This window comes from Paenibacillus phytorum (assembly GCF_013141715.1).
Taxonomy (GTDB): domain Bacteria; phylum Bacillota; class Bacilli; order Paenibacillales; family NBRC-103111; genus Paenibacillus_E; species Paenibacillus_E phytorum.
This window is the reverse complement of sequence record NZ_WHOA01000127.1, coordinates 1-57,671: the sequence shown is the minus strand read 5'-3', so window position 1 is coordinate 57,671 and position 57,671 is coordinate 1. Positions and strand designations below refer to the sequence as shown.

Genomic DNA, 57,671 nt, shown 5'->3' with positions numbered 1-57,671 from the left:
TTGTTCTAGGACCGGTAAGTACGAACGCGTATTTGTTATCTGATCCAGAAACGGGAAAAGGCATTATCATAGATCCTGGCATGAATCCTAAATCACTTATCAAAAAGATTGCCGATTTGGATATTGTAGCGATTCTTCTCACGCATGCTCATTTTGACCATATCGGTGGTGTCGATGAGATTCGTAAGCTCAAACGCTGTCCTGTGTATATCCACGATCTAGAAGCCGATTGGCTGACGAATCCGAAGAAAAACGGCTCAGCTCGCTGGCCTGATCTAGGTGCTCCGATTGAAACGGACCCGGCTGAATATGCGCTAGACGAAGGGCAAACGCTCGAGTTTCTTGGCATTAAGCTTAAGGTATTCCATACCCCTGGTCATTCACCGGGAAGTGTGAGCTTCTTATACGAGAAGCACCTGTTCAGTGGAGATGTACTTTTCAAACTGTCGGTAGGTCGAACGGATCTTCTTGGTGGGGATAACAACGTGCTGCTGGATTCCATTCAAGATAAGCTGTTTCTACTCGATGATGACGTCATTGTGTATCCCGGACATGGCGCCAAAACAACGATTGGTTTCGAACGAGATAACAATCCATATGTGTAATAAAGAAGGACTGTCCATGATGTATGGGACAGTCCTTTTGCTGTTTCATTAGCCGCATGAATGCTCGTTCGCCCATGACATCTAACCATTTTATTTGGATCTGGGTGTTTACCGTGTTCAAGGTAGGTGCTCCCCCATAGACTGATGTTGTAAGCTATTCACCCAACCTAAACGAAAACAAGTAGTTTAAGACCATTTAAATTTATAATGAAAGTTTTCCTTAAGGAAAACTTCGAGGAGGTGCTCTTTCATGGAATATGTAAAAGCTCCAACGTACCCGATGGCCCCAATGCCGATGCCAACTCCAATGCCAGCTCCAATGCCAATGCCAATGCCGATGCCAGCCCCAATGCCGATGCCGGTACAGCAAGCTCCAATTATGCAAAGCCCGATCCACAATGATATCCATTTACACGCATCCTACCAACAAACATCGTATGTTTTCCCGAAACCGGTTGTACATCATCACCCTCACCCTGTAGCTAAAGTCAGCTCTTATAACTCAGTAGGAAGTATTCTCGTTCTGTTCATTTTGCTTGTCATTATTACACGTGGGATTTGTAAATATTAATTCGCTGATCTTGTGAGCTGACGTCGATATTCCATCGGCGTCAGTTTTTTAGTTTCGATCAAATGATTTTACGAGGTTTTTACATAATTTAGAAGCTGAATGAACATAACAATATTTAAATGTTGTCATTGCTTATCGTGGAGGTATTTACCCCTATGTTAAAAGAGTACCAAGATAAAGCGCTAGTGAACGAAACGACAAGCAGCTTGCTGACATCCTCATTGGAAGAAAACGAATCCGTTTTAAAGAACACGTTTCATTCTTGCTCGGACGTGATATTCCGCTCTTTTCAAATTTGCGGTCAAAAGAACGCTCTTCTCCTATATATAGATGGATTAATCGAAGAAAAACAGTTGGACGAATCACTGCTGAAATCGCTTATGTTAAGCAGCTCATCCGCGCCGCTGGACGCTAGTCAAGACATTCTTTCATTTCTGCAAAATCAATTGATTGCCATCAGCCAAGTGAAAAGAGCATCGAATATTCCAAGCATTGTTCAAAATGTATTGAAAGGCTCTATTGCTATTTTGATTGAGGGTCAAACGGAAGCGCTCGTTCTCAACATTCCAGGCGGGAAAACAAGAGCCGTCGAGCAGTCTTCTTCGGAAGCCACGGTTCGAGGTCCTCGCGATTCGTTCACCGAAAGCATTCGGACCAATACAAGTTTAATCCGTAGAAGAATACGTTCAGCTCGACTGAAAATCGAGTCGCTAACCGTAGGGGAACTAACCCAAACAGATGTGGCGATCGTCTATCTTGAGGATATTGCTAATGCTGCCGTCATCCAAGAAATCAAGTCCAGAATTCAGAACATTCAGATCGATGGCGTGCTGGAATCGGGGTATATTGAACAATTTATCGAAGGACGCTCGTATTCTCCCTTTCCTCAGTATCTCGTTACGGAACGACCGGATTATGTCGTATCCGCTTTATTGGAAGGACGAGTTGCGGTATTGACCGACGGCTCCCCATTCATCATTAGTGGTCCAATGTCTTTCTGGGGATTTCTTCAAGCGGGAGAGGATTATTACGACCGTGTTCTGTTTGCGAATTTGATTCGGTTCATACGGCTCTTCTTAACAATAATTGCTCTGGTCTTACCCTCCGTATATGTTGCGTTAACCACGTTCCATCAGCAAATGATTCCGACAAAACTGATATTAAGCATTTCCGCCGCCAGGGAAGGTATCCCATTCCCTGCATTAGTGGAAGCGCTGATTATGGAAAGCACATTCGAGGGTTTACGTGAAGCTGGAGTTCGTTTGCCTAAGCAAATTGGTCAAGCCGTCAGTATCGTGGGCGGCCTTGTGGTCGGTCAAGCAGCCGTGCAAGCCGGCATTGTTTCAGCCCCGATGGTTATTGTGGTGTCATTAACTGGAATTGCATCTTTTGTCATACCCCGGTATAATTTTTCGTTCGCTTTTCGGATTCTGAGGTTCCCTATGATCCTGCTTGCTGGCATGTTTGGACTTTATGGCATTACGGTAGGACTGCTTTGCATATTAATCCACCTTGCAGGCCTCAAGTCGCTCGGAGTTCCCTATTTATTTCCAATGGCACCGGTTAACTTTCAAGGACTCAAGGATACTATTTTTCGGGCACCTTTATGGACCATGTATTTTCGTCCTGGGCAGGACGGGAAGCGCCAAACCCGCATACCGAAAGGGCAAAAACCGTAATGCGCAGAGGAGAAATCGGGCCCTACAAGAAAGCGCGGACGCTCATTTTGCTTATGTTGGTTCCGCTTTTGAGCGGTTGTTGGGACAGGGTAGAAATGAATGACGTAGCCCTTTTTATGGCATCTGGGCTGGATATAACCGAAGATGGCCGTATATTTGTTTCGATTCAGGTACCTATCCCCTCTAAAGAGGGGACGTCAGGAACACTTGACAAAACGTATTACGTAATATCCGCCTCAGGAACAAATATTTACGATGTAGAGAGAAAGTGTCAACAACTTCTTTCGCGAAAATTTTTTAAAGGACATCGCAGGGTTGTCTTTATCGGAGAAAAATTCGCCAAAAAAGGAATAAAAGAAATTTTGGATTACTATTCCAGGGATCCAGCAACCCGACTTCGCACTTACCTTGTTGTTGCCAAAGGCAAACAGGCCGTAGAACTGATGAGAACGGATCATCCTTATGAACGTATACCGTCAGAGGAGGTTCGAGAATTGGAGCGTAACGGAGTCGGTACGGCGGTTACGTTCCGGGACTTTTTAATAAACCAGGAGCGAGACGGAATCGTACCCGTTTTGGGAGCAGTAGAGATTCAGAAACCCCAAGTGTTGGTTGAAAAAGAAGATGAAAAGTCGAAGCTAAACGTATTTCATCTCTCGTCGACAGCGGTAATGAAAAATTACAAATTGGTGGGATACCTGAATGACATTGAAACGAGAAGTCTCAGGTGGATGAAAGGTGAATTAAAGCATGAATATCTGGCCGAAAGGATTCCGGAGGCTGGAGGGAGCGTCGGCGTTGTTTTGAAGAAAACGGAGAAAAAAATAAAAACGGTTATAAAAGACGGCAAAGCAAATATTCATATCGAGCTGAGTGGTGATGGCTTGCTTAATGAAAGTAATGTAGAGCTGGATATCAGTCGGCCAGAAAGCGTAGCCATTATTGAACAAGGACTTAGTAAACTGATTACGAAGCAAACTCTTCACAGCATAAGGAAAGCGCAAACAGAATTGAAATCCGACATATTCGGATTCGGACTGTTGGTGCATCAATATCAATTTGGGACATGGAAAACGGTGAGGGATGATTGGGATACGATTTTTTCTAAAGCAGACGTTTTCGTAGATACCAAAATCCACCTGCGAAGAGCCGGTATGATTAGTTCTTCTCTAGAAAACAAAGGAGTTCACACCGAATGACGAATATTGCGATGTACTCGTTCTTCGTTGCCTTACTCTTCTGGGTACAACTGAAGCTGATGAAAAAGACGGCGCAAATGAAGGAATATGTTACTGTAGGGTTCATTTTAACACTGTCGACCGTTGTGGGTTTATGTATGACGATGGGTTTTCCAATCATGAGCCCCTCTATGATTTTGCAAAAATGGCTCTCGATTTTCGTGAAATGACTGATCGGAGAAGGGACTCGTAGATGAAAAGTTTCGGACTAAACGTCCATATCTCAAATACTGAGCTTTGGGCTCTCATGTTCGTATTTATAGTAGCAAGCTCGATGTCATTGCCCATCGGTTACACCACCGGGCATGATTCTTGGATATCCGCCGTCATCGGTAGCATTGCTGGGCTCTGTATGGCTTGGGTGTATGCGACACTTTGCAGAAAATTCCCGCAAAAGTCGGTAATAGGAATTGCCCAGACCCTACTTGGCACCTGGATGGGGAAAACGATCGGGATATTGTATACTGGGTACGGCTTCCAACTAGGGGCTTACGTTTTGCGCAATTTTGAAGATCTTACAGGAGCCGTGTTACTGCCACGAACCCCGAGCGTTGTGATCAGTTTGATCATGATCTCAATTGCCGCTTGGGCCGCTTATCAAGGGATTGAAGTTATTTGTAGATGCGCGCTTATATTAATAATCGTTGTGATATTGCAATCAGTTATATTCATCGCACTATTGATTCCAGATATGAATCCTGGCAATCTATTTCCTATATTAGAAACAGGTTGGCGTCCCGTGTTCGACGGAGCCGTGCAAATCACAGCATTCCCTTTGGGAGAGTCGGTGCTATTTGTCATGATCATCCCTTTCGTTAACTGCGCCGACAAAGTAAAAAAGACGGTCCTCTCCGTAATCGGATTGTCCGGCGCATGGTTGATCGCATCCCATTTCGTGAATATCCTGGTAATGGGCGAACTCGCGAGTAAACAAATTTTCCCCTCGTATATGTCCGCGATGTACATCTCTGTAGGGGACTTCTTCGAACGAATCGAGCCGATCGTGTTTACCGTTTGGGTTTTTGGTGAATTCATGAAGCTGACCGTTTGTCTATTTGCTGCCTCTTTAGCTCTAGCGCAGACGGTAGGGAGCCGAAATTATCAGATTTACGTCGTGCCTCTCGGGTTGGCGCTGTTAGAGCTATCTCTGTTTCTTCATCCTAATCAGCTGGACGTAATCCAGTTTCAGCTGCATATTTGGCCATGGCTTTCAGTGCCTTTCCAGCTTGTTATTCCTCTGGTCTTGCTGCTTTGTTCTCAAATAAAACGGAGCACTAGTTCCCGGCTCTAGGTTTGGCAGGATCGCAATCAGGGCAGGGCACGCCTGCAGCAGCTTGAGAGAGTTTATACAAATAATAGCACTCTTCCCGGTACATATGATCGGGGATTAACTCTGATAACGTGCTCAGCAATTCTTTTCCGGCCGTAAGCTCCTGCACCTCGGACAGAAATTTCATGAAGAGGAGCATAACGGTATTTGCTTCTTGATTAAACCGACGCAAAGCAGGGAAATCCGGCAATGCAGTACGCATATAACCCGCAAGCTCGATCGCTTTGAGATAATAGGTCTGAAAATAGCGTTCAAATTCCCCGCTCTTGTTTTTCCAGTTCTTCTCTACCAGATCAAATTGGCCTGACAAGATGTCACAGTGGCCGACTGCATCTAGAAGCCATACTAAATGCTGGTGAATAGCCGGTCCTGCTGGAGGCAGTTGGCCGCTTGTCAGTACCGCAAATACGCGCATCCCTTCCTCGAGCTCATCGACCATATGATTTAAAAACGTCGGGTACAAGTGGATGACGATATTCCCCGTTAGCGACCGTTGCAGCAGATGAAGTTTATAGGCACGCAATTGTGAGGTCCAAGGATTGACAGCTTGAAGCAAGGCAGCGATGCTCCCGCGTTCCAGGTTCACCTTCGCTGAATCCGAGAACTTATCAAAGGCTTGAATGAACTGCTCCGCTCTGGATATTTCCACATCCTCTCCTGGAGCCAGCCCATACCTGATAAACCTTGCATGATCACCCAAAACCGGCAGCCAAAATCGGAGCTCAAAGAGCGCGCCGTCCTCAAAGCCCATAGTCGTCATGTTCCACAGCTCCCTTTTGAGATGGCATCACATTCCTGTATTACACTATTTGAGTGCCGGCTTGTCATATGCCTATCTAACTTGCAAGAGTGAACCTTTTAACCACCCACTGCAGAGACACCCGTCGTTTAGCTGCTTCCGACAATAGATATGTGTTATGTAGCATCCGGTCGTCTGGACGCCCATACAGAGAGTTTAGCTCCGCTCCCGGGCAGCTTAATAGAATAATGGTTATAATATTTGGATTGACAATATCAATGTATGTTATCATGATATAAATCTATGAGTAAGTTAAAAGATAATCTAATACTTGGAGGGAGCATCCATCACTAACGTCGTCCTGAATGATGCAATGACCATGTTGAAGAAAACGAGCCGCACTTTTTATATTCCGATAAGTAACTTGGATTTAGGATTGAGGGAGGCTGTAACATCTGCCTATCTGTGTATGCGAGCTATAGATGAGATCGAGGATCATGATGAACTCACAGACCAATTGAAAGTGGAGTTATTGCTCGGGATACACGAGGCATTCCAATCCCCACATATTATCGAAGCTACACAAAAATTACTATCACCTTATGGGGCAGAATTACCTGCTGTTACAATGCAACTCGATGAGTGGGCGCTTCTTTGTCCACCCTCTGGAGCTTCAATCGTATATCATTACATCGCAAAGATGTCGTTACAAATGGCCGAATGGGTTCAGAACGGGTGGAATATTCATACGGAAGAGGATCTGGACCGCTATACCTATAGCGTGGCTGGTATGGTTGGAGAAATGCTATCAGAACTATGGTTGTGGCATGATGGGACGCAATCGGATCTAACGAAGGCGATTGCCTTCGGAAGAGGACTTCAGTCTGTAAATATCCTCCGAAATAGAGTGGAGGATCTTAAACGTGGCGTTGACTTCTTTCCTGACGGTTGGGGATTCAAGGAGATGCAAAAGTACACACGTCGCAATTTACAACTAGCCGACTCATATGTCGCAGACCTGAAGGAAGGTCCGGCGTTGAAATTTTGCAAGATACCATTAGCGCTAGCTCATGCTACGGTAAACCTCATCTCTGTTGGTGGAAACAAATTAACGAGAGATGCAGTTCTAAAAATTGTGAGTCGTGTAACTGGATAACATAATTGTCCATATGTAAACGTAAAAAAGACTTCATTCACCAGAAGGAGGAAAGGTGATTGGAGTCTTTTTGCACTTGATCCTACATCAAAGAATTAACGTTGAAAGCCTTGTAGTTGTTGTTCAGCCATTTGTACCAATCTTTTCGTAATACCGCCACCGATAGAGCCTGCATCGCGTGTAGCGAGATTTCCATTGTAACCATCTGGTTGTAGAGGTATTCCTAATTGTTGAGCTACTTCAAATTTCATTTGATTTAAAGCCGCTTTTGCTTGAGGAACAACTAATGTGTTATTGTTTGCCATGGAAATAATCACTCCTTTATTTGGTGTACTCTTATAATGTGGAGTGGAAGGAACTATTATACATACACATTTACTGCGGTTATGAATAGTACTGCAGTAATCAATTTGTACCATGACTTTTTTTTGTTAAATTAGCATGGTACCAGACCTATTTTTAGTTGGGATATGGATAGTTAACGAAGTACCTTCTTGTGGGATACTATCAATAGCCAGAAAATATTCACTTCCGAACAGTAATTCTAAGCGTTTCTTTACATTGGTTAACCCAATATTTCTTATGCGTCCTTCGGAGGAATAGGCAGCATTGCCATTACTATCCATAGACTCTATAGCTTCCGTTGTCATTCCTACACCGTCATCGCTTATATTTACTACTAGTCGATCATTCTCGAGGTGGATAGATAAGGTAATCATACCCTTCGTTTCTTTAGGGAGTATACCGTGGAATAAGGCATTCTCAATAATAGGCTGTAGGATATTTTTTGGCATATCAATGGTAGATACGTTATCAGAGATGTACAAGTACAATTCAAATTGATCACGATATCGATACTTTTGTATTTTTGTATAATCTTGAATAATACCGACTTCTTTCTCGACGGATGAGAACACTTCGTTATTCCCGATTCGTACAGCATCTTGCAAAATATGAATAAACGCTGTCATCATCTCCGTAATATCTTGGTGTCGCTGTTTTCTTGCTAAGTAAATGACCGTATTTAGCGTGTTATAGATAAAGTGCGGATTAATTTGTGAAAGCAATAGATCGATTTCAAGCTGCTGTTTGATCTTCTCATTCTCCAAGGATTCCTGAATATGCCCCCGTAAATCTTCAAGCATTCTGTTAAAGCCAAGACCTAGTACCTCAAGCTCATCTTTACTTTGAATCGTTATATTCATATTCAAGTTTCCTGCGGACACTTGTTTCATTGCACGTGTGAGTTTTAAAATTGGTTTGGTTATATTGTTAATTAGGGGGGTTAGGATGAGCAATATGGCAACTATACTAGCGCCAATCATGAGTAAAGGTGAAAATGTAATTTATCTTATGTAAAATTTGTTTTTTGGAAGTGTAAGAAATAATGTGCCATTGAGTATCTTGAGGGTTATTCTCGGGAGTTCATTGAATTTTTTAGTGACGCTGCTTCTTGCATTCCCGATGTCGAGAACCACCAAGCAGCTTCCGCTCAGGAATGTCGTTATGTATTTTTTGCTTTTTAATATGCTTTTTTCGCCCTCGATGATTCCGATGTATTTTACAGTGAAAAACTTAGGGCTGATGGATAGCATTTGGGCGCTGGTCCTGCCTTCGGCTGTCCCGATCTTCAACGTCATGCTGCTTATGAATTATTTCCGCAATATACCGAAGGAAATGGAAGAAGCAGCGATGATGGACGGCGCCGGACCTTGGTATATGATGATTAGAATCTTCTTGCCTATAGCTGTTTCTACGGTAGCGGTTATCACATTGTTTAGTATTGTCGGTCATTGGAATGCTTTTTTTGACGGATTAATTTATATGAATAAGGTCGAGCATTACCCGTTACAGACCTATATTCAACAGCTGATCGTCAAGATTGACCCAAGTAAACTGACCGTAGAGCAGCTGGTGAAATTGCAAAATGTCTCAGCTAAAACGATGAATGCTGCAAAAATTTTCATTTCGATGCTGCCCATTCTCATTTTATATCCATTTCTACAGAAATATTTCATTCATGGTATTATGCTTGGTTCAGTTAAAGAATAAGAGAGATACATATTTAAGAAGCAGCGGAAGCTGCTTCACGTACCGTGGACTAAGAACAACTCAATTTACAGCTGGAAACCATGAAATTGACAGAAAAAACATTTGCACATTGGGAAAATGCGACTTTCAACAAACGCAAAAAAGGGAACTATCCGTTTGCCGCTTTCATGGCATAGGTAGTTCCTTTTTCTGTTTGCAGAACCTCATTTTTAGACAAAATTGGTTGAAATATCCCTACAAAATATACGGACGACAAGAAAATCAAAATAAAGTATGCAATATGAATTGAAAATGAAAAAACAGAACAAATTGATTATTAAACTGATCGGTGTCTGATAGAAATAAAGTTTTAAACTGGCTGGTTATTCTGAAAAGAAGCTGGAAGAAGCTTATAGAAGAGGGAATGTTCCAGTTGCTTCTTTAAAACCCGCCATTAATCCATATCGTTTGTTGCACCAGTCCAGCACTTTTATTGCAATAGAAAAAGTTTTTAATAATGTAAGTATTGATTGACTATGCTTGTGGTTTGGATGCATCCATTAGGAAGATGACCGGGATCAACGGATTCCAGTCATCTTTCTTTTTATTAATTAACAGGAAATTTCTGATTGGAAGTTGTCTCTCTCATCATACCTAATCTAGACAACTTTTAAAGTGATCCAGACAAATTGACGGAAATGGCGGTAGTATCTACTGAAAATTAACATGTAATTGATCAAGGGTTAACACTGCTTGTTTACAATGAAATCAAGACAACGGTAGGCCGATGCCGGTCTATCAAGGGGGGAGATATGAGGATCTAAATGAAAAACAAATTCTTGGAAATCAGCGTAATGATATCTAGACAAATTTCAGAGAACGGGTACTCGGACAACACAAAGCTCCCTTGTGAGAAAGATTTGTCAGACACCTATCAGGTCAGTCGGGAAACCGTCCGCAAAGCGCTGAAGCATCTGACGCAAAGCGGGAAAGTTTACAGCATCAAGGGGTCTGGGCATTATGTCAGGCAGTCTTTGCCGCAGATGGAAAGTTCGTTGAACCGGCTTACCAGCGTAACGGAGCTGATTCGGCAGTCGGGACTGATCGAGGGGGAAATGGAAGTCTTTTTTTACAAGCGGATACCGAGCAGGGAAGAAGCAGATATGTTGAAAATTCAGGCGAATGACCCTGTGTTTATTGTCGAACGGATCCGTACAGCGGACGGGGAACCGTTTATTTATAGCCAGAACATATTGCCGCAGAGCATAGTTGGAGAAGATTTTCCGGTGAAGTATGAGAAAGGTTCACTGTTGAATTGTCTGAAGACGAAGTATCGCATCGATATCACCGAGGCAATTACCGAAGTGCTTGCCGTCAGGCAGGAGGAGCAATTGCCTTACAGACTTAAGGATGCCAATACTCCGCTGCTAAAATTCAAGCAGTTGCACTATGACGCCAAGGCGACGCCCATCTTCATTTCTTACGATGTCATGAGAAATGATGCGATCCGTTTTTTCATCCATCGAGTCAAATAAGTTCAATTAGCTCAAAGAAGCTAATTGAAGCCAACGGGTTCATTTCTTTTCATAAAAATAATGAGGTGATCGATTCCCATGAAAAAACAAAAAATTATGATGGCTATGATGGCATTGACGGTAGTGCTGTCAGGCTGTGCAAAAACTGAAAGTGCGAATACGGCGGCTTCGAAAGTCGGTAATACGGAAAACGCGAACGCGGCGTCTGACATGGATAAGGGCGGAGTCAAGAAGAATGTCGTAGATGCGGGAAATGGAAATATCGAAACAATAAACATTAAAGTGATGACTCCCGATGCGTCAGCTCCTGCAAGAGCAAATAACTTTGTTGAAGCGGCGAAAAGTCTGAATGAAAAACTGGAGAAAGAAAATTCCAAGCAGCGCGTGCAGGTTGAAGCGATTGTTAAACAGGCGAACGGTGAGGAATTCCAACAGCAGTTTATATTTGCATCCAAGTCAGGCAATGCCAGCGATATTTACGCAACGGGAAATGCCAATATCGGCTGGATGGCCAAAGGCGATTATTTGTTGCCACTGACCGGAATCGAGAAAGAACCGGTATTTCAGAACCAGATGGCTGGCTATTGGAATGCCGTTACTTGGAATAAGCAAGTTTGGGGCGTCATTCAGGACACCGAAGCTCGTCCGATCTTTTTTAACAAAAACGTGCTGAAGAAATTGGGCTGGACGGATCAGCAAATTGCAGACCTCCCGAAGAAAGCAGAAAATGGAGAATTTACACTGGCGGATATGACCGATCTGGCCAAAAAAGCAGTGGACAGTAAGGTCGTCAATTCCGGATTGATGATGACTAGTGGCGGCACAGATTTGCCGGTAATCTTCTTTGATAACGGAACTGAAGTATACGACGCAAGTCAGGGCAAATATGTACTGGACAAAGCACACTTGAAGACAACGTTCGAGTATTTGAAAAATGCTGTGTCGCAAGGCATCATTCCCAACGGATTTGTTACTGCAAACAAAGATGATTACCTCAAAACTATAATCAATGATGAAGGATTGTTCCTGCAAGCAGGCGTATGGGATGAGGCGAAATGGCGGACACGCGGCATGCACAAAGTCACAGGCAACGTTACTTCTGAATATGTGATGAACAATATCGGTGTCATGGTGATGCCTCCAGTAGCGAAAGGTCAGAAGCCGGTGACGGTATCTAATCCGTGGGTTTATGTAGTTTCCAAGGGAACTAAATATCCCGATCTAGCGAAGCGACTTCTGATTGAAGTCAGCGCGCCTAAGCTGCAAGCTGAACATGCCGTTCAAAGCTCCCATATACCGTTTACGAAGGAAGGCCAGCAGTACGAAACGGTCAAAAATAACCCATGGCTGAACCTTGTCGGCTACTTGACCCAATATTCGAAATTTATGCCGAATGATCCGAATGAGCCGAAGTTCGAGAAAATTATAAAAGATGCTACACAGAACGTTGTAAGTGGCAGTATGACACCCGATCAGGCCGTGGATTGGATGGGCAAACAGATGAAGATCGATTTAGGCGAAGTGATTGAGAAATAATGCGAGAACGTTGTGAATGGAGGTATCTGTCCCAATGATGAATGCTGAACTGCATAAAGATCCAGCGGCACTGAAACGTCCATTATGGAGCAAAATTCGAGAACAACTTGCACCCGGCATCATGCTGTTGCCATTTATGCTGAATCAATATGTCCTGTTCGTCATTACAGCTGTCATCGTCATCCTGATCTCATTCACGTCGATGGACTCCGCGCTGCAATGGAATTTCAACGGACTGGATAATTTTAAAAGAGCTTTGATTGACCCGGCGATTGGCCTAATTATATGGAACACGGTGCTGTTCGTTTGTGTAACGATGCTGATCAAGATGGTGTGGGGGCTGACCATAGCCCTCTCCACTACTTACTATATCCGCTCGAAGCGCATAGGCGCATTGTTCCGAATGATCTGGCTGCTGCCGCGTGTTTCTCCTGGCGTCGTCGAGGCGCTCTTGTGGACATGGATTTTCAGTTCGGGTTCTTACGGAATCCTCAATCAGATCATGCATGCGTTGTATGGCTGGGAGCCGGTCAACTGGCTGGATCGCTATCCGCTGATGATTAACATTGCGGTTTCCGGTATTATGGGTTCTTCATTGTCGATGATCGTATTTTCTTCGGCCATACAGTCAATCGAGAAGTCGTATTTTTATGTGGCAAAAGTGGATGGCGCATCGGAATGGGTCATCCTGCGCAAGTTGATGCTCCCGTTTCTGAAATGGCCATTGACGTTTCTTCTTATTTGGCAGGGCCTTTCCATGTTTACCAGCTATGAATCCATTCTTCTTTTGACCGATGGCGGTCCGATGCACCGTTCGGAAACCTGGGCGCTGTATGCTTTTCATACGGCATTCTACACACTCAATTTTGGATACGGATCGGCTATATCGCTGTTCATTCTACCGATTGTTGTGGTGGCCATGTTCATTTCATACCGGGTATTTGGTTTCAAGAAAATGATGAAATCGGTTCAATCGTCACCCCAGGAGCCGGAAAGGAAGGAATAATTTGAAGAATCCTATTCCCTTGCAAGGCACAGGCGCTGTTGGTGGTGATCAGAAGAATCAGCATGACAGCTTGCTCAACCGTCGGCGCAGATGGCTTCAGGCACTTCCGAACGGATTGGCGATTGCCGTCATGACGGCCGGATCGCTGCCGCTGCTTGCGATTTATGTCTGGATGGTGCTGGTGTCGTTCAGCGATTCGGGTCTGATACCAACCAAATTTACACTGAGTCATTGGAGTTTTCTATGGTCCGAGTTGAATATTAACGGTTATGTTTATCCAAATGTTTGGGTAGTATTTCTGAATACTTTGTTTATCGCGGTCGGAACGGCTGTGTTCGAGGTCGCATTTTCACTTATGGCCGGTTATGCAATTTCACAAACCAAGTTTCCAGGAAGATCCATTTTGCTGCAATCTACGATTCTTACTCACGCCTTCCCAGCGATCACGGGGTTGATTGCGGCGTTTTATATTCTGAATACAACGGGACTGCTGAACACCTTGACGGGCATCATGGCTCTGAAAATATTGGGCGGTATCCCGATGTCCACCTGGATCATCAAAGGTTTTTTTGACGAAGTTCCCAAGGAACTGACTTGGGCGGCGCAAACGGACGGATGCGGAAAGTTCAAGATATTCTATACCGTCTTCTTGCCCAAAATCTGGCCAGGTGTGGCAGCCATTTCGCTTTTCGCTTTCTTGAGCGGATGGGGAGAGTATGTGATGGTTTCGGTGTTTATATTTGACGACAAAATTAATACGCTGTCGATTATTATCAAGTCGTTGTTCAATGAGACGTCTTCTGCCAGCTACGGTTTGGTAATGGCACTGGCTACGTTCTATATGCTGCCTTGCGTGATCCTGTATTTTTTCTCGCAGAAAGCACTTTCCAATATGAAGATGTAGCCTGAATGCCGCGACGAATAAAACGGAGGTGTTGATATTGCAAGTCCGCATTGCACAGCTGTTCAAATATTATGAGTCAGGCGATCCCACAGTATCCGATTTGAATCTGGATGTGGCGGACGGGGAACTGGTAACGCTGCTGGGTCCGAGCGGATGCGGGAAATCCACAACCATGCTGATGATTGCAGGCATTCATGAAGTATCCAAAGGCGGGATTTATTTTGATGATGAACTGATGAATTATGTCTCCCCAAAGGACCGGAATATCGGTATGGTATTCCAGAATCCGGCGCTTTATCCGAACATGAACGTGCTTGAAAATATTACGTTTCCCTTGAGAAACCGCAAAATGCCGAAGAAACAAGCGGAAGAGCGGGCAATAGAAGCGGCGGAAATTGTACAAATGGCTGGTTATCTGAAGCGGAAGCCGAGCCAGCTATCGGGTGGACAGCAACAGCGCGTGGCCTTGGCACGGGCCTTGGCGAAACAGCCTAAGCTGTTACTGCTAGATGAACCGTTGTCCAGTCTGGATGCCCGGCTCCGAATGAGCTTGCGTGAAGAAATCCGGCGCATTCAAAAGAAGCTCGGCATTACGACAGTGATGGTTACCCATGATCAAGAAGAAGCGATGTCCATGTCCGACCGCATTGCGGTGATGAACAACGGACGATTGCAGCAGTACGGGACACCTGATGAACTGTATGAAAACCCGGTTAACTGGTTTGTCGCCCAGTTTCTCGGAATGCCGTCCATGAACAGGCTGGATTGCCGATGGGAACGTCCCGGATTGAGCGTCCGACTGCCGGATACCGGAGATGTGCTGACGCTTCCGCCGAGTCTTGCCGGCGTACAGGATGCAATGCCGGAACAGCGGCTGATGATTGGTTTCCGCCCCCATCAGGTCCACATTGTGAAGCCGGAGGATGAATCGAACTCTTTTAAAGCCAAAGTATTGATGATTGAATTCACGGGTCGGGAAAAATTACTTCACCTTGCGGCGGGAGCCCAACATATCAAGATTTACGCGGACTTGTCCGAACAAGTGAAAGAAGGCGATGAGATTCGGCTCCGGTTGACTCATTTCCGCTATCTGTTCGATGCCGATACCGAGCGGAACTTGATGCTTAATGCCGAGGATTCGCGTGAACTGAAGGAAGGATTGATTTCAGTTGTCAGGTAAATGGATAATTACAGATTTAGATGGAACCTTACTTAATTCCCAGCAGCAGGTCGGTGAAGAGACTATTAGACGTGCCGAGCAATTCCGGAGTCAAGGAGGAAGATTTACATTCGCGACCGGACGGACGTTGATATCAACTAAGCCTTTCATTGAACAGTTGAATATTGTGGAGCCGGTCATTCTTTTCAACGGAGCCAAGATTTACGATCCCGTTCGCGGGGCATATCTGGAAGAATATTTTTTGCCGCAACCGTATACCGAACTCGTCCTGAATCTGTACAGTACGACTAAAGCGCAGTACGGATTGGATCTGCTTGTATTTGTCAATGAGCAAATCTATGTGCCGGAGTGGAGCGATGAGGTCGAGCGGTTCCAGTTGAAAGACAAGGTCATTATTCAACAGAAGCCCTATACTGAAATATACAGCGAATGGAAACGGATTAATAAGATTATGCTACTCGGAGACGTTGAGCGTGTAAATCAATTCCAAGAGTATTGCATCAAGGTGTTCGCGGATATCGGTCCCTCCAGATTGAATTCGGTTGTTTCCGAACCCGGCTTGCTGGAAGTGCTTCCGCCAGGCATAAATAAGGGGTCGGCATGCCTGAGGCTCATGGAGATTGCTGACGTAAAGCGTGAAACCATAACGACGATCGGAGATGGACTGAACGATCTGGAGATGATTACGTCGTACCATGGCATCGCCATGAAAAACGGACACCCGGAACTTAAATCAGCAGCCAGCCGGGTGACAGAAAGAAACAATGACGAGGATGCGCTCGTGGAAGTGATGGATATGCTGGATTCGCTGGAGGTAAAATAATGGTGAAAAAAGGATTGTCGTTGGGATGCCGGTTAGAACAGTTGGAAGAAACGCTGAAATTTGCGCAAACAGCCGGAGTCGAAGCGGTAGAACTCTCGATTGAGCAATTGCAACTGATATTCAACGGAGCGCTTCATCCGGCCCGGACAGAAATGGCTGTCGGAATCTTGCGGCAATTCCCTTTCGAATACAGTGTGCATCAGCCAAGATCACTTGATTTGCGCAACATAAGAGCCGCTGATGCAGTTAACCGGTTGTTCAGTTCCGTGCAAGAGTTTTGCAGCATGATCGGCAGCCGCATCCTGGTTGTTCATTACGAGAAGGAATCGTTCCCCCAGGAAGAGCAGTTGCTCGAGCAGTTGCTGTTGAAGGCGGCGAATCGAACGGATCAAGTCGTGCTTGCGATTGAGAACATCGAGATTGAACGCAGCAGTAAAGTAGCCGATTTGGTCAGGAGGCTTGATCATCAGCAAATCAAGATGACATAAGATCTAGGTCATGATTTCTTGGCGTCAGCGTATTACGGTTATGATCAGCTGCAGGCGATTGAAAGTTTCAAAGATTTGGTTGTACATTTACATGTGAATGACAATTTCGGCAATTACGAGGAATTAAGGATTACGAACCGTCCTGTGTATAACGCGATGGGTACCCACAACTGGACGGCCTTGGGCAGAGGCGATCTTCATTTGCCTATCGGGTGGGGAGCCATCGAATATGAAAGGCTTCTAGCTCCGTTCAAAGGATTTAACGGATTGGTGATCACGGAAGTCCTCGAACATTATTATGCACTTCATACTAGCGAAATTATTTCCGGACTAGACAGAGTTCATCGCATCCTGAAAGCTTGAGGGAGCAAATAAAATCATTTACCATGCAGAGGAGAAGATATTAAATGAACGAACAGAATTATTTGACTATGCCACCAGCAACGCAATTTGGCGAATTTGCTCCTCGTTATCCGAACCTGTGGTTCTACGTCAGCACATCGTTGGTGAAATCCTACGGGTCTGCGAGAAAGCTCGTTTTGGAGGAGTTGGAAGCTTGCACCTATATGTCTAACGATTTTGGGTATTATCATTCTAACGAAGGATGCGACGGTTATGCTAGAAGAAGAGGTCTGCAGCCGGTACGTCTTGAGGACGATAGCCGAAGTCACGAACACTGTCTTCACCTTCGCTTTTATTACGAGCCGTTGAAGAAGTTTCAGCCCGATTCTTCAGACGAGAACGGTTATTTCCAGTATGCGGCCAGCATTCATTATGAAGTCGACCGCCCAGAGCACCTGCATCCGTATGTGGACGAATGTCCAATTTGCGGTATGACAGGTGAATATGCGCAATATATGGGAGCGTCAATCAAGGACAAGAATGAACGGGTTCATGATCCGCTCGGCGTGGAAATTGCCGTAAACGGCACGATTCGCGGAGAGAAGATTGTTGCTTTTCCAGCCATCGTTTCTCTTGCGGACAAGTATGACATGCGGATTGAAATGGTCAAGCCGGAACGTGAAGACATGACTACGGCCGTTATTGCAAGAGTTTTTCTGGATGGCCTGAAGTAAGTTGAGTACCACCAAGTATATATAATGCTGAAACTAATCGGAACATTATAGTCTAGTTAGTATACACCGGATGAGATGCAGCAAAGCTGATTTTATCCGGTGTTTTGCATTGTAAATGGAGAATTCATAACAGAATGGAGCGATTATATTATGCATTTTGTAGTAGAAAGAACAAGAATGATATGCAAAGAGTTACTACATTTATCGGTTTCAAAAAGGCTTTCTCCTGAAAACATAACAATGAAGGAAGGTTTCTACTTAACACCTGAGGAAGCTAACCAAGCATCTTCTCCTTGGGTATCTTTTGATCCCCAAATAGATATGTGGGGTGGATTTGACACGAACTGTTGGTTTAGGGCAGAGGTGAATGTACCGAAAGAAGTTCAGGACAAAGATCTAGCTCTCTATTTTAAGACTAGCAATTCGGGATGGGATCAAAGCAATCCTCAGTTTCTTCTCTTTTTAGATAATCAGCCTGTGCAGGGACTCGATATGAATCACAGAGAGATCATGCTTGATAAAAACAAAAGTTCATTTACGATCGACCTTCAGGCATATACGAGCCGCGTATCCACGGACAAGATGCATCTTTATATCGAATTGGGTGTCGTAGAAAAAGAAATACTTGCTCTATACTATGATATATTCGTTCTTAGTCAGGTGATTGAAGAATTAAACCCAGATGAGAAGCCTCGCGTGGATCTTGAACTGGCTATAACGGATACAATCAATCTGATTGATCTAAGAAAACCATATTCAGACAAATTTTATGACTCTATCAGAAGCGCTTCCGAATATATAAACCGTGTTGTCTACACGGAAATGGCTGGAAATGATGCTGTGATTGCCACGTGTGTAGGTCATACCCATATCGATGTAGCATGGAAGTGGACAGTAGAGCAAACGCGTCAAAAAACAGGTAGAAGCTTCGCAACAGAACTCAAATTAATGGAAGAATACCCGGACTTTAAATTCATGTCTAGTCAGCCTCAGTTATACAAATTTTTGAAGCAGTGGTATCCAGACATGTACGCGAAAGTAAAAGAAAGAGTTGCCGAGGGACGCTGGGAAGCAGAGGGCAGCATGTGGCTAGAGGCCGACTGCAATTTGATTTCCGGAGAATCCATGGTCAGACAGATCCTCTACGGGAAGAAGTTTTTCAAAGATGAATTTGGGATTGAAAACTATACGCTCTGGTTGCCAGATGTATTCGGATATTCGGCTGCTATGCCACAAATTATGAAAAAGTCGGGCATTAAATACTTTATGACCACTAAAATTGCTTGGAATGAATTTAATCAATTACCTTATGATACGTTCTGGTGGAAAGGTATTGATGGCTCTGAAATATTTACGCATTTAATCACAACAAGAGATGTACGTAATCCAAAGGGCGCTAACATGACTACGTATAATGGTTATCTGGAACCACGTGCGGTCATGGGAGCCTGGGATAGGTATCAGCAAAAAGGCCTGAACAATGACGTTCTCGTAAGCTTCGGACACGGAGACGGTGGCGGCGGCGCTACGAGAGAAATGATAGAAACCGGGATACGACTTGAAAAAGGACTTCCAGGAGTTCCGAAAGTACGTTTTGACACAACAACTAAATACTTTGACGAACTCTATGACAGAGTTGCCGAGAATAGCAGGCTTCCTAAATGGGTAGGTGAATTATACCTTGAATTCCATAGAGGCACCTATACGTCAATGGCAAGAAACAAGCGCTCGAATCGGGAATTGGAAGTTAAACTGCAGGATTTAGAATTTTTAGCGTTATGGGCCGAGAAATATGGCATGGAATACCCGCAGACGTTGCTTGACGAGTTATGGGAAACCATGCTTCTCAATCAATTCCATGATGTGATACCTGGTTGTTCAATTAAAGAAGTATACGATGTTACACGGCTTGAGTATCAAGAAATCGAAATGAAAGCGAATGAAATGATTGATAAAGCGAAAACAATCATTGCAGCAAATACAGCTTCTGATAAGGGACTTGTTGTATTTAATACACTCTCTTTTGACAGAGATGATCTTGTTATCTTGGAAAAAAACAACGATTTTGCATCACTTCAGTATCAAGATGGCGAGCTTATCCAATTGCAGGATACGTATGATGGCAAAACTGCAGCGCTTGTAAAATCCATTCCAGGTAAAGGTTTGAAAAATTTAGCATTATCAGACAAAGTGGCGGCTAACGCAAATCCGTTTACATTTAACGGTTTCGAAATTTCAACACCTTACGCTACTATCAAATTTAACGAAAATGGCTTTATTGACTCGCTTTTCGATCGCGTAGCAAACCGTGAGGTACAGTCGGAAGGTACAATGGGTAATGTTCTTAAAGTGTACGAAGACAAACCTTTCAAGAATGACAATTGGAATATTGATATTTATTATAAAGAAAAATCATGGCTTTGCGATGAGGTTGTGAAGATGGAGTGGGTGGAAAAAGGTCCTATACGCTCTGTTTTATACATTGAAAAGCTCTTTAGCGACTCGCTTATTAAACAATATGTTATGTTCTATGCGCATTCACCTAGAATCGATTTTGAAACCACCGTTGACTGGAAAGAAAATCAATGTCTTTTACGAGTAGATTTTCCTGTTGAGATTAACGCTTATGAAGCCACGTATGATATACAATTCGGCAATACCAAGCGTCCTACTCATTTTAATACCTCTTGGGATGTAGCTAGGTTTGAGGTTTGTGCGCACAAATGGGCCGATATTTCTGAGAGTGGTTACGGTGTTTCCTTGCTAAACGACTGCAAGTATGGGTATTCCATACACCACGGAGTCATGAGTCTTACACTTATAAAATCAGGGATTTTCCCGAATCCTGTAGCGGATCGTGAATTCCATAGATTCACTTACTCCATTTTGCCACATGAAAATGACTGGAAAGATGCTGACACGGTTAGTGAGGCATGGAAACTAAATCAACCGCTTCATGTTGCCTATACGGATGGGAAACAAGCTAGCCATGGAAATGAACGTATGCTTACAATTATTGGCGATAATGTCATTGGCGAAACATTTAAAAAATCAATGGCAGGAAATTCAGCAATTCTTCGTTTGCATGAATTTAAGAATATGCGTAATACCATCAAAATGAATGTGCCATATACGAAAGTGTATGAAACAGATTTAATGGAAAATCGAATTGGCGAAATTCCTGTTGTAGATGGAGAAATTAATCTTGAAATATTACCATTCGAAATAAAAACATTAGAATTGATTTAAGGGGTCAGCATGAACATTTCCCCTGCAACCAGATTACTGATGCTCATCACTACGTTAAACGCGAGTGCGAGCAGTATATCCAGCATATTTATCAACATTTATTTATTTAAAGTATCGAATGAGTTTTATCAGGTGTTTACATTTCATTTCTTCTCTTTCCTTAGCATGCTGCCGTGCTGTGTAGCCGCAGGTTGGCTTAGCAAGAAAACAAATCGGAAGATTGGCCTCCTAGTAGGAAACGGCTTGCTGCTGCTGTTTTATTCCATTATGCTCATTTTTGGCGACACGATGTCAGGTTGGATTCCTCTAGCTGGATTAATTTATGGTGCTAGTCAAGGTTTTTACTGGCTATCGGTAAACGTGCTGAGCATCGATTTAACGAAGCCGGAAAATCGGGATTGGTTTAATGGGCTGAGCGGAACCTTTACCTCGATCACCCAGATGATCTCACCTTTCGCAGCAGGTTGGATTATCGTTGCTTTTCCTGGTAACCTAGGCTATCGGTACATTTTCGGCTTCGCGCTTGCGCTGTTTGTTTTGTCGATCATTTGTGCGGCGTTTCTTCCTTCCAGCTCGAAGAAGAGTCCGATGTACTGGGGCAAAATACGGGAGATCCACAAGTCGCCCAAATGGCGGAATTTAAGCCGCAGCTTTACCACGCTGCATTTTCGCGATGATATATTGGCTCCCTTCGTTTGGGTTTCGTTATTTATCGCCACCCAGAACGAGAGCATCATCGGTAATTATTCGCTGCTGATGACGGCACTGTCGACGGTATCGTTTTTTGTGATTGGACGATTCGGTAGACAGGAGCGAAAGCGGTATTACATGATGATCGGCGGAATCGGTTTTAGCGCTGCGCTGCTGGCATTCATACCTGGAATCAATACGGAAACTTTGCTGATTTACGCGATCGTCGGCGGAATCTGCAATCCGATGTTCCAAGTGCCATTCAGCACGCTGCTGATCGATACGATTGCCGAATTTGACGAGAATGGCAAATATCGAATAGAGCTTGTCATTGCAAGAGAGATCGCGATCAGTTTAGGCCGAATCTTTTGCGCATTTTGTCTTGTTCTGCTGTTCCGTTACTTCCCGGTCAATACGTCCCTGCTGAATATAACTCTAGCCGTATTGACTGCAGCGGGGTTATTGCCCTTGATTTTGACCCGAAAAATGTTTCATTAAAATGGTTGTCGAGGCCCATGCAATTGCGCATGGGCCTCATTGATTTTTTTACTAACAGTTTCTGATTGGATGATTCATGACAATTAATCTATACAACTTTGAGGTTGATTCAGTCAATTTGACGAAGTTAACATCAATATTTTCTGGATATTAATATGTAACTGATCTAGCTCAAACATTGCTTGTTTACAATGAAATCAAAAGAAAGGTGGACCGATGACAGTTGCACTTTGACACGAAAGCGACAGGATTAATTTTATTTCAAAATAAGGATGAGGAGATTGATTACTATGAAGAAAAAAAATCTTTTATTGGCTATGTTGACATTGACTGTAGTGCTGTCAGGCTGTGCAAAAACAGAAAGTGCGAATAAGGCGGAAACCGCGAAAGCGTCGACAGACACGAAAACTGCAGCAGATGCACCGGGAAATAGCGCTATCGAAACAGTTAACATTAAAGTGATGACTCCGGGGGGTTCGGAACCAACAAGAGCCAACAACTTTATTGAAGCGGCTAAAACTTTGAACCAGAAACTGGAGAAAGAAAATTCCAAGCAGCGCGTGCAGGTTGATGCGATTGTTAAAGAGACGAGCGGTGAGGAATTCCAACAGATGTTTATCTTTGCATCCAAATCCGGCAATGCTAACGATATTTACGCAACAGGATATTCCAATATTGGATGGATGGCCAAAGGCGACTATATATTGCCGTTGAGCGGAATCGAGAAGGACCCAGCATTTCAGAACCAGATGGCTGGCTATTGGGATGCCGTTACGTGGAATAAGAAAGTCTGGGGCACCATTCAGGACACCGAGGCTCGTCCGATCTTTTTCAACAAAAACGTGCTGAAGAAAATGGGCTGGACGGATCAACAAGTTGCAGATCTTCCGAAGAAAGCGGAAAGCGGAGAATTTACACTGGCGGATATGACCGCTCTGGCGAAAAAAGCAGTGGACAGCAAGCTCGCCACTTCCGGATTGTTTATGACTGGCGGAGGCAAAGATTTACCTATTATTTTCTTAAATTACGGAACTGAGGTATATGACGCAACTCAGGGCAAATATGTGCTGGACAAAGCACACTTGAAGACAACGTTCGAGTATTTGAAGAATGGCGTTTCGCAAGGCTTCCTTTCCAAAACATTTTTTGCAGACAGCAAAGATGATTATCTCAAATCCTTGATCAATGACGAAGCGTTGTTCGTGCAAGCAGGCATATGGGATGAGCCCAAATATCTTACACGCGGAATGCACAAAGTGACAGGCAACGTGACAACCGAGTATGTGATGAACAATATCGGTGCGATGGTGATGCCTCCAGTAACGAAAGGTCAGAAGCCGGTGACGATCTCGAATCCGTGGGTTTATGTCGTGTCTAAGGCTACGAAATATCCCGATCTGGTGAAACGGCTTTTGGTTGAAGTCACCGCGCCTAAGCTGCAAGCAGAACATGCTGTGTCAACCGCCCATTTACCGTTTACGAAGGAAGGCCAGCAATACGAAACGGTTAAAAAGGACGCATGGCTGAACTATGTCGGTTACTTGACCCAATATTCGAGATTTATGCCAAACGATCCGAATGAGCCGAAGTTCGAGAAAATTATAAAAGATGCTACACAGAGCGCTGTGAGCGGCACAATGACACCTGATCAGGCCGTTGATTGGATGGGCAAACAGATGAAGATCGATTTAGGCGAAATCATTGAGAAATAATGCGAGAGCGTTGTGTATCCATGAATATGTAATGCTGAGACTATTCGAAACATTACAGTTTAGGTAATAAACACCGGGTGTGATACAGCGATGCTGATTGCATCCGGTGTTTTGTATTGTAAAATGAGGTGGATCGCAGAGGCAGTCTAACGACATGAATATCCCTACAAAACATAATAGCGACAAGAAAGTCCCTCGAAAAATAAGCAATTAGAGTTTGAAATGAGGCTATACCCACATGTGGTAAGGATGAAAATTAGTCAATTACTTCAAAATACCAACTTTGCATAAATTTACTTCACAGAACCCTTATTCTGTGAAGTAAATTTTATGATGCGCTCGGCCTAGGTGGTTTGCCGCGTTTGTTTGGCTCTCTCAGAATCAGTTGCCTGTTCTTTCAGTTTTGTCCTTCCTTCAATGGAGGAAAGTGATTGAATTTGAAGCCGCGTAAAATTCGTAGCCGAGCATAGCTGTCGTTCGAATTCTAGCTAACGATGATCCCGATTTCCAACGCTTTCTGGATGGCTTCTTCCTTGTTGTTGCGTACTCCTAGCTTAATATAGGCTGAGGAGGCGTAGTTTCTGACCGTGCCATCCGACAAATATAGCTTGGACGCTATCGTCTTGTACCGGAGCCCTTTGGCAACAAGCTGCAATATTTCTATTTCCCTGTGAGTCAGGTCATAGTCGTTGGCGATTTTCAATTGCGTTGATTGGACGCTCTTATCGAGCTTCTCGAATATTTTATGGGACATCCCCCGATCGATTAATGTGCCTCCTCTGTGAATAAGCCGGATCGTATCGGCCAGCTCTAATGGTTCGGATGATTTTAGCAGGAAGCCGTCCGCACCACTGCGCAGTAAGTCCAACGCTTGCTTCGCATCCTGAAACGTCGTGAAAATCAATACGCGGATATGCGGCCATTGCTGCTTGATCATTTTGGTTGCCTCGGCTCCATTCATGCGTGGCATATCCAAATCCATTAGCACTACGTGAGGCTGGAGTCGTCCGCACAGGTCGACGGCTTGTTCGCCATCCTCTGCCGATCCGACAACGTTCAAGTCCTGGTACTTGTCGAGCAGCACCCGCAGACTTTCCCGAATAAAAGGTTGGTCGTCGACGATCAACAGCTGAATAAGGTCGTCCTCCATTTCCGCTTGTCGCGGCAATGAACAGGTAACAAGCGTCCCGTCCCCTGGCTTCGTATAAACGGACACTTGACCTTGCAAATTCATGGCCCGCTCCTTCATCGCGTTCATGCCGAAGCCCTCCTGCCATTCTTCCATCCCTCTTCCGTTGTCATGCACCTCCAATCTTGTATCTTGCTGCCCAAATTGCAAAGAAACGGTGATTTCCGTCGCCTGACCGTGACGAACCGCATTCGTAAGTGACTCTTGCAAGCAGCGAATGAACGCCATTTTCGCTTGTCGGGACAGTCGGTGCTCCTCTCCGAACGCGCGAAAGCTTACCTTGGTCCGGGCATGCTCCTGAAATTCATCTCCAAGATTTTGCAGAGATTGGACCAAGGAAAGCGACTGCTGTGGAGACTCCATTTGATGCAAGTAGCCCCTCACTTCCTCTATACTTTTACGGCCCAACTCAAGCAAGGAATCCAGCCTCTGTATACCCGTTTCAGTAGCAAGCTCGGGGCGAAACGCTTCCATTCCCATGATGATAGAAGTATAAGCATGACCGACAGTATCGTGAAGCTCTCTCGACAGCCTGTTTCGTTCTTCTGCCAGCGTAATACGCTCGATTTGGGACATATATTGCTCAAGCACCGCATTTTGATTGCGGATCGTTTCATTTTGCCGATGATTGACGATCAATAAATGAAAAGCGAATCCCATCACATAAGCAAGTCCGTAGTAAATTACCATGAGCCAATAGCTGTTATCTGGCGAAACAATATAAAAAATTCCGGGTATTACCAAGACCGTTGCCGGTGCCGTCCAATGATAAGACAGACGAGCGCTATTTGCTGCGATCAGAAAGACTGATCCAAGAAATGAAGGGAAAGCTTCCGGAAACAACGAGGTTAAATGTACGCATAGCCCGCCAAAGACCAGTATTTCTGTGAATAAATAATATTTGTAGTTGAGCAGCAAACAAACCCAAGGAATGGAGAAAGCGGCAATCTCCCAAAAAATAACGATCCAAAAAGGCAGCGATAGACCTTCCTGAAATCTGATCGTCGTGAGGATGAGCGAAACGCTAATAATAAGGCGGAGCCCAAGCATAATCCAATCATACCAAAACCACTGTTTGACCATTTCCAACAATTCTTTCAACCCCTAAGCAGCTTTCTGTTTGTTTCCTATAGTATTATAAACCAAACCTTTGTGCGGTGCATAATTGGCTGTTTACGCTGCGTCATCTGCATAAAGGTCGGTAACAAAACAGCTATCGGTCTAGCTGCTGAATCATGGTGCGCGTATAACCTCCGAATGTTTTCGCCAACCGGTCACTCAGCTTGACGCTTATTGCGGCAAGCACCGCTCCCAGAGCCATGGTAAGGAGTGATTCCGCAAAAGTATCTACTTGCATGAACATGACATTCATATCGATGTATCGATACAAAAGTGGTGCCAACATGAATGCAAGCGGTGCTAAATAGAGAGCGGCTACGCTGACGAGACTGACGAGTCCGATACCCAACTTCTGCATTAACCAAAAGACGGCCAACCAGTTGCGACGATCCGTAAGTTCTAATTTGGCATGAACCCAGACCGATGCATCCGTTATTATTTTTTTGTCATAAGGTGCCGTCGTAATATCTGTATAAATTTTCGTCTGCGTGCGTTCGAATTGGATGAAGGTTGTCGTAGTTCGCAATACACGTGTAACTAGTGGAATGCCGATTACCGTAAATGAAAGACTTAAACTGAACGATAGAGCTACCATATAAAAGCAAAAGTAAAACAAGCCTGTAACGAAAGTTAACATTAAAAAATAACCATTCTGGATGAAACCTGATTTCATAAGGTTCATCGCTCCTCTCCGTGTAATAGCGGTATTGTATGGTTTGGCTTCTTCCGTCAACCGCAGCAAAAAAAGTAAACGCCATAGACGGAAACACTGTTCTGAAGTTGTTAATGCGATTTGACTACGGTTTTCTATAGGTGAATCAGCTTCTCTTTAAAAAAATAGTATGGTGCAGTTGCCTACTGCTCCATACTAACCGCACAGCTGTCATCTCCACCAGTGACAACATGTCATCATTTTCTTTGTGACATGTTGGCGCTGATCGATACGTTAGTGAGCATTGCATGTCACATGAAATAGTGAAGATTTGTAACTAGCTTAAATGATAGTGAGTGAGTGACAATTGGACTACTGAAGACGACCCAATATGCTTGTATGCAGAAAGAGTCGTACTTCAAAAAATCCATGAGGTGAATACCATGAACAAAAGAAGGGAAATGATTTACGGTGGAGTTGCCGTAATGCTAAGTGCTGCGATTCTAACTGCAGGTTGCAGTACGAGACCCGCTGAAAAGTCGGATCAAATAAGAACAACCCAACCAGTTGAGACAGCTCAAATATCTCAAAATAGTATTGCAAAATCACTTGAATCGCAGGCGAAGCAACTGAAGACGTTAGATCCGAAACAACCATTGGATGATTTAAAACCGCTAAATGATATGATAGGGAATGCAAATTATGTTGGTTTAGGAGAGGCTACTCACGGAAGCTCGGAGATTTTTATGATGAAGCATCGCCTCGTGAAGTATTTGGTCACTGAGCTGGGCTTTACCAATTTTGGGATTGAAGAGGATTGGGGCAACGGTTTAAAGCTGAACGAGTATATCCAAACGGGAAAAGGCGACCCTAGGGAGTTTTTGAAGCTGTTGTACCCAACTGATGAGATCGTCGCTATGGTAGAATGGATGCGGGAATACAACTCTGATCCTGTAAATAAAAAGAAAATTCAATTCGTCGGACTCGACTTAAAAATGCTGGATCAAAGTGTCTTCGATAAAGTGATCAACTATGTAAAGGAGCATCATCCTGATTTGCTGCCGGAAGTCGAGCAAAGCTACAAAGAGTTGTCATCGGTGGCAGGTAATCTACAGGAATATATGAAGCTGACTACTGAAGTGAAAGAAAAGCATATGGCTAATGCGCAAAAAGTAGTCAAACTACTTGAAGACAAAACTAAAGTCGAATAATGAGACTGATTCACACGAGCTAGCTTGGGTGAAAGGAACGACTAAGGTGATAGAGAATTTTACGAAGATGGTGATTCCGGCTGACTATCCGAGCATGGTGAAGCTGCATGATCAGTATCTAGCCGAGCATGCTGTTTGGGCTCAAGAAAAATTTGGCGGTAAAACGATGGTTTGGGGGCACAATATTCACATAGCTAAAGGTGTTATCACTGAGAAGATGTATCCTAAAGTCGCCGGGGAGTTTCTGAAAGAACGTGTAGGCAATCAATATGTAGCAATTGGCTCCACCACCACGGAAGGCAAATTTACAGCATTCAGTGAAAATAAGATTGCAGCGGATACCATTCAGAAGAACGAGAACAGCTCCAATCATATGTTTGGACAAGTTCATTACGATCAGTTCCTGTTAGATCTTCGCAAATTGAATGGAGCTGCGCAGCAATGGGTAAAAGAAAAGCAGCCATTCTTGGATGGCATTGCAGTGATCATTCCTAACGAACCGCAATATTATGAAGTTTCCCTTCAAGAGCAATTCGACATTATGGTTCATATTCAAAAAACGACCCCTTCGCATATCAAGTAATATGAAATAAAAAGACGATCCCTTAACTTTAATCATGGCACGGAGAATAAAATAAAACCATAAAATAGCCGGCCACTGGTCGGCTTTTCATAATGGGTTTGCAACAAGCGCCGACCTGAGGATAAAGTTCTTGTCATTTATGACATCAAGTTCTTGTCACCACCAGGAACATTAACTCCATTCCTGACAGGGCTGCCAAGGGCTGCATTGAAGCTAAATGGGGAGGCATTACGCAGCTTTACTTACTACAACGTTCTTACGAGGCGGAATGAATGTAAGTCGTATCTTGACAGCTTTTCAGCTCCATTCTATAATTTAAACAAACGTTTAATTTAAACGATCGTTTAAGGAAGAGGAGTGGTTAAAATGAAACACGCACTAGGTGCATTTCTAAAACAAGCAACGACAAAGATAGGGATTATCACAGCCATTACGTTTCAGTTGTTGTTTAGCTTGATTTGGATGACGGGTTACGCGGGAGTATCCGATAACACGAGCCAATTGAAGATCGCGATCGTCAATGAAGATCAAGGTTTGGGGAGCAAGATTGTTCAGAACCTGCAAGGCAACCTTCCTTTTCAAACAGAGCTGGTGGCTTCTAATGAACAAGCACATAATCTGTTAAATGATCGCCAGGTCCAGATGGTTATGCACATCTCGGCTGATTTTTCCAAACAGCTTCAAACCCCAGGACAGACTGTCCCCATCACGTATACAATTAATGAGTCTAATCCTTCTATGACGAAGTCTGTGATGCAGGCTGTAGCCGGGAACGTCACGGCGTCTGTGAACAAAGAGGCCGTAGCAGCCGGGGCATCAGCAGTCCTTACACAGATGAATCCAAAGCTGCCAGCTGAGCAAGCAAGTCAAATCGCACAAGGGCTCGCAACTAAGGTAACCTCTGACATTCAAAGCACCAATAAAGTAAAGGATATGCCGAATCAAATGCTTCCTATGATGCTCGTGCTTGCTTCGATTGTGGGTACAATGATCATGGGAATGAACTTTAATGTATCTACGAATATTCTCGGTGCATCTGTTAATAAAATGAGCAAAATGGCCGCACGTATCGTTGTGACTGTTATTGCCGTAGTTGTTGTAGGGTTGATTAGTGCAACGATGGTCGTCGCCTTGGGCGGACATGTGGAGAAAGGCTTTTTATCCCTTTGGGCGTTTGAGACCTTATTCTTACTCACCTTTGCGCTCGTCGCTGAAATGTTTTTGACATTGTTTGGGAACGTAGGTATGCTATTTAACATCGCGATGTTGTCCTTGCAATTGGTGTCTTCTGGCGCTATTGTGCCTAGGGAGCTTTTGTCGCCTTTATATCATACAATCAGTAATGCTTTCCCAGCTACCTATGCCGTGAATGGGTTAATGAATATCTTGTTTGGTGGACCAGGTGTTGCCAAGGAAGTCGGTTTCTTGTTTCTTATTGCTGCAGTTGCACTAGTCATTGATATCTTGGTTGTGTCTGCAAAAAAGGCAAAGGCAGTGCCTGCGATGGAACAACGTCCACAAACCGCTTAGCTAAAGTACGAGGAGGGCGTTGATAGAATGGCTGAGCAAGAATTAGATATGAAAATGAAAATTCTTCTGGCAGCAAAGAAGCTGTTTGCGAAGCATGGTTATGATTGCACAAGCGTTCGTCAAATTTGTCAGGAAGCTGGGGCCAATGTGGCTCTGGTTTCCTATTATTTTGGCGGCAAAGAGAGCGTTTTCTACGAGATATTTAAACAGTTTTTCCCTATGAACAAGGTCGTTGATTTTATAGCCATTGAGGATCCTATCGTAGGTATCCGGACGATTATTCAGGGTGTCGTAGAGATCAGAACTGCTGATCCTCAAATGATTAGTCTTATGCAAATGGAGATTATTACGATCACCCCACGTTTGGAAAAAATGAGAGAGCTCGTGTATCCATTATGGAAAAAGGTGAGGGATTTACTAGAGCAAGGCAGACAGGATGGGATTTTTCATTTTGAATCTCTGGATAGCACGCTTATGTTTGTGCTGGGCTCCATATTTTTCTATAAGCAGAGGGAGTTTTTTGAGCTTTTGTTTACGGAGGAACGGCCTGATACCCCGACCTTAATTGAGCAAACGACAACCTATGTGCTAAATGCGTTAAGATATCAATGCAAAGGGGAATGATGGATTTATGGGTAAAACGTATATCGTAAGTTTAGGTGAGCTTTTGATTGATTTCGTACCGGAGGTGAACGGGCAAGCGTTGGCAGACGTTACGAGCTTCCAGCGGGCGGCGGGCGGAGCGCCGGCCAATGTCGCTGCGGCGGTCGCCAAATTGGGCGGCGACGCAAGGTTTATCGGTAAAATCGGCCGTGACCCATTCGGCGATTTTTTGGTGCGCACGCTTGACGAAGTCGGCGTGCATACGGCCGTTGTGCAGACCGATGAGGCGAAGACCGGTCTGGCGTTTGTTTCACTGCGCGCGGATGGTGAGCGCGATTTCTTGTTTTTCCGCGACCCGGCGGCGGACATGCTGCTGCGCGCAGACGAAGTCCAGGCGCAGTGGCTGGAAGACGCCGCGGTCTATCATTTCGGCTCGGTATCACTGATTGCCGAGCCTTGCCGCACCGCGACGCTGGATGCAGCGTGCCGAGCGAGAGAATTTGGCGCATTGGTGTCGTACGACCCCAATGTGCGCCTGGCGCTGTGGCCGAGCGCTGACGCAGCTCGGGCAGAAATCCTTGCGCAGCTCCCGCTTGCGGATGTGGTCAAAGTCAGCGAGGAGGAAATCGAATTCCTCCTCGGCGTGGACGCGACCACAGGTGCGCAGCAGCTGCTGCAGCGAGGACCTAAAGTGATTATCATCACTTTAGGTCCTGGGGGCTGCCGTGTCGTGACCGCACGGCAGGATGTCGTCATCCCCGGCACGCCTGTGGCAGCCGTGGACACGACTGGCGCCGGCGATAGTTTTGTCGGCGGCATGCTTTATCAGCTGGTATCGCTTGGCGCTACGCCAGCTACCATCGTTGACGTGCTCGCTGAAACAGGAGCCGCTGAGCAGGTATTCGCCTTCGCCAACCGCGTAGGCGCAATTACGACGACGCGCAGGGGGGCGATTCCTGCGCTCCCTACGCTGGCGGAAGTGCAAGGCTAGCTTGTGAGAAGCCAAGCCTATGCCCGCTATCCCCACAACTCAGAAATGGATGCAAGAAAAGTTTCATCCAATTAACCGAAAGTTAACGGGATGAAATAGATTCCTGACGTATGCGCAATTCTGAGGGAAATGGATAGTGGTGTGAGACTGAGCAGTAAGAATTATCAATGCTGAGTGATCGATTCATGGAAGCCATCCTATGCCCACTATCCCCACAGCTCAGAAATGGATGCAAGAAAAGTTTCATCCAATTAACCGAAAGTTAACGGGATGAAATAGATTCCTGACGAATGTGCAATTCTGAGGGAAAGGGATAGTGGTTGCAGGCCATAGCTGAGCTTTTGAATTATTGTGAATTTTGTTTTATATTGTGAAGAACGCAAATTTCGGATGGATGTCCGGGGATTGCGTTCTTTTTGTTTACTTTGAGGCAAGGGCACCCTACCTTCTACATTCCTTCCCGGAATTAGACGATAGGGTGTTTTTGGTGTGGAATGACCATTAAGCGACAACGTTATCGAGAAGATCTGTCATATGACATTATGGCACTAGCCGATTTTACATCACAAGAACTAGCATAAGAGTTGTAAAGGATTTCTAAAGAGGAGAGGAAGAGATGGACATGAATCAAAGAATCCGGAAACACCTGAGAAACTTCTATTTTTTGTTGCTTACTTTTGTGACAGGGGTGTTTTACTTTTGCTTTTATTTGGTGGGTATTACATTGGGGGTCACGATGTCGTTTACCTTAGTAGGGCTTCCGATTCTCCATTATGTTTTGCGTTCCACTGGTGCGTTTGTGCAGCATGAACGGATCCAAACCGAAGGTTACACGGATATCACTATTGGCCCGGTTCAAAGCCGAACAAGAACGGAAGGAAGCTTATGGGATCAGGTTAAAGCTGAACTATCCGATACGAGTAATTGGAAAGCGATATTCGTGCTGATGTTGAGATTCGTTATCGGACTTGTCAGTGTGATTTGCGCTGCTCTTTTCTATGTGACACCACTTACCCTCCTGTTAGCGCCTATCTTGTCTGTCTTGAATCTGTTAGATTATTTTTCATTCTTAGGGATGGAAATCAGAACGTTTGGCGACTCGCTCTACGTCATGCTTGCAGGTGTAATCCTTATATGGTTCGGTCCTTATTTGGGTAATGGCTTGGTAAGGATGATCGGGAGCCATACGCGTCGTATGGTTGAAGGCTTAGCTGGAAAATAAAGTGATAACAACAGATGATGTAGAATTCCAGCTGTAGTCTAGCATTAAAGGAATGTGCATATCAAATGAGAGTGGGGGAAGATTATTATGACAGTGTCACTTATGAAAACATCCTCACAGTCCCTCTGGATGATGTGGGAGCACGTGTTTGACTTCTTAAACAGATTTCGGAGCGAGTCTGTGTGGGGATATGGCATATGTAAATTGGTGGTCAGGCAGCATCGCGGAAATAGTATTACCTGTCAAGACGGGCGTCGGATACTTGCCGGAGATTGGGTGGGCGAACTTCATCTGGATAATCGGCAAGTACTGAAGCTTACACGTACGGTCGGTGCAGATCGAGCCGGGTTGAGTACTGCACGCTTGTTTCGCATTGCAATCAAGCAAATAAGTCAGGAGCTGGATAGCAATCCGGAACTGGTGAAAGTCCAGGCCTTAACCGGGATCACACTGCTTCACCGGGGGATCATTCACGGAATAGGGTTTGAACAGCATCCCATTGAGTCCAAATGGCAGCAACGATTTTATGCGATTTATCTTCGCTTTCTTCTTCGAATGCTGCATCCGGATGGGAAACAGCGAGTCGGGCACAGCATCGAGAAGTTATCTCCCATAATGATAGTGATAAGCAAACAGTCTCTGAAGGAACGTTTTACGGTACGGAAAAAGGATTCGAAACCATCATCTCTTGATGGTAACCAGGATCTGCAGGGTCAAAGGAAGAAAGAGGCGGTCTCATGATACAAAAGCTAATTCATTTATCCATAGATGTGATGATTCTCTATATGATTGTACCCTTTATTCTTACCCGAATATGTAGGTGGGGCGTTCACTCCAAAGGAAAAGCGGCGAAGGGAATTGCCTTTACTTTCGACGATGGTCCTGACCCTTACTATACGCCTAAATTACTGGACTTGTTAAAAGAGCGTAAAGTAAAGGCCACCTTCTTCGTACTGGGCAGCAAGGCCGAAAAATATCCGGAGCTGATTCAGCTCATGTACCGGGAGGGGCACCAAATCGGCATTCATAACTATACGCACACTTCCAACTGGATTTTGTCCCCATGGACGAGTAAACGAGAGCAAGCAGATCGTACAGCTGACATTGTCGAGCGAATCACAGGAGAGCGGCCTATCTTTTACCGCCCGCCCTGGGGGCTTCTCAATCTAGGCGATCTTCTTTTGATGAGAAAGTCTTATCGGATCGCACTGTGGTCGGTCATTGTAGGAGATTGGAAACTATCGGTCAGCGCTGAAAAAATGAAGCGTGCCTTGTTGAAAAGGATTAAGCCTGGTTCCATCGTTGTTCTACACGATAGCGGCGATACACTTGGAGCAGATGAAGAAGCACCGCGGCACATGATAGCAGTTCTGAAGGAAGTTTTGGAAGAAATTCAAATGAAGGGTTTGAAATGTCTGCGCACGGATGAGCTGCTGGGTAAGGAAGCGAGGGGGATTGGAGATGTCGTGCCGAGAGCCAAATCTTCTGGTCAGGTCCATATGTAGGTTCGCTCAGTAAATGAGAAGGTAAGGATAGAAAGCCAGGATTTATGAGAGAAATCCGGCTTCCAATGCCTTCTGTATAGCTTCTTCCCGGTTACGAACACCCAACTTAATATAGGCCGTTGAGGCATAATTTCTCACTGTACCGTCAGATAAGTATAATTTCGAAGCGATGGTTTTATAACGTAGGCCTTTGGATACAAGCTGTAAAATTTCGATTTCACGTGGAGTCAGGTCGTAGTTCTCGGTTGTTTTCGCTTTAAATAATTCGATTTCATTCTTGTCTATTTCGAGCTTCTCAAACAATTTATGGGACATCTCCTGATCAATCAGTGTGCCCCCGCGATAGACAAGACGAATGTTTTCAGCAAGCTCACGCGGTTCAATAGATTTCAATAAGTAACCGTCTGCTCCGCTTCGCAGAACTTCTGGGCCTGTTCGGTATCTTGAAACGTGGTCAGAATCAGAATTCGGATGTGAGGCCATGTTTGCTTTATTTTTTTTGATGCTGAAATCCCATCCATGTGGGGCAAGTCCAAATCCATGAGCACCAACTGTGGCTGACACTGCTCGCATAACTCAATGGCTTGTTCGCCATCCTCGGCCAATCCCACCACTTGCAAATCCTTGTGTCCCTCCAGAATGGTTCGGAGGCTTTCTCTGATGAAGGGTTGGTCATCGACGATCAGTAAGCGAATGACCTCATCCGATAATTCCACTTGCCTTGGCAATGTGCAGGTAACGAGCGTTCCTTCACCATGTTTTGTATAAACAGAGACTTGCCCTTGTAGATTCATGGCTCGCTCTTTCATCGTGTTCAAGCCGAAGCCATCCTGCCATTTCTCCGTCCCTATACCGTTATCCTGCACTTCTAGCCTAATGTGCCGCTGCTCAAATTGCAGTGAAACGGTAATTTCCTTAGATTGCCCATGACGTACAGCATTAGTTAACGATTCCTGCAAGCAACGAAAGAAGGCCATTTTTGCTTGCTTGGGTAACGGGTACTCCTCACCAAAAGTTCGGAAGCGAACGCTCACTTTGGCATGTGCTTGAAATTCTTCTCCTAATTGTTGCAACGAATGGAGCAGCGGAAGCGTCTCCTGCGGTGACTCTAATTGATGCAAGTATCCTCTGACTTCGTCTATGCCCTTGCGAGCTAAATTCAACAGAGAATCGAGCTTCTGTTCCCCAGTTTCCATAGAAAGTTCCGGACGCAATGCGATCACGTCGGCAACAGGTGCAACGTTCGAGATCTACGACACGGACGGAACGACCGTTGCGACCGAGCTTGCAACGGGCAAGAAGGTGATCGTCACCGCGGTGGACGGGTTAACGAAGGTGACCTACACGGTGTCGGTGAACGCTGCGGCGCAGAGCGGAAATAGTGGAAGCGGTGGTTCGCCAAGCGATACTCTCGTAAAATCGACGAATGGCAGGCTGACGCTTCCGGCAGGTAAAGCGGGAGAGGTTAGCTTGGACAATGAAGTCGTCGTCTCGATCCCGGCCAATGCGACAGACAAAGAAATAAAAGTCACTATCGATAAATTAAAGGACTCTCAGAAGCTTCTCGTGAATAATGAAGTTCTAATCTGCGCTGTATTCGAGATTCTGAAGAACTTCCCGGAAAACTTCACGAAGCCGGTAAAGCTGATCTTCACCTTTGATCCGAAACAAATAAAGGGGAATCAAAAGCCCGTTGTCTTCTACTATGACGAAACGAAGAAGGAATGGATGGAAGTCGGCGGTCTGGTAAGCGGCAATCAGATCACCGTAGAAGTAGATCACTTTACCAAGTATGCGGTATTCACCTTAAATCAAGGGAAAGAACCTGTTAAGGATCCTTCGGCCGACTTCAGCGATATCTCTGGACACTGGGCGGAGTCAAGCATCAAGCAAGCGGTTAGTATTGGCCTTGTTAATGGGTATGCCGACGGAACGTTCAAACCGAGCAAATCCGTGAGTCGAGCCGAATTTACTGTCATGCTGATGAATGCGTTGAAGTCGCAAGAAGCGGGCATGGAGTTGACTTTCGCTGATACCGCGAAGATCGGATCCTGGGCCCGGAAAGCGGTCGGGCAAGCGGTACAAGCGGACATTATTAATGGTTATAAGGACGGCTCATTCCGTCCGACCGCAGAAATTACGCGCGCCGAGATGGCAGTAATGATCGCGAAGGCGCTAAAGCTATCCATCGTGCCGGACGCCGAAACCGGATTCTCGGATGACAAGAGCATTCCGTCATGGTCGAGAGGCGCAGTAGCCGTAATAAAGGAACATAACCTTATGGAAGGAACGGGCACGAACCGTTTCAATCCTAGTGAGCAAGCAACGAGAGCGGAAGCCGTAACGGTTTTGATGAAGATGTTGGCGCTTAAGGGGAAGTAGAAAAGCCGCGTGGGATCAACACATCCAGTCTAATACTTTATTTTCCTTGAACAAAAAGGACTCATACTAGGCGTGGTTTCCAGATCGATTGTAAAAATATGTTGAAAAATGGAAGATCATATGATATTTTAAATGTATCGTTTTATTTACTCAAACAAATATGTTTTATTTGCGAAGAACGCAAATTTCGGATGAATGTCCGGGGTTTGTGTTCTTTTTTGTTTTGACGAGACAACAGGGGGTGAGGTTTTGAATCGCAGGAGAAGCCTGCTTATTAGTTTGGTTGCTGCGGTTATGGCGGGGTTGCTTGTGTATGGGCTGTATGTCATGCAAGTGAATCAGGTCGAGCTGCAGCAGACTGTTCAGATTGCGGTTCCGAAGGATTTTATTCGGGCCGGTGTCTTGATTCGTGAGGATATGGTGGAATTTAAAGCTGTTCAGAAGGGCAGTTACACAGAAGGCATGATGACGAAGCTGACGGAGGTGGTTGGGCTGGAGACGTTGATACCGCTTGGTAAGCAAGAGCCTATTTTGAAATGGAAGGTGAATCGTTATCACCTGCTCCCCAATGAGCAGCAGGCTACTTTTCAAATTCCTAAAGAATATTTATTGTCAGTTTCAAATGGTATTCGTGCCGGGGATCGTGTGCGTATTTATGTGTCTGGTGCTGATGGCAGCTCGCGTAGGCTGTTCGATGAGAAGGAAATTACGGTTGCTTCCGTGAAGTCCTCGGCGAATGTGGAGGTGGATAATCCGAAGAGTTCTAATCTGCTCTCCAAGGTGGAAGGCGATAAGGAAAAGATGTATGCTTCCCGATTGGAAGCGAACGGCGCTATTGACCAGATCAACCTTAATTTAGCGGAGAGTGAGTGGCTTCAGATTGATCAATTATGCAGCTCGAAGAAAGCGAAATTGGTTATCGCGTTTAGCTCCTCTTCTATTTTGGAAGGAGAATGAAAGGAGGTATGTAAATTGCATATAGGACTGCTATCAACGGATCAACGATTGATTGATGAGATTACGAATGTGGTTTATTCGAAGCCATTGAACTGGATGATCTGCTCGGCTGCTGATGATTTACGTAGTAAATTAACGGAGATGCCTTACTCACATATGATCATTTCGGATCGGGAGATGGATTTTGGGGATTTTGAAGAGTTTCTTGAGGAGTTACAACACCAATACGCAGGTCTAAAAATCATTGTCCTGCTCTCGAACTATCATGATGCTTCCATAAATGAGAAATATTTGAAAATGTGCAAGTTGATGAAGCTTGATTATGTCCAGCCAGGGCGCAGCACTGCTGTTATTGCTGATGATATTCGGGCTTGGGTTGATGGTTCTGGGGTAGATCATGCGAATCAACAATCGTCAGGAAAGTTAATTACTTTCATCGGCTCAACGCCGAATATAGGTACGACATTAGCTTCATTTGGTGTAGCACACGCGCTAGCCCTAGAGACCTCTATGAAAGTAGGATATTTGTGTCTCAATCTAAAAAGCTCTAAACTTCATCGTTATTTAGGGCGAGACGAGCATGTTTTTACGTTGGATGGTCTGAGAGCGGAGCTGAAGGCGCAAAGTCTCACACCGGAAAGGCTGCAGCAGGTATGCGATAAACCGAAAGAGGCACATGGGCTTCATATCTTATATGGGAATATGCTTCGAGAGCAGGCGGAGTTTTTTACGCCATCGGAGATTATTCATTTATTGCGTGTGGCTCGAGGCACTTTTGATGTATGCATCATAGAAGTTAGCGCTTATTGGGACAATGCGGCGACGGTTTGTGGACTGCTGGAAGCAGATAGCAAAATTGTGGTAACAACAGCGGATATCGCTCATTTTCAAGAGGATTTTTCGAGGTGGATCAGGCAGGTTGGCGCCGTTTTTGGTCTTCAACCGGATGGCTTTGAGTTAATGGCTGTTCAAACGGATCGACATGCCAAACATAGCGAGTTCACGATTAAAGATATTCGCAAGGAAACACAGCTGCATCTGATTGGTCAAGTATCTCGGCATGCTGATGCGCTTTCTCGTTGTAATCAAGGCAAACTGTTGGACATGTTCGTGCCGACCCACGCCATGCATGAGGAGGTTAGGGCGGTTTCTCGAAAATTCATTGATTACTATAAGCTGCCAAGGAAGGTGAGTTTACGACAAGTAACATGGCTGCAAAAGATGATAACAGGCAGACGAGCTGCAACTTAAATCAAGCAGGGAAGAGGTGAGGGGAGTGAGTGAGGAAAGGTTTTCAATCATTACATACATGCATGAACGCAAAAGCGAGGGCGCAGTGGTTGATTTGACTTCAAGTACTGAGCTGGAAAAGAGAAGAGGATCAGATCATGGCTCGGTGAGATCTGGTTTTGGGGCAGAGCAGGGAGGACGGACTCTGGGCTCTGTGGGAGAAGATGAAGATGGCGAGGGAAGTCCAAGAGCTGTCGGTGGAGAAAGACCTGAACGGCAGATGCAGGGGGATGCTCTTTTTAACCAGTGGGTACAGGATATTCGAAGTGAACTTGTTTCGATGAAGGGCAGGACTGAGATCGAAAAGCAGCTGTATAACGAGACGTTGAATCGTGCGATTCTTGGTTATGAGGAGGATCGAGGCAAGCTTCTTGCGATTATCCATGATCTAGTTTCGAAAAGAAGACTTTCGGATGTGCCTCCGAGAACGAGTGGTTATACGACTTTGCCGGAAGCCATTTTTGCAGAGATTATTGGGCTGAACGTTCTTGAACTTGTACTAAAGCATAAGGAGGGACTTGAAGAGATTCAGGTTGTTGGGAGACAGATTTTTGAAGTGCGCGGTGGGATGGCAATGCCGTCTGCCTATTCGTTGCCTTCAGTGCGTGAATTAGAGAGGATACAGCAGAATTTGGTTCTGTTTAACAATGACACTTTGAATCCCAGGAAGCGATGGGCAGAGGTTGTTCTTCGGGACGGATCCCGCGTTACGATGACTGGGTTCGGGTTCACAGCTGAACCGACATTAACGATTCGTTTTTACACGATTAAGCGGTTTGATTTGACGTCCCTTGCTGCTGCGGAACTAGCCACGATGGATAAGAAGATGGAAAAGCTGATTCTGATCTTGATCCGATCCTATTTCAATATGGTGGTTATCGGTCCTACCAACTCTGGGAAGACAAATTTAATCAAAGCGATTATTGCCGAAATGGACGATAATGAACGAATTATTACGATCGAATCGAGATTCGAGTTGAATTTAAAGCGCGATTTTCCGCATAAAAATATCGTCGAATACGAAATTGACGAGGAGGATCCGCGGCATTCTGGGCTGCAAGCTTTTAAATTGGCATTAAGGCAATCGCCAAAGCGCATTTGTCATGCTGAAATTCGGGATGATGACGCGAACCTTTATGTGAGGGCTTGTACGCGGGGTCACGAGGGCAGTATTACTTCGGTTCATGTGAGTGAACTTGAGGATGTGCCTGATGCGATTACAGATATGTGTATGTTGGATGGCAGGGGGATGAATCCACTGCGTCTAACGAAACGGATTACAGAGTTTGTGACACAAATCGGTATGGAGATGGCTGTCGTTGATGGAAAAAGAAAGATTGTGCGAATCGTCGAATATCGTTATGAAAATGAGGAGGTTTGCGTCACGGATCTCGCAGCTTATGACAAGTCGACAGATGAATGGACATTTCCCGGGAAATTGTCGCATCATGCATCGCGGAAAATAGTTAAGTACGACAAAGAGGGGTTTGCTTTGTTGAGGGAACTCGGATTTATTGTGAAAGAAGGCGAGTCTTAGCCATGATTTTCGCCAAATATGTCTTTCTCTTGTTGTTATTTGTTCTAGTTTTTGTACTTATTCAATCGCTATTACATGTACTTATCCGACAACGCAAAGCCAGATATAGGCTGCATTATGTCAAAACCTCCACGTTAGTCGCTAGATTCAGCGAATATTTGGGAAATAGGAGCTCTTTATTTAAGCATATAAAGGAAATGATGGAATCCGTCGAATCCAAAATGAGCATGCGAGGCATTATGACAGTTAGTTTCGTTTTGTTTTTAGTAGGATTGGTGGCGGGGATGTTGTTTTTTCAGACGTTAAAAGGGGTCGTTATCGTTACTTCGATCTGTATTTCACTTCCTTATATGCTGCTTCGGTTGAAGCTGGTCAGTGTCAGACTGCAAACTCGATTGGAGTTTCTTCCGGCCGTTGAAGTGTTCTATCAGTACTATATGGTGGATCCAAATAAAAATATGAAAATGGCTCTTAAATATTGTTTAGAAGAGAATCGAATTCTTTATCCGATCAAGCCCGTATTTGAACAATTATATCGTAATCTCATGACGCAAAGGGATACAGAGGAGAGCTTACGCATTTTCTCACTCACTTTGGGCCATACATGGGCCGATTATTTTGTCGGAGTCATGCGTGTTGCTTTGACGGAAGGGAGCTTTGTCGGTGAAAGCTTAAAGGATTTGATTGTCGATATGCGGAAAGCGCAGCGATTCGATCAGTTGGAAAGAAATCGACTTTTGGAGATACGTATTGCTAATTTTACGCCGATATTGTTTCTTGCCTTATTCTTATTTATTAATTTCAAGGTAAACACGGAGAACGCTTATTTGTATTATATTGTTGACCCTGGTGGACGAAACATGATTCTTGACGCGCTTCTCCTCATTTTTGTTTCGTTTTTAATGGGCATGTACTTATCTATGCGTAGAATGTGAGGGATTTGCTGCAATGATTATTGAAAGCACGCAACTAGCTAATCTGCAGATGGTTTCTAATTTGCTGCTCTTTCTTCTTTTTATGACTATTTTTTATCACTTTTTCATGCATATGCCTGCACGTAAGAAGAGATGGAGATCACTACATGTCAAAAGAGCACTGCAAGAAACAAAACTTCCTTCATGGCTGTTCTCATGCTTAGGTATGAGTACGAAAATCGTGGAGGAAAAGCGTCAACTGCTGCTGGGGTGCGGTATTTGGATGAATGCTAACCTGTATGAAGGTGTGAGAAGGATAGGGATGGGTGGCGCACTTTTGCTCGGTGTCGTAGCTTATTTAGCTCTGCAGCAGCCGATGCTAACTTTGTATATACAGCCGATTTATGTCATGGTTGGGACTACTTGCGTACTCGTTTTTTTGTTTTTTGACAAAAAGGTGCTGGCTCAATTAAAGGAAAAGCGAGCGCATCGAATAGTCCGTGAGATTTACGTGATTAGTCATCATCTCCTCTATTACAACGATTCTGGGCTGAATTTACATGCCAAGCTATCTTTATGTGTTTCACAAACGCGCTCTATCCGACCACACTTTCAGTTAATGTTGAATGAATGGTATCAAGGCTCGGAACAGGCTATTAACCATTTTAAAATCAGACTAGGGACAGACGAAGCACATAGCTTTGGGGAAACGCTTAACGCTTTGAGGTTGAATGAACATGGCAGCTACTACGAGTTGTTGAAGCAAAGAATCCAGGACTATAAAGAAAAAATGGAACTGGTTCGAGACAGTAAAAAAGAAACCGTGTCTTATCTTTTGTTTGTATTAGCAGGACTGCCGATTTTGAACACATTTCGGGTATTCATGTACCCGTGGATTGCTGAAGGCCAACGATTATTTAATGCAATTAACTAAGGAAAGAGGGAAGTTATGAGGAATATATTGATCACAGTTATGATGCTAATTGTTGTGGCATTTCTTTTTACATCGATTATTAATGATGGGTCGACAGGGATGAGGCGGAATATTTCGACGCACGGAACGCAGGCAAATACGGATATTACGGCATTAAGGCCGTGATGGAAGATTTGTTGTGAGATCGATCCTCGTTACGGTGATGTTGATTATGGTGGTGATTGTTATATATAACAGTGTGGTTGGTGGAAGCACAGGTACTCGGAAGCAAGTAAGCAACAGCGGAGCAAGGATCAATGGGACGATTGAGCGGATTAACCCATGAAGCAGATTTTGGTGTTTATCCTTTTTGCGACGATGCTTTGTTGGTTTATGTTTGCGCCGGTGTATAAGCATGTCATTATTGTTCGGCAGGCTGTTTTGCAAAAAGAAGTCGATTATTTGCTTGAAATCGGTGCTAATGGCAGGCACGGTTATATTAATAGCACCATGATTCAGGAATCAAAGGATCGGATGGCGGAAAGAGGCTTCATTCCGGGAGATCTCGTTTACTCGGTAAATACGACTACGGGGGTCGGAGGAATGGATCCAGGAATGCCCGTTTGGCGAGGAACGGGATTGAGTTTGAAAATGACGTATCCGTATCATCGACTTTTTGTCATTGATCAGCTTGTCGGAATTACGGTCCCTTCCGGATCGGATCGTATGGGGGCAACAGGCATGAAGATGAGTGAGTATGTGCCTTAAGGGCCCGAGGTGATGTCTTGTATAAACTGCTTTTAATCGTCTTGATGAGCGTCGTCTTTATGTCGCTATATGGGCTGCAAACGGATGAAGAATTGGCGATGCATACGCTCTTTCACGGGAAGCATGCATTGAATAACTCGGTGCATGCGGCGGCTCAGCAAAGTGATCAAGTAAAGCTGGCAAGCGGTATTCACAGTATTGATGAGACGAAGGCTAGAGATGTGGCTATGCAATATTTGCAAGCTAATTTAAGATTAAATACGGCGAATGATCCGCTGCCGAATACGTTTTTGCGCAGCAGGGTTGTCGTGGAATTATTTAAGATTATTAATGATAATGAGGTATTTCCTTATACGTATGTGGATGCGGGAAATGGTTACTCTGTTACTCTGGATCGGCCTGGTGTGATTATGTTTATTCGCTTGGAGTTTCCAAGGACTTATACGGTTTTGCAGCCGATAACTTGGACGATTAAGTCTTCGGCGGAGATGGTATTTTGATTTGCATCGATAGAGGTTATTTCATTGTATAATGAGAGGGTGAGGTGTGAATCAGGGTTATAAGGAGAGATACATATGACTATTTTCCAGCAACGGCAGCAGGCGCTGCAGCGTGAGATGATCCAGCGGGGTTGGTCCGGCTTCTTGGTCACGAACAACGTCGATATATATTACTACTGCGGATCGATGCAGACGGGGTATTTGTTTATTCCGGCGGAGGGAGACGCGCTATACCTCGTACGCCGAAGTTTGGTCCGAGCGGAGGAGGAAGCGTCAGCGGCCGTGGAAGCGCTGGGGTCTTTGAAGACGCTGGGCGAGCGTCTTCGCGCGCGCTGCGCGGGTGGATGTGGATCCGCGGCTTCGCCGCTGCGGATCGCGACTGAGCTGGACGTGTTACCCGTCCAGCTGTATTTAAGGCTGCAGGCCGCGCTGCCCGGCGCGGCCTGGGAGGACGGCTCGCTGCTCGTGCGCGAGCAGCGGATGATCAAATCGCCGGACGAAGTCACGGCGATTCGAGCGGCTGCGCGCGTCGTCGACGCAGCGCTGGAAGCGGTCATCCCCCACATTCGTGAGGGGATGGCGGAGTTTGAGCTGATGGCGCTCATTGAGCATCAGCTCCGGCTGCGCGGGCACCAAGGGCTGATGCGCATGCGCGCGTACAATTCCGAGTTGATAACCGGAATGGTAGCGGCAGGCGCGGCGGCAGCGGTGCCCACCTATTTTGACGGGCCGGCCGGGGGCACGGGGCTCCACCCGTCCAGCCCGCAAAGCTCGGGCCGCGCGCTGATTGGGCGCGGCGAACCGATTCTCGTCGATATCGGCTGCTCGATCGACGGCTATCTCATCGATCAGACGCGCACGCTCGTGATCGGCGATCTAGACCCTGAGCTGCAGCGGGCCTATGACGTGGCGGAGCAGGTGCTTCGCGCCACGGAAGCCAGGCTGCAGCCTGGCGTTATCGCCGAGCATCTGTATCTGCTCGCGCTGGATCAAGTGCAGGAAGCGGGGCTAAGCGCCCACTTCATGGGGTACGGCGCCGACCAAGTGAAATTCCTTGGTCATGGCATTGGGCTCGAAATCGACGAACTGCCTGTTCTCGCCAAAGGCTTCAAATACCCGCTGGCGCCCGGCATGGTCATCGCGATCGAACCCAAATTCACCTTCCCTGGTCGCGGGGTGGTTGGTATTGAGGATACGTATTTGATTACCGAAAATGGTTATGAAAAGCTGACCATTTCGAGGGAAGGTATTCTCCGAGTATAACGATTTTTCCATAAACAAAGAGACTGGCGGAAAATCATGCCAGTCTCTTTGTTTTTAATGAACAAGCAAGTATACTTGACCCATATAAACATCATAAGGGGACAATGGACAATGAAATTGAGACATTTCATACCACAAACGTTAAAGTACAAGCTGTTCTTAGCTTTCCTACTTGTTATTCTGCTGCCCATCATTATCTTAAATATGACGCACGTTCAAAAGTTTGAGACGTTAATGAGAGAACAAGTTAGCAGCCAAAATCTCGAACAAATGACAACGATTACATCCTCTCTTGGCAGTTTATTAAGTGTTTCAGAGAAGACCTTTACCCTGATTGAACAGGATTCTTTTGTAACTGCGATTTTGAAAAATCCAGAAGCGGGTGGATCTTATGCCTCTTTCCAACAAAGACAGAAAATTGAAGAGAAGTTTAATGCTATTAATAATAGTGTGTTTATTGCCAATTCCTACGTCTACTATACGGTTCTCGATGAGGAAGATCATGTTTACACATCCTATGGACCTACTCATATATTAAGCCACGCTGCTCTTTCGGCAATGCCAGTGATACAGGATGCTTTCCTTGGAAAGTCCCTCTCCAAATGGCAGCTAGAAGAAGGCGGGCTAACCTCAGCTTTTGGTATCCAACCCTCCTTATTAACCATGTATAAAGGATTACGAGATGAAAATAATCGGGTATATGCTGTTGTAAGAATCGGCGTTGACTATCAAAGTTGGCTTCGAAGCGCTATTCCAAGCCCGATGAATGATGAATTGTATGTATTGGCTTCCGCAGAAGGAGAAATCTATGGGCGCAGCAACACATCCAATGCTCTTGCGCTGCCAAACCCAATGAATACGTTAGGTTGGGAGCCGACTGGAAGTAAGGTAGAGAATGATCACATCATTAGTTATTCTAAAATTCCGAGCTTGAATTGGTATCTAGTCAAGAGCATCCCAACCAAATTTCTGTTTCACAAAGTGAATCAGCTGCAGCAATCCTACTTTTTGACAACAGTGATTATTGCCGTCCTCTTTATTGTCATGACCTTTCTGATCTCGACCACGATCACTAGACCCCTGCAGCTTTTGCAGAAAAAAATGTCCGATGTCGTGAAGCGGAATCTGAAGATTCAATTGCCTGAGGAAAGCTATAAAGGTGAAATTCTAACCTTTATTCAGGCTTTTAATAAGATGGTCAGAGATGTGGAGAGTCTTCTTAATCGGTTAAAAGAGGAAGAACGCCACAAGGAGGCTATGCGGTTCCAAATGCTTTTGTCACAGATGAACCCGCACTTTCTGTTAAACACGTTAAATACGGTGAAATGGCTTGCCATTGAACTTGGTAATCATCAAATTCCTGAAGTATGCGAATCGCTCGGCAAGTTATTGGAAGCAGGAATGCGATTGGATGTGGATTTAATTCATCTAGAGCATGAGATTGAACTTGCCCAAAGATACATTCGTATTCAGCAGCTTCGCTATGACCGCGAATTCGATGTGCATATCACATTTGACCCAGAGCTTCGCCATGCGCTTATTCCTAAATTGAGCTTGCAGCCGCTAATTGAGAATAGTATTTATCATGGGTTTGCTAAGATCGAGAGGGCAGGCAGTATCCAAATTAGAGTTCAAAAACAAGAAAATAAGCTTGTTATCGAAGTAGAGGATAACGGCGTTGGAGTAGGTAATGCAGGGTCAACCTCCAGTACTGGAAATGGCATTGCCTTGAAAAATCTCGAAGAGAGACTAGTACTCCTGTTTCGAAAAGAAGGAACTTTGTCGATAGAATCCATCCCAATTGGGACATTAGTTCGCATTCGCATTCCGTTCTTGTTGTCTCCACCCTATTCGAAAGGAGAAAGCTTACATGTGGACAGTTCTCTTGGTAGAAGATGAAGCCTTCGTGAGACGAAGTATCCGAAAGGGAATGCCTTGGGAGGAAAATGGCTTCAAGGTGATAGAGGAATGCGGAAATGGCCAAGAAGCCATGGAATTCATCAGGAATAAACAGCCGGATTTGGTTATTTGCGATATTATGATGCCTGTCATGAATGGTGTAGAGCTTCTTGCGCAGGTTCGCCGGGAGAATTTAGGAACAGCCTTCGTCATGCTCACTGTCATGAATGAGTTTGAGTTTATCCAACAAGCGATGGAGCTAGGGGCATCGGGTTATGTGCTTAAGCTTTATTTGACTCCGGAGAAAATGACTGAAGCGCTGACAAAGGTAAAACGGGAGTTAGAAAGAAACTTGCGTCTTATTTCTCAAGAAATAGACGATTACTGTGAGATTTTATATAACGAACCTAACGATCAGGTACGGACGATTGAAAGCCCGGCTTTTATTCGGGATTCTTTTAACCCCAATCTACTTATCCTTGTTTTGCATGGACAAACCATTTTCGATAAGCAAGATTTGCTGCAACTGCCTTTATTCGATACGGAAATGAATGCAAGGATGCATCTTTTTACCAAGATGGGGCTGACCACGGTCCTATGCGCTGTTCCAGAGGAAACAAAGATTAGAATAAGGGACTCCGAGCAGCGTTACGATTTCGTTGTTTTAATCTCAGAGCGGTTGTCTGATGAGGATATTCACACGGTTTGGAAAACCATGGTTTCTCGATTGACTGAACTATGGTATGCAGGTAGAGCGGGCATTTTTTTCCACCAGCCCAAAACCGTAAAGGCTCATGCGTATACCAATCTGCCTTGGTCGCTTGAGAAAAACTTAATCCAAGCTTTTGAGCAAATGAACCAGGGGTTACTCGATCTTTCATGGCAGGAAATCTGGGCGTGGATGAGGGGCGTTGAACTGTCTTTACTTCGTGTAAAAGAAATAATGCTGCGTTTGGATCGCAAGTTTGCAGAGCTCACATTCACGACAATTGACTCGCCAAATGCCTTTGTAGAGGCTCTTTCTCATAGGGAGGCAGGGATCCTTTTTAAACAGAAAATCGATATGTACATGGTACATTGGAAGGCAACAAACTATGAGGTTACGGATCATGCTGAAATAAATAAAGTCATTGCCTATATGAATCAACATTTTGAAGAAGAGATGCCGTTGTCGCTGCTTGCAGGTATTGCAACGATGGATGATAAATATTTGAGTGTCCTTTTTAAGAAAAAAACCGGTAAAACCATAACAGAATATATCATGGGGCTTCGCATTGAAAAGGCTTGTCACCTGCTGCTGCACACGGATCAACCAGTTGCTCAAATCGGGGCAAATGTTGGTTTTGCCAATGAGAATTACTTCGCTCGCATATTTCGGAGAGAAGTCGGCATGCCGCCAAGTATTTTCAGACAACAAAATGCGAAGTTATGAAGAATCAAATCAAACTTTTGTGCTAAAAGAACAATACATTGTTCCTTCGAACCCTAAAAAGCTGGTGATATAGTTGATTTGTAACCAGTAAGGATATGAAATACAGGAGGGTCAAAGTTATGAATATGAAGAAAACAACGCTTAGTCTACTCTCTGCGGCTATCGTGTTGGGAGTTACAGCAGGCTGCGGTTCATCGGGTGAGAATGCCGCTAAGAACAGTCCTGCTGCTTCTTCAGAAGCTAAGAAAACAGTCACGCTTACGATGTGGGGTGGCGTACCAGCCGAAGCAGGTCCGCAGTTGGTTGTTGATAATTGGAACGCAAAGAACCCTGATATTCAGGTGAAATATGAGCGTTTTGTCAATGATGATGCCGGTAATCTGAAGCTTGATACGGCTCTTACGACAAATCAAGGTATTGATTTATATGTCAACTATACCTTATCGGGTTTATCGAAACGTGTTGATGCTGGAACAGCACTCGATCTTAGTGAATTTAAAGACTACAATATTGACGATAAAATGGGCACTGATGCAAAGGACTGGAAAGTAAAAGATAAGTATTACGGTCTTCCCACTAAAAAGAATGTATCTTTCGTTTGGTTGAACAAAAATGCACTCGATGAAGCGGGGCTGGCCGTTCCTGCGTTAGATTGGACGATGGCCGATTTGCAGCAATATGCGACGAAGCTTAAAAAAGGCACACGTTGGGGCTTTACAGAACATATTTCTGGATACACCAACTTCTTTGATGGAGCAAGTGCGGGAGCGGGATTCACGAAAGCGGATGGGACATCCAACCTCGACGAACCGACTGTTCGTAAGGCATACGAAGTTATGTTCGACATGATGCATAATGATAAATCAATGCCTCTTCTAGGCGAACAAATGACGAGTAAAATGCCGACCGATTCGATGTTTTTAAAAGGCGAAACAGCCATGCTGGGCGCGGGCGAGTTTATATTCCGCAGTTCAAATAACATGAAAGATTTCCCTCGCAACTTCAAGATTGCTTTTGCCACGGTTCCTAAAGTGACGAAAGAACAGTCATCATTTAAATATCCGGGAGGACTTGGCGACGTTATTTCCATTAATCCAAACTCGAAGAATAAAGAGCAAGCTTGGAAGTTTTTGAAATGGTATGCAGATGGCGGAATGATGCCGCTTGCTACCGGTGGTCGCATTCCTTCTTCTAAGGATGCGAATGTGGAAGAAGCAATTAAACTGCTCCTTGGAGACAATGAAAAAACATATGATGTAGATTCGCTCAAAAAGGTTGTATTCGGCAAATTCCCTACGTATACAGTAACGCTTCCGCAACAGGTTGTCGATGCGCGAAGAGAAGAATATGAAAAGTATTTCCTGAAGGCACAATCCTTAGATGACACCCTTAAGAATTCGGTCAAGCGCCATAATGACTACTTATCCAAAAACAAGAAATAGCAAGGAAGATGGGGGGATGCATCAAGAAAGAGGCACCTCCCTTTTTTGTTCAAAAAAGGAGTGTTTATGGAATGAACTGGGCAAAGAAACAACGTAGATTAGGGTACTTGTTCATTTTACCTAATATGCTAGGCGTCATCTTATTCTTTGTCATCCCTGCCATATTTTCGCTGGGGATTATGTTTACGAATTATAAATACACATCGCCGGATATCGAATGGATCGGCCTCGATAATTTCAATAGATTATTCCATGACCCTGTATTCTATGTTTCGCTGAAGAAAACAGCCTTATTTCTTGCTGCTGTCCCTGTTTCAATCGGATTGGCCTTTCTTGTAGCCCTTGTATTGAATCGCAGTGTGTATGTAAAGAGTCTGCTACGGGCTATGTTTTTCATGCCTTACATTACGAGCGGTGTAGCTGTTGCTTTTGTATGGATGCTTTTGTTTCAGCCGTCGCAGGGACCTATTAACAGCTTTCTTCGTTCCATTGGCATTGATAATCCGCCAGGATGGATGTCTACGACGACCTCTTCGATGTACGCCATAGACATTATTTGGATCTGGTTTCTACTTGGCTATAATATGATCATTTATTTGGCAGCCTTTCAAGAAATACCGCAAGAACAACTGGAAGCCGCGAAAATCGATGGAGCTAGCTCATGGACGACGGTTTGGAAAATCATCTTTCCGCTAGTTAGTCCCTCCACGTTCTTATTAATGATTACGGGCTTAATTACGTCGATGAAAACGTTTGGCATGATTGAAGCTGTTACGCAAGGCGGACCTGGCGGCAGTACAACGATTTTATCTTTATTTATTTATCACAATGCGTTTCGTTACTACGAAATGGGCTATGCTTCAGCCATCTCATGGGTCTTATTCGCTATCATCTTCTTGATCACGATGATTCAATGGGTCGGTCAGAAGCGATGGGTTCACTATTAAGTAAAAACCGGAGTTGAGACAATATGGAGATAAAATCGACAAAATTACTATATACGATTGCCATGCTGGTACTGGGTCTTTTTATGATTTTGCCGTTTCTTTGGATGATAAGCACATCTTTTAAAACACCCAATGAAGTGTTCCAGTACCCAATTCAATGGATACCCCAAAAGGTGACGTTTGAACATCATCTTAAAGTATGGACAGGCAAGGAAAGCTTTCTTATTTATTATATGAATTCGTTGAAAATAGCTCTGATTTGCATGGTTGGAGCTACATTCTTATCCTCCTTAGCGGCTTATGGATTTTCGCGAATTGAGTTTAAGGGAAGAAACCTGCTCTTCATGTTCTACTTGTCGATGATGATGGTTCCACCGCAAGTGTTATTTGTTCCCAAATTTATTTTGTTTGATAAAATAGGGATTTATAATACGCATTGGGCACTTATTCTTCCTGGCTTGTTTACCATTTTCGGGGTATTTCTGATGAGACAATTTTTTATGTCGATCCCGCAGGAGATTACTGAATCTGCTTTTGTGGACGGGGCTGGTCACTTCCGCATTTTCTTTCAGCTCATGCTGCCTCTGGCCAAACCGGCATTAGCTACCTTAGCGATTATTGATTTCTCCTGGCACTGGAATGACTATGAGAATGCCCTCGTTTTCCTACTTGACCGTGATCTGTATACTGTCCCGCTGGGCATGCAGAATTTCATACTAGAATTCAATATTGACTATAACGGGATGATGGCGGCTACATCTGCTGGCATTGTTCCCATGCTGCTTGTATTTCTTATCGGACAAAAATATATCATACAAGGAATTACGGGTTCCGCGGTAAAAGGTTAAGCGTTGATAGGAGACGTACATTCCCTTAAGGGGCTCAATTGAAAAACCCTAGCCAGTGGCTAGGGTTTTTCAATCTTGATTAATAGGATGAAAGATTAGATTTTTTCAATTACCTTGTCGATCAATCCATACGTTTTCGCATCTTCAGCGGTTAGGAAGTAATCACGGTCAGTGTCTAATTCAATCTTCTCGATCGGCTGCTTAGTTGTTTCGGCAAGAATTCGATTGAGTGTTCGCCGCGTTTTGAGAATGTGCTGGGCACGAATATGAATGTCGCTGGCTTGACCTTGAGCGCCTCCCCACGGCTGGTGAATCATGACCTCGGCATTAGGGAGAGCGAACCTTTTGCCAGGTGCACCGGCTGTTAAGAGAATAGCTCCCATAGATGCGGCCATACCTACGCAAATGGTGGAAACGTCAGGTTTAATGAAATGCATCGTATCGTAAATCGCGAGTCCTGCAGAAGTGGAGCCGCCGGGTGAGTTGATGTAGAGAGAAATATCTTTCTCCGGATCTTCAGCGGAAAGGAACAATAACTGTGCAACAATTGCATTTGCTACTTGATCGTTAACCTCCGTGCCAAGGAACACAATACGATCTTTGAGCAGTCTGGAATAAATGTCGTAAGAGCGCTCACCGCGCGAAGATTGTTCGACAACCATAGGTATGAAACTCATAGGAATCATCCTTTCATTTTTAAGTATTATATTTAAGAAGCTTTGCTTTGGACGGTATGACTGTGGACAGTACGTTTTTGACCAAAACCAGAGGATACCATGATTAAACGGATCGGTTCTTCGCCATGGGTGGTTTGAAATTCACGAACGGTGAAGGTAGCTTCTGATTCATTAGGCGAGGTGCCTTGACGACGATAAGAGTCGATCGAGATCACGTTGCTTCCTGAGGTTTCAGGAGTACGATCAACGGCTTGCTCCCAAGCAATAACAGGTGTTGCAGGTACTGCGTCATTCTGCGGTTTACTTGTTTGTTGTTCATGATTCATGGCGTTTGCCTCCTCATTCTTTCGGTTTGGGATATACGGCTAACAAGACTTGATAGGCATCATTTCCGTCTTTGCAGCCCGAGTATCGATCCACCAATTGCTGCACCATGGCAGCGTACTCCTCAACGAATGTTTGCCTTTGCTGTTCATCAGATAGATGGACCTGCAGCTGTAGCGTTGCACTTGGAATTACTTCGCCCACGTCGGATTGCTCCATAAGCAGCATCGCATCTCTACGAATCCGCTCGGATGTGGTCACAAGGTGAGCCAAAGAACTCTGGTCCTTCAACCTCTGCAAGGTTTCAGGCTTCATACTTAACGATTCGGCCAGCACGAATGTTTTGGCTATCGCTCTGTATAAGACTTCGACCAGATTGCGCACCTGACGAGTACCAACGCGTTGAACCAAGCCAGCTTTTTCCAAAGCTTTGAGGTGATAGTTAATGCGTTGGGCCGTTTCCCCGAGTGTTCGAGCCACTTCAGCAGCTGAGCCAGGTTCCAGCAATTGAGCAATGATCTCCCCGCGAATAGGGTTCAACAAGACGGTAGCTTGCTCTGGAGACTCGATGTAATAGCTGTCTTGAATATCTTTTAGCATGGAGTGGATAGCCTCCAATACAAAGTATGTGTTACGTAAAAATATTTTATTACGTGGGAGATGAAATGTCAATGGGCGGGGTGGTGAAATTGCTGATGGGAGACATTAAAGTTTTGAAGTAGACAAAAATGTCTTGAAGTAGACAATAAAGTACTGAAGCAAACAATAAAGTTTTGAAGTGGAGAAGCAGTAGTGAACTGAAAATAATTTTCGAAAGACAATAAAGTTCTGAAGTGCAAAGTACAATAAAGTTTTGAAGTACAAAAATAAAAGCGGAGCTTTGGATAGATATCAAATTCTATCCAAAGCTCCTTTTTTCAACAATGATTCCATGCATGCTGGTGTCTACCTCCAGCAACAACAGGATGATTGTTGTCCGATGATTATAAAAGTTGTAAATTGGCTGCGGGCGTTAAGCTAACGGGCAGTAGAGCGTGGTGTCATCGGAATGCTTTTGTGGAATTATTAGGAAAAATAACACAACGATATAGAATGTTTATACGTCTAATATGTGTAGAAACGGGGTGTATGCATGATACGAACAAAGATAACGATTGGAGTGCTTATTGGAATCATCGGGGTGTTGGTAATGATCATAGTTATTAATTTAACGACTGACAACAAAAATGCACTTGAAAGAAACGATATTATCCTTCACCATTTCAATAAGGTAGATGTAGACCGTTTAAATGAGATGGTTCAGCGTCATAAAAATGGAAAAGGCGACTATCTCGTGCTCATTCCACCGATTATCGACGGTGGTTACTGGATTCATGATGTGCAATCAAATGGCAGGGAGATCACCTGGACCATTGATAACACCAGGGATGGAATGAGTTCTGAGCATGGAAAACATGTTTACACATGCAAGAGGATTAGCATGGATGAGACAAAAGATCATTATGTGTATACACTTAATCAATGTGACAATGAAGGTGAAAAGAGCATACCAATTTTTAACCTACTCAAGGAAGATGTTTTGTTACGCTAACGGGACACGTATGACAAGTTCTGCTATAAGCGACTAACTTCGTGAAAAGCAGGAGATTGCAATGAGTAATCTTAACTTTACAACCGAGGATGGGAATGACGGAACCATGTATCCCGAAACCATTCCGCCAATACTCCTGCGCGCGTCATGACTAACAGGTCATGTGGTGTGAAGTACAGACAAAACAAGAAAGTATTCATTAGATCAATCTATATTGACGGCGGAAGACCGTCGGAGCTACGCCTTCCATCTTTTGAAACAATTTGGTAAAGGCGTGAACCGAGGAAAAACCATAACGTTCGGCGATCACCGTTACCGTATCGTTAGTACTTAGCAGGTCGTTCCTGGCTTTGTTGATGCGACACCGATTCCAATACCATTTGGGCGTAAAGCCGGTATGCGTCCGGAAAAGCGCATGGAAGTGGCTGCGGCTCAATCCAAGCTTCTCCGCCCAACCTTCGACGTCTTCGTACTCACCGCCTGCCAGCCGTTCCATCGACGCTATCAGCTTGGTGATACGCGGATCTGTGATATCGGATTGACGCCTAGCCAACCGGTAGACTTGGTGAAGCAGCAGGTGGAAATGACCAGTGATGGCTAACGAATTCGGATAATCCTCATGATCTAGAACCGATAAATCGGGAGATACCGCCTCGAACTCAGACGTTACCGTCTCGAACAATCCTTTCCAAACGCTGATCGAATCCACGACTAGCGAGTAAGGAATCCCATAGTCGAGCTGCACGTCCAACAAACGGTCATCTGATTTCTTGGAACTTTGACACAATAAATCATTTGGAATCCGTACCCCCGTCTTCAGTCGATAGGACCATTCGAAGAATACACAACGAAACGTGAGTGGACTATCCACATCCACCTCCCAAGTGTGGGATACGCCAGGCTGGATAAATAACAAAGTTCCTGGCTGCAACCGTATATTCGGGCGGTCTTCGTAGATGATGCTGCCACAGCCGGATTCGATGAGATACAGGGAGGGGACATAACAGATCCGAGGACCATGCCGATCGCCCTCGAGCAGGGGGACACGGATCGCAAATCGTACAAATGGACAAACAAATATAGGATTAAAAGTAATCACCAACCTTTATAATAATAATATCATACAATCGGATAAATTGAATATTTTCAGACAAAGACAGAATGTCCCGCATCAAGTCATAATAATGTTGTAAGCGAGAGTGAACTCGCGACGAGAGGATGAGCTGAAGTGCCAAATGCAAATGGAATACCGACGCAAGATGACGTTAAATTTTTCAAAGAAAATGGCTACTGGTTATCTCCGAAAATTATCGACGATGAAAGGCTGTCCAGGCTGCGCGAAAGAATGGAGAGAGTTTACCGGAACGAATTCGAAACGGGAACGCCTCCCGAAGCCATCTGGAGCTACGAAAAAGGTCACCCGAAAACGCTTCGCAAAACAGATATGGCGAGCTATGCCGACTTAACGATCCGCGCACTCGCCTACGATCCGGTAATCGGCGAGATTGCCGCTGCTTTGACGGAGACGGATACAATCCGTTTCTGGGCCGATCAGCTGCTGCATAAACCTGAACAATCCGGAGGACACGCTTCAAGCGTGGGTTGGCATCAGGACTATACGTATTGGAAGTGCTTTCAGAACCCAGAGACGCTGCTTACGGCATGGGTGGCTTACGATGACGTTGACGAAGAGAATGGCTGCATGATGATGGTGCCGGGCAGCAACCAATGGGGGCTTCTAAATGGTAGTGACTTTTACGAACAAAATTTAGACAATCAAAAGAATGGAATGAACGTGCCTGAGGGTCAAGTGTTTCGAACTATGCCGATCGTCATGAAAGCGGGTCAAGTCAGCTTCCATCACAGCTTGACAATACACGGAAGCGGGCCTAACATTTCGGACCGGGTACGCCGCTCGTCGGCGCTTCACTTAATGACCGGCGAAACGCGCTTTCGGTACGATGAGCGACACCAATACTTGTCGACCAAACAATTCATTGCTTCAGGGGGGAAAGATGGCGATATCGTTCAGGGAGACATGTACCCGGTCATTTACAAAAAAGGCGTAACGGCATAATGCCGTCACGTCTTTTTTAATGATCGACTAATGTTCGAGCCGTCCCTCACTTTGTAGTATTTGTAACTCATGGTGGTGTAATAAATATCATATATCATATGTTAAAAGGTATAGAGTGGACGAATAAGAACAAGTTAGCTTAACAATCACCAGAACGAGGCTACCGGCATGAAGTGGCAGCCTCGTTGAAGTAACGGGCAGATTAGTTCAACGCTCATGTGTGATAAAATGAGATAATGGCTTATTCTCATTTATAGGGGTGAAGAGTATGGATTCCGTAGTGGTTAATTTAAATATTGATGAGGACACTCCCGAGTTTACAAACAAAGATAACGTTGGACAGGTTGAAATTTTAAGAAATAATCGAGTGATGATCACTTTAAGTAAAAATGGTTTAATTGGTTTTGCTCAGGAATTACTAAGACTGGCTCATAATGATTTTACAAACGGCTATCATATACACGTTGATCCCAGCGAGAAAGGTTATGTTTCCCAAACAATGGGCTTTTTCTCAATGCCCAACAGTGCTGAGCTAATAATTTCTTGCGGAGATTTTGGGCCGATTGATTCCTATCTAAAAGAGTAAATAAGGGAAGCAATTTGGGGGAACAGTGGGGAACTAAACTAACGGGAGAATGATAGTAGAGGAGCTTGACATGAGAGGGCAGCTCCACTATCTTTCATTGAAGTAGCGGGAAGGACTCTTAAAGAAGGTAGATAGAATGCTGAAATTATATGTAACTTAATTGAAAAGAGGGGCATTAATGGTCTTATTACAATATGAAGATTGGAAAGAGCATTGGCAAAAGTTGTTTGAAAAACTTGAAAAGGAGAGCTATGATAAATTGACCCCTGATGAAAGAATTTGGTACAACGTAAGAGGTGTTATTGATAGTATCAGCGACGGTGGAATTATTAGTTTTTATTACAATTCTGGCGCCGATACGATGGAAGATACTGTGGAAGACCTGTATAAAATTAACGCCTCACAAGTAGTTGATCAATTAGAAACAGTGAATTCATTATTTCCAAATGGAAAAACACCCCAAAATATTGATGAAAGAAATGAAATAATTAACTCATGGAATGATGGAGAACACGATCATATATTTGAATTATTTGAAACGCTAGACAACCAGTTCTATAACGGACTCAGTGAAGACCTGGAATTGAAATTAGAAACTGTTGTAAAACGAATTATTCAAAATTGACCATTGAACTAACGGGAGACGATAGTTAAACAGTGAAGGGCTGCCGCG

Annotated in this window: 55 protein-coding genes and 2 pseudogenes (1 of these 57 running past the window's edge); 47 read left to right on the top strand and 10 right to left on the bottom strand. The window is 44.6% G+C overall.

Annotated features, from left to right (window positions below; all coding sequences use genetic code 11):
* The 6 genes from GC098_RS19835 to GC098_RS19810 form a co-directional block, all read left to right on the top strand.
* A protein-coding gene (locus GC098_RS19835) for an MBL fold metallo-hydrolase (protein ID WP_171644986.1) crosses the window boundary here: on the top strand, positions 1-605 show its 3' portion. It extends 19 nt beyond the left edge of the window; 605 of the gene's 624 nt are visible here — the last part of the coding sequence; its start codon lies beyond the left edge, outside the window; the stop codon is at positions 603-605.
* A 250-nt stretch (positions 606-855) separates the two neighbouring features.
* Positions 856-1,176 (top strand): hypothetical protein, encoded by a 321-nt coding sequence (locus GC098_RS19830; protein ID WP_216625344.1) that lies wholly within the window; start codon positions 856-858, stop codon positions 1,174-1,176.
* 155 nt (positions 1,177-1,331) lie between these two features.
* Positions 1,332-2,855, top strand: coding sequence for a spore germination protein (locus tag GC098_RS19825; RefSeq protein WP_171644985.1), 1,524 nt, complete (start codon positions 1,332-1,334; stop codon positions 2,853-2,855).
* Positions 2,855-4,054: a Ger(x)C family spore germination protein gene (locus GC098_RS19820; protein ID WP_216625343.1), complete on the top strand. Its 1,200-nt coding sequence runs from the start codon at positions 2,855-2,857 to the stop codon at positions 4,052-4,054. Before GC098_RS19825 ends, GC098_RS19820 begins: the two co-directional genes overlap by 1 nt.
* On the top strand, positions 4,051-4,263 hold the full coding sequence (locus GC098_RS19815) for a hypothetical protein (RefSeq protein WP_171644983.1): 213 nt from the start codon (positions 4,051-4,053) through the stop codon (positions 4,261-4,263). Before GC098_RS19820 ends, GC098_RS19815 begins: the two co-directional genes overlap by 4 nt.
* A 23-nt stretch (positions 4,264-4,286) precedes the next feature.
* A complete protein-coding gene (locus GC098_RS19810) occupies positions 4,287-5,384 on the top strand; it encodes a GerAB/ArcD/ProY family transporter (RefSeq protein ID WP_171644982.1) in 1,098 nt (365 codons plus the stop codon).
* On the opposite strand, the gene GC098_RS19805 is transcribed toward GC098_RS19810, so the two are convergent.
* Positions 5,368-6,183 (bottom strand): DUF2935 domain-containing protein, encoded by an 816-nt coding sequence (locus tag GC098_RS19805; RefSeq protein WP_171644981.1) that lies wholly within the window; start codon positions 6,181-6,183, stop codon positions 5,368-5,370. The genes GC098_RS19810 and GC098_RS19805 overlap by 17 nt on opposite strands.
* 352 nt (positions 6,184-6,535) lie before the next feature.
* Here GC098_RS19805 and GC098_RS19800 point away from each other — a divergent pair, with 352 nt between their 5' ends.
* Entirely contained in the window at positions 6,536-7,318 is a 783-nt protein-coding gene (locus GC098_RS19800) for a squalene/phytoene synthase family protein (protein WP_171644980.1), read from the top strand.
* Between the two features lie 95 nt (positions 7,319-7,413).
* Here GC098_RS19800 and GC098_RS19795 read toward each other — a convergent pair whose 3' ends face one another.
* Positions 7,414-7,623 (bottom strand): alpha/beta-type small acid-soluble spore protein, encoded by a 210-nt coding sequence (locus GC098_RS19795; protein WP_171644979.1) that lies wholly within the window; start codon positions 7,621-7,623, stop codon positions 7,414-7,416.
* 126 nt (positions 7,624-7,749) lie between these two features.
* Positions 7,750-8,643, bottom strand: a complete 894-nt coding sequence (locus tag GC098_RS19790; RefSeq protein ID WP_171644978.1) for a sensor histidine kinase — start codon at positions 8,641-8,643, stop codon at positions 7,750-7,752.
* A 139-nt stretch (positions 8,644-8,782) separates the two neighbouring features.
* On the opposite strand from GC098_RS19790, the gene GC098_RS19785 reads away from it, so the two are divergent.
* The 13 genes from GC098_RS19785 (at position 8,783) to GC098_RS19725 (ending at position 24,046) form a co-directional block, all read left to right on the top strand.
* Positions 8,783-9,370 carry a carbohydrate ABC transporter permease gene (locus tag GC098_RS19785; protein WP_171645024.1) on the top strand — a complete coding sequence of 196 codons (588 nt, stop codon included), beginning with the start codon at positions 8,783-8,785 and terminating at the stop codon, positions 9,368-9,370.
* Between the two features lie 803 nt (positions 9,371-10,173).
* Entirely contained in the window at positions 10,174-10,884 is a 711-nt protein-coding gene (locus GC098_RS19780) for a GntR family transcriptional regulator (protein WP_171644977.1), read from the top strand.
* Positions 10,885-10,962: 78 nt separating this feature from the next.
* The gene (locus GC098_RS19775) at positions 10,963-12,420 is read left to right on the top strand and encodes a sugar ABC transporter substrate-binding protein (RefSeq protein WP_171644976.1); all 1,458 of its coding nucleotides are present in this window, start codon (positions 10,963-10,965) and stop codon (positions 12,418-12,420) included.
* Between the two features lie 16 nt (positions 12,421-12,436).
* Positions 12,437-13,426, top strand: coding sequence for a carbohydrate ABC transporter permease (locus tag GC098_RS19770; RefSeq protein WP_216625342.1), 990 nt, complete (start codon positions 12,437-12,439; stop codon positions 13,424-13,426).
* 1 nt (position 13,427) lies between these two features.
* Positions 13,428-14,330: a carbohydrate ABC transporter permease gene (locus GC098_RS19765; RefSeq protein WP_171644974.1), complete on the top strand. Its 903-nt coding sequence runs from the start codon at positions 13,428-13,430 to the stop codon at positions 14,328-14,330.
* A 37-nt stretch (positions 14,331-14,367) separates the two neighbouring features.
* Positions 14,368-15,510: an ABC transporter ATP-binding protein gene (locus tag GC098_RS19760; RefSeq protein ID WP_171644973.1), complete on the top strand. Its 1,143-nt coding sequence runs from the start codon at positions 14,368-14,370 to the stop codon at positions 15,508-15,510.
* Positions 15,500-16,333 (top strand): HAD family hydrolase, encoded by an 834-nt coding sequence (locus GC098_RS19755; RefSeq protein ID WP_171644972.1) that lies wholly within the window; start codon positions 15,500-15,502, stop codon positions 16,331-16,333. The genes GC098_RS19760 and GC098_RS19755 overlap by 11 nt, the downstream gene beginning before the upstream one ends.
* Positions 16,333-16,821, top strand: coding sequence for an apurinic/apyrimidinic endonuclease family protein (locus tag GC098_RS19750; RefSeq protein WP_171644971.1), 489 nt, complete (start codon positions 16,333-16,335; stop codon positions 16,819-16,821). The genes GC098_RS19755 and GC098_RS19750 overlap by 1 nt, the downstream gene beginning before the upstream one ends.
* Before the next feature lie 18 nt (positions 16,822-16,839).
* Positions 16,840-17,184, top strand: a complete 345-nt coding sequence (locus tag GC098_RS19745) for an IolE/MocC family protein (protein WP_171644970.1) — start codon at positions 16,840-16,842, stop codon at positions 17,182-17,184.
* A 44-nt stretch (positions 17,185-17,228) separates the two neighbouring features.
* The gene (locus tag GC098_RS19740) at positions 17,229-17,897 is read left to right on the top strand and encodes a hypothetical protein (protein ID WP_171644969.1); all 669 of its coding nucleotides are present in this window, start codon (positions 17,229-17,231) and stop codon (positions 17,895-17,897) included.
* Between the two features lie 150 nt (positions 17,898-18,047).
* Positions 18,048-21,146, top strand: coding sequence for an alpha-mannosidase (locus GC098_RS19735; RefSeq protein ID WP_171644968.1), 3,099 nt, complete (start codon positions 18,048-18,050; stop codon positions 21,144-21,146).
* A 9-nt stretch (positions 21,147-21,155) separates the two neighbouring features.
* Entirely contained in the window at positions 21,156-22,334 is a 1,179-nt protein-coding gene (locus tag GC098_RS19730; protein ID WP_171644967.1) for an MFS transporter, read from the top strand.
* 290 nt (positions 22,335-22,624) lie between these two features.
* On the top strand, positions 22,625-24,046 hold the full coding sequence (locus tag GC098_RS19725; RefSeq protein WP_171644966.1) for a sugar ABC transporter substrate-binding protein: 1,422 nt from the start codon (positions 22,625-22,627) through the stop codon (positions 24,044-24,046).
* Positions 24,047-24,530: 484 nt separating this feature from the next.
* Here GC098_RS19725 and GC098_RS19720 read toward each other — a convergent pair whose 3' ends face one another.
* Both GC098_RS19720 and GC098_RS19715 read right to left on the bottom strand, forming a co-directional pair.
* Positions 24,531-26,327, bottom strand: a complete 1,797-nt coding sequence (locus tag GC098_RS19720) for a helix-turn-helix transcriptional regulator (protein WP_171644965.1) — start codon at positions 26,325-26,327, stop codon at positions 24,531-24,533.
* Positions 26,328-26,448: 121 nt separating this feature from the next.
* A complete protein-coding gene (locus GC098_RS19715) occupies positions 26,449-27,027 on the bottom strand; it encodes a sensor domain-containing protein (protein ID WP_171644964.1) in 579 nt (192 codons plus the stop codon).
* Between the two features lie 422 nt (positions 27,028-27,449).
* On the opposite strand from GC098_RS19715, the pseudogene GC098_RS19710 reads away from it, so the two are divergent.
* From GC098_RS19710 to GC098_RS19680, 7 genes and pseudogenes are all read left to right on the top strand, one after another.
* Positions 27,450-28,800 (top strand): annotated as a pseudogene (locus GC098_RS19710) (erythromycin esterase family protein).
* Between the two features lie 366 nt (positions 28,801-29,166).
* Positions 29,167-30,330: a YhgE/Pip domain-containing protein gene (locus GC098_RS19705; protein WP_171644963.1), complete on the top strand. Its 1,164-nt coding sequence runs from the start codon at positions 29,167-29,169 to the stop codon at positions 30,328-30,330.
* Positions 30,331-30,357: 27 nt separating this feature from the next.
* On the top strand, positions 30,358-30,954 hold the full coding sequence (locus GC098_RS19700; protein WP_171644962.1) for a TetR/AcrR family transcriptional regulator: 597 nt from the start codon (positions 30,358-30,360) through the stop codon (positions 30,952-30,954).
* Between the two features lie 7 nt (positions 30,955-30,961).
* The gene (locus GC098_RS19695) at positions 30,962-31,924 is read left to right on the top strand and encodes a PfkB family carbohydrate kinase (RefSeq protein WP_171644961.1); all 963 of its coding nucleotides are present in this window, start codon (positions 30,962-30,964) and stop codon (positions 31,922-31,924) included.
* Between the two features lie 616 nt (positions 31,925-32,540).
* Positions 32,541-33,146 (top strand): sensor domain-containing protein, encoded by a 606-nt coding sequence (locus GC098_RS19690; RefSeq protein ID WP_312880229.1) that lies wholly within the window; start codon positions 32,541-32,543, stop codon positions 33,144-33,146.
* An 87-nt stretch (positions 33,147-33,233) separates the two neighbouring features.
* Positions 33,234-33,887, top strand: a complete 654-nt coding sequence (locus GC098_RS19685; protein WP_246358734.1) for a YkoP family protein — start codon at positions 33,234-33,236, stop codon at positions 33,885-33,887.
* A complete protein-coding gene (locus GC098_RS19680) occupies positions 33,884-34,651 on the top strand; it encodes a polysaccharide deacetylase family protein (RefSeq protein WP_171644960.1) in 768 nt (255 codons plus the stop codon). Before GC098_RS19685 ends, GC098_RS19680 begins: the two co-directional genes overlap by 4 nt.
* A gap of 42 nt (positions 34,652-34,693) precedes the next feature.
* On the opposite strand, the pseudogene GC098_RS19675 reads toward GC098_RS19680, so the two are convergent.
* Positions 34,694-35,865, bottom strand: a pseudogene (locus GC098_RS19675) (response regulator); the annotation flags it as partial.
* Between GC098_RS19675 and GC098_RS41240 the strand changes: the two are divergent.
* The 16 genes from GC098_RS41240 to GC098_RS19595 all read left to right on the top strand — a co-directional run bounded on the left by GC098_RS41240 (position 35,792) and on the right by GC098_RS19595 (position 51,743).
* Positions 35,792-37,033: an S-layer homology domain-containing protein gene (locus GC098_RS41240; protein WP_312880228.1), complete on the top strand. Its 1,242-nt coding sequence runs from the start codon at positions 35,792-35,794 to the stop codon at positions 37,031-37,033. The pseudogene GC098_RS19675 and the gene GC098_RS41240 sit on opposite strands and share 74 nt — an antisense overlap.
* 249 nt (positions 37,034-37,282) lie before the next feature.
* The gene (locus GC098_RS19665; RefSeq protein WP_171644958.1) at positions 37,283-37,990 is read left to right on the top strand and encodes a CpaB family protein; all 708 of its coding nucleotides are present in this window, start codon (positions 37,283-37,285) and stop codon (positions 37,988-37,990) included.
* Positions 37,991-38,005: 15 nt separating this feature from the next.
* Positions 38,006-39,241, top strand: coding sequence for a CpaE/TadZ family protein (locus GC098_RS19660; RefSeq protein WP_171644957.1), 1,236 nt, complete (start codon positions 38,006-38,008; stop codon positions 39,239-39,241).
* 58 nt (positions 39,242-39,299) lie between these two features.
* Positions 39,300-40,817 carry an ATPase, T2SS/T4P/T4SS family gene (locus GC098_RS19655; protein ID WP_246358731.1) on the top strand — a complete coding sequence of 506 codons (1,518 nt, stop codon included), beginning with the start codon at positions 39,300-39,302 and terminating at the stop codon, positions 40,815-40,817.
* A gap of 221 nt (positions 40,818-41,038) precedes the next feature.
* Positions 41,039-41,752, top strand: coding sequence for a hypothetical protein (locus GC098_RS19650; protein ID WP_171644956.1), 714 nt, complete (start codon positions 41,039-41,041; stop codon positions 41,750-41,752).
* Between the two features lie 205 nt (positions 41,753-41,957).
* Positions 41,958-42,665, top strand: a complete 708-nt coding sequence (locus GC098_RS19645) for a hypothetical protein (RefSeq protein ID WP_171644955.1) — start codon at positions 41,958-41,960, stop codon at positions 42,663-42,665.
* 15 nt (positions 42,666-42,680) lie between these two features.
* Positions 42,681-42,830 (top strand): hypothetical protein, encoded by a 150-nt coding sequence (locus GC098_RS19640; protein ID WP_171644954.1) that lies wholly within the window; start codon positions 42,681-42,683, stop codon positions 42,828-42,830.
* Between the two features lie 13 nt (positions 42,831-42,843).
* The gene (locus tag GC098_RS19635; RefSeq protein ID WP_164484208.1) at positions 42,844-42,990 is read left to right on the top strand and encodes a hypothetical protein; all 147 of its coding nucleotides are present in this window, start codon (positions 42,844-42,846) and stop codon (positions 42,988-42,990) included.
* A complete protein-coding gene (locus GC098_RS19630) occupies positions 42,987-43,412 on the top strand; it encodes a hypothetical protein (RefSeq protein WP_171644953.1) in 426 nt (141 codons plus the stop codon). Before GC098_RS19635 ends, GC098_RS19630 begins: the two co-directional genes overlap by 4 nt.
* Before the next feature lie 17 nt (positions 43,413-43,429).
* The gene (locus GC098_RS19625; RefSeq protein ID WP_171644952.1) at positions 43,430-43,912 is read left to right on the top strand and encodes a hypothetical protein; all 483 of its coding nucleotides are present in this window, start codon (positions 43,430-43,432) and stop codon (positions 43,910-43,912) included.
* Positions 43,913-43,987: 75 nt separating this feature from the next.
* Positions 43,988-45,175 (top strand): M24 family metallopeptidase, encoded by a 1,188-nt coding sequence (locus GC098_RS19620; protein ID WP_171644951.1) that lies wholly within the window; start codon positions 43,988-43,990, stop codon positions 45,173-45,175.
* A 111-nt stretch (positions 45,176-45,286) separates the two neighbouring features.
* Positions 45,287-47,074 carry a cache domain-containing sensor histidine kinase gene (locus GC098_RS19615; protein ID WP_171644950.1) on the top strand — a complete coding sequence of 596 codons (1,788 nt, stop codon included), beginning with the start codon at positions 45,287-45,289 and terminating at the stop codon, positions 47,072-47,074.
* Entirely contained in the window at positions 47,046-48,506 is a 1,461-nt protein-coding gene (locus GC098_RS19610; protein WP_171644949.1) for a response regulator, read from the top strand. The genes GC098_RS19615 and GC098_RS19610 overlap by 29 nt, the downstream gene beginning before the upstream one ends.
* Before the next feature lie 119 nt (positions 48,507-48,625).
* Complete coding sequence (locus GC098_RS19605) at positions 48,626-49,948, top strand: ABC transporter substrate-binding protein (protein ID WP_171644948.1); 1,323 nt, start codon at positions 48,626-48,628, stop codon at positions 49,946-49,948.
* A gap of 71 nt (positions 49,949-50,019) precedes the next feature.
* The gene (locus GC098_RS19600; protein ID WP_047684581.1) at positions 50,020-50,895 is read left to right on the top strand and encodes a carbohydrate ABC transporter permease; all 876 of its coding nucleotides are present in this window, start codon (positions 50,020-50,022) and stop codon (positions 50,893-50,895) included.
* A gap of 23 nt (positions 50,896-50,918) precedes the next feature.
* Positions 50,919-51,743 (top strand): carbohydrate ABC transporter permease, encoded by an 825-nt coding sequence (locus GC098_RS19595; RefSeq protein ID WP_171644947.1) that lies wholly within the window; start codon positions 50,919-50,921, stop codon positions 51,741-51,743.
* Between the two features lie 95 nt (positions 51,744-51,838).
* Here GC098_RS19595 and clpP read toward each other — a convergent pair whose 3' ends face one another.
* From clpP to GC098_RS19580, 3 genes are read right to left on the bottom strand one after another with little or no spacing between them, the layout of a single operon-like run.
* Positions 51,839-52,420 carry an ATP-dependent Clp endopeptidase proteolytic subunit ClpP gene (gene clpP / locus GC098_RS19590; RefSeq protein WP_060649272.1) on the bottom strand — a complete coding sequence of 194 codons (582 nt, stop codon included), beginning with the start codon at positions 52,418-52,420 and terminating at the stop codon, positions 51,839-51,841.
* Between the two features lie 32 nt (positions 52,421-52,452).
* Complete coding sequence (locus GC098_RS19585) at positions 52,453-52,746, bottom strand: hypothetical protein (protein ID WP_171644946.1); 294 nt, start codon at positions 52,744-52,746, stop codon at positions 52,453-52,455.
* Between the two features lie 13 nt (positions 52,747-52,759).
* The gene (locus tag GC098_RS19580; protein WP_060649270.1) at positions 52,760-53,344 is read right to left on the bottom strand and encodes an ArsR/SmtB family transcription factor; all 585 of its coding nucleotides are present in this window, start codon (positions 53,342-53,344) and stop codon (positions 52,760-52,762) included.
* A gap of 532 nt (positions 53,345-53,876) precedes the next feature.
* Between GC098_RS19580 and GC098_RS19575 the strand changes: the two genes are divergently transcribed.
* Positions 53,877-54,335, top strand: coding sequence for a DUF4362 domain-containing protein (locus tag GC098_RS19575; protein WP_171644945.1), 459 nt, complete (start codon positions 53,877-53,879; stop codon positions 54,333-54,335).
* Positions 54,336-54,534: 199 nt separating this feature from the next.
* Here the strand turns inward: GC098_RS19575 and GC098_RS19570 are convergent, their stop codons facing one another.
* A complete protein-coding gene (locus GC098_RS19570; protein WP_171644944.1) occupies positions 54,535-55,434 on the bottom strand; it encodes a helix-turn-helix domain-containing protein in 900 nt (299 codons plus the stop codon).
* Between the two features lie 129 nt (positions 55,435-55,563).
* Here GC098_RS19570 and GC098_RS19565 point away from each other — a divergent pair, with 129 nt between their 5' ends.
* The 3 genes from GC098_RS19565 to GC098_RS19555 all read left to right on the top strand — a co-directional run bounded on the left by GC098_RS19565 (position 55,564) and on the right by GC098_RS19555 (position 57,623).
* Complete coding sequence (locus GC098_RS19565; protein ID WP_171644943.1) at positions 55,564-56,412, top strand: phytanoyl-CoA dioxygenase family protein; 849 nt, start codon at positions 55,564-55,566, stop codon at positions 56,410-56,412.
* Positions 56,413-56,680: 268 nt separating this feature from the next.
* Positions 56,681-56,998, top strand: coding sequence for an Imm32 family immunity protein (locus GC098_RS19560; RefSeq protein ID WP_171644942.1), 318 nt, complete (start codon positions 56,681-56,683; stop codon positions 56,996-56,998).
* A 160-nt stretch (positions 56,999-57,158) separates the two neighbouring features.
* Entirely contained in the window at positions 57,159-57,623 is a 465-nt protein-coding gene (locus tag GC098_RS19555; protein ID WP_171644941.1) for a DMP19 family protein, read from the top strand.
* Positions 57,624-57,671 lie beyond the last annotated feature (48 nt).

Bases quoted from the DNA above. Each gene is read 5' to 3' on its own strand.
- GC098_RS19830 (WP_216625344.1), top strand. From the start codon at position 856: ATGGAATATGTAAAAGCTCCAACGTACCCGATGGCCCCAATGCCGATG.
- GC098_RS19825 (WP_171644985.1), top strand. From the start codon at position 1,332: ATGTTAAAAGAGTACCAAGATAAAGCGCTAGTGAACGAAACGACAAGC.
- GC098_RS19820 (WP_216625343.1), top strand. From the start codon at position 2,855: ATGCGCAGAGGAGAAATCGGGCCCTACAAGAAAGCGCGGACGCTCATT.
- GC098_RS19815 (WP_171644983.1), top strand. From the start codon at position 4,051: ATGACGAATATTGCGATGTACTCGTTCTTCGTTGCCTTACTCTTCTGG.
- GC098_RS19810 (WP_171644982.1), top strand. From the start codon at position 4,287: ATGAAAAGTTTCGGACTAAACGTCCATATCTCAAATACTGAGCTTTGG.
- GC098_RS19805 (WP_171644981.1), bottom strand. From the start codon at position 6,183: ATGACGACTATGGGCTTTGAGGACGGCGCGCTCTTTGAGCTCCGATTT.
- GC098_RS19800 (WP_171644980.1), top strand. From the start codon at position 6,536: ATGACCATGTTGAAGAAAACGAGCCGCACTTTTTATATTCCGATAAGT.
- GC098_RS19795 (WP_171644979.1), bottom strand. From the start codon at position 7,623: ATGGCAAACAATAACACATTAGTTGTTCCTCAAGCAAAAGCGGCTTTA.
- GC098_RS19790 (WP_171644978.1), bottom strand. From the start codon at position 8,643: ATGATTGGCGCTAGTATAGTTGCCATATTGCTCATCCTAACCCCCCTA.
- GC098_RS19785 (WP_171645024.1), top strand. From the start codon at position 8,783: ATGTCGAGAACCACCAAGCAGCTTCCGCTCAGGAATGTCGTTATGTAT.
- GC098_RS19780 (WP_171644977.1), top strand. From the start codon at position 10,174: ATGAAAAACAAATTCTTGGAAATCAGCGTAATGATATCTAGACAAATT.
- GC098_RS19775 (WP_171644976.1), top strand. From the start codon at position 10,963: ATGAAAAAACAAAAAATTATGATGGCTATGATGGCATTGACGGTAGTG.
- GC098_RS19770 (WP_216625342.1), top strand. From the start codon at position 12,437: ATGGAGGTATCTGTCCCAATGATGAATGCTGAACTGCATAAAGATCCA.
- GC098_RS19750 (WP_171644971.1), top strand. From the start codon at position 16,333: ATGGTGAAAAAAGGATTGTCGTTGGGATGCCGGTTAGAACAGTTGGAA.
- GC098_RS19740 (WP_171644969.1), top strand. From the start codon at position 17,229: ATGAACGAACAGAATTATTTGACTATGCCACCAGCAACGCAATTTGGC.
- GC098_RS19735 (WP_171644968.1), top strand. From the start codon at position 18,048: ATGCATTTTGTAGTAGAAAGAACAAGAATGATATGCAAAGAGTTACTA.
- GC098_RS19730 (WP_171644967.1), top strand. From the start codon at position 21,156: ATGAACATTTCCCCTGCAACCAGATTACTGATGCTCATCACTACGTTA.
- GC098_RS19725 (WP_171644966.1), top strand. From the start codon at position 22,625: ATGAAGAAAAAAAATCTTTTATTGGCTATGTTGACATTGACTGTAGTG.
- GC098_RS19715 (WP_171644964.1), bottom strand. From the start codon at position 27,027: ATGAAATCAGGTTTCATCCAGAATGGTTATTTTTTAATGTTAACTTTC.
- GC098_RS19705 (WP_171644963.1), top strand. From the start codon at position 29,167: ATGAAACACGCACTAGGTGCATTTCTAAAACAAGCAACGACAAAGATA.
- GC098_RS19700 (WP_171644962.1), top strand. From the start codon at position 30,358: ATGGCTGAGCAAGAATTAGATATGAAAATGAAAATTCTTCTGGCAGCA.
- GC098_RS19695 (WP_171644961.1), top strand. From the start codon at position 30,962: ATGGGTAAAACGTATATCGTAAGTTTAGGTGAGCTTTTGATTGATTTC.
- GC098_RS19690 (WP_312880229.1), top strand. From the start codon at position 32,541: ATGGACATGAATCAAAGAATCCGGAAACACCTGAGAAACTTCTATTTT.
- GC098_RS19685 (WP_246358734.1), top strand. From the start codon at position 33,234: ATGACAGTGTCACTTATGAAAACATCCTCACAGTCCCTCTGGATGATG.
- GC098_RS19680 (WP_171644960.1), top strand. From the start codon at position 33,884: ATGATACAAAAGCTAATTCATTTATCCATAGATGTGATGATTCTCTAT.
- GC098_RS41240 (WP_312880228.1), top strand. From the start codon at position 35,792: ATGCCCTTGCGAGCTAAATTCAACAGAGAATCGAGCTTCTGTTCCCCA.
- GC098_RS19655 (WP_246358731.1), top strand. From the start codon at position 39,300: ATGCATGAACGCAAAAGCGAGGGCGCAGTGGTTGATTTGACTTCAAGT.
- GC098_RS19650 (WP_171644956.1), top strand. From the start codon at position 41,039: ATGAGCATGCGAGGCATTATGACAGTTAGTTTCGTTTTGTTTTTAGTA.
- GC098_RS19645 (WP_171644955.1), top strand. From the start codon at position 41,958: ATGAGTACGAAAATCGTGGAGGAAAAGCGTCAACTGCTGCTGGGGTGC.
- GC098_RS19640 (WP_171644954.1), top strand. From the start codon at position 42,681: ATGAGGAATATATTGATCACAGTTATGATGCTAATTGTTGTGGCATTT.
- GC098_RS19630 (WP_171644953.1), top strand. From the start codon at position 42,987: ATGAAGCAGATTTTGGTGTTTATCCTTTTTGCGACGATGCTTTGTTGG.
- GC098_RS19620 (WP_171644951.1), top strand. From the start codon at position 43,988: ATGACTATTTTCCAGCAACGGCAGCAGGCGCTGCAGCGTGAGATGATC.
- GC098_RS19615 (WP_171644950.1), top strand. From the start codon at position 45,287: ATGAAATTGAGACATTTCATACCACAAACGTTAAAGTACAAGCTGTTC.
- GC098_RS19610 (WP_171644949.1), top strand. From the start codon at position 47,046: ATGTGGACAGTTCTCTTGGTAGAAGATGAAGCCTTCGTGAGACGAAGT.
- GC098_RS19605 (WP_171644948.1), top strand. From the start codon at position 48,626: ATGAATATGAAGAAAACAACGCTTAGTCTACTCTCTGCGGCTATCGTG.
- GC098_RS19600 (WP_047684581.1), top strand. From the start codon at position 50,020: ATGAACTGGGCAAAGAAACAACGTAGATTAGGGTACTTGTTCATTTTA.
- GC098_RS19595 (WP_171644947.1), top strand. From the start codon at position 50,919: ATGGAGATAAAATCGACAAAATTACTATATACGATTGCCATGCTGGTA.
- clpP (WP_060649272.1), bottom strand. From the start codon at position 52,420: ATGAGTTTCATACCTATGGTTGTCGAACAATCTTCGCGCGGTGAGCGC.
- GC098_RS19585 (WP_171644946.1), bottom strand. From the start codon at position 52,746: ATGAATCATGAACAACAAACAAGTAAACCGCAGAATGACGCAGTACCT.
- GC098_RS19580 (WP_060649270.1), bottom strand. From the start codon at position 53,344: ATGCTAAAAGATATTCAAGACAGCTATTACATCGAGTCTCCAGAGCAA.
- GC098_RS19575 (WP_171644945.1), top strand. From the start codon at position 53,877: ATGATACGAACAAAGATAACGATTGGAGTGCTTATTGGAATCATCGGG.
- GC098_RS19560 (WP_171644942.1), top strand. From the start codon at position 56,681: ATGGATTCCGTAGTGGTTAATTTAAATATTGATGAGGACACTCCCGAG.